This window comes from Clostridium rhizosphaerae (assembly GCF_016765585.1).
GTDB classification, from domain to species: Bacteria; Bacillota; Clostridia; order Clostridiales; family Clostridiaceae; genus Clostridium_AT; species Clostridium_AT rhizosphaerae.
The window spans coordinates 1-57,671 of the sequence record NZ_JAESWC010000012.1; the positions used below are offsets into that span (position 1 = coordinate 1).

Annotated in this window: 50 protein-coding genes and 22 tRNA genes (1 of these 72 running past the window's edge); 10 read left to right on the top strand and 62 right to left on the bottom strand. The window is 34.6% G+C overall.

Annotated features, from left to right (window positions below):
* Positions 1–1,325: 1,325 nt before the first annotated feature.
* From JK636_RS15360 to galE, 6 genes are all read right to left on the bottom strand, one after another.
* Positions 1,326–1,478 carry a hypothetical protein gene (locus tag JK636_RS15360; RefSeq protein WP_202749894.1) on the bottom strand — a complete coding sequence of 51 codons (153 nt, stop codon included), beginning with the start codon at positions 1,476–1,478 and terminating at the stop codon, positions 1,326–1,328.
* Positions 1,479–1,626: 148 nt separating this feature from the next.
* Positions 1,627–1,770 carry a hypothetical protein gene (locus tag JK636_RS15365; protein ID WP_202749895.1) on the bottom strand — a complete coding sequence of 48 codons (144 nt, stop codon included), beginning with the start codon at positions 1,768–1,770 and terminating at the stop codon, positions 1,627–1,629.
* 350 nt (positions 1,771–2,120) lie between these two features.
* Positions 2,121–2,762, bottom strand: coding sequence for a carbohydrate-binding family 9-like protein (locus JK636_RS15370; RefSeq protein WP_202749896.1), 642 nt, complete (start codon positions 2,760–2,762; stop codon positions 2,121–2,123).
* A 13-nt stretch (positions 2,763–2,775) separates the two neighbouring features.
* On the bottom strand, positions 2,776–3,885 hold the full coding sequence (locus JK636_RS15375) for a phosphotransferase enzyme family protein (RefSeq protein WP_202749897.1): 1,110 nt from the start codon (positions 3,883–3,885) through the stop codon (positions 2,776–2,778).
* The gene (locus JK636_RS15380) at positions 3,885–4,808 is read right to left on the bottom strand and encodes a nucleotidyltransferase family protein (RefSeq protein WP_202749898.1); all 924 of its coding nucleotides are present in this window, start codon (positions 4,806–4,808) and stop codon (positions 3,885–3,887) included. Before JK636_RS15380 ends, JK636_RS15375 begins: the two co-directional genes overlap by 1 nt.
* A 73-nt stretch (positions 4,809–4,881) precedes the next feature.
* Positions 4,882–5,895: a UDP-glucose 4-epimerase GalE gene (gene galE / locus JK636_RS15385; protein WP_202749899.1), complete on the bottom strand. Its 1,014-nt coding sequence runs from the start codon at positions 5,893–5,895 to the stop codon at positions 4,882–4,884.
* A gap of 260 nt (positions 5,896–6,155) precedes the next feature.
* On the opposite strand from galE, the gene JK636_RS15390 reads away from it, so the two are divergent.
* The gene (locus tag JK636_RS15390) at positions 6,156–7,037 is read left to right on the top strand and encodes an AraC family transcriptional regulator (RefSeq protein WP_243428246.1); all 882 of its coding nucleotides are present in this window, start codon (positions 6,156–6,158) and stop codon (positions 7,035–7,037) included.
* Between the two features lie 204 nt (positions 7,038–7,241).
* Here the strand turns inward: JK636_RS15390 and JK636_RS15395 are convergent, their stop codons facing one another.
* From JK636_RS15395 to JK636_RS15460, 14 genes are all read right to left on the bottom strand, one after another.
* Positions 7,242–8,195 (bottom strand): ROK family protein, encoded by a 954-nt coding sequence (locus JK636_RS15395; protein ID WP_202749901.1) that lies wholly within the window; start codon positions 8,193–8,195, stop codon positions 7,242–7,244.
* A gap of 254 nt (positions 8,196–8,449) precedes the next feature.
* On the bottom strand, positions 8,450–9,229 hold the full coding sequence (locus tag JK636_RS15400) for a carbohydrate-binding protein (protein WP_202749902.1): 780 nt from the start codon (positions 9,227–9,229) through the stop codon (positions 8,450–8,452).
* Between the two features lie 12 nt (positions 9,230–9,241).
* The gene (locus tag JK636_RS15405) at positions 9,242–10,252 is read right to left on the bottom strand and encodes a sugar kinase (RefSeq protein WP_202749903.1); all 1,011 of its coding nucleotides are present in this window, start codon (positions 10,250–10,252) and stop codon (positions 9,242–9,244) included.
* Positions 10,253–10,900 carry a bifunctional 2-keto-4-hydroxyglutarate aldolase/2-keto-3-deoxy-6-phosphogluconate aldolase gene (locus JK636_RS15410; RefSeq protein WP_202749904.1) on the bottom strand — a complete coding sequence of 216 codons (648 nt, stop codon included), beginning with the start codon at positions 10,898–10,900 and terminating at the stop codon, positions 10,253–10,255.
* Between the two features lie 69 nt (positions 10,901–10,969).
* Complete coding sequence (kduI, locus tag JK636_RS15415) at positions 10,970–11,800, bottom strand: 5-dehydro-4-deoxy-D-glucuronate isomerase (RefSeq protein WP_202749905.1); 831 nt, start codon at positions 11,798–11,800, stop codon at positions 10,970–10,972.
* Between the two features lie 172 nt (positions 11,801–11,972).
* Complete coding sequence (locus JK636_RS15420; protein WP_202749906.1) at positions 11,973–13,148, bottom strand: glycoside hydrolase family 88 protein; 1,176 nt, start codon at positions 13,146–13,148, stop codon at positions 11,973–11,975.
* A 26-nt stretch (positions 13,149–13,174) separates the two neighbouring features.
* Entirely contained in the window at positions 13,175–15,190 is a 2,016-nt protein-coding gene (locus tag JK636_RS15425) for a DUF2264 domain-containing protein (protein ID WP_202749907.1), read from the bottom strand.
* A gap of 111 nt (positions 15,191–15,301) precedes the next feature.
* Positions 15,302–15,787 (bottom strand): hypothetical protein, encoded by a 486-nt coding sequence (locus JK636_RS15430; RefSeq protein WP_202749908.1) that lies wholly within the window; start codon positions 15,785–15,787, stop codon positions 15,302–15,304.
* 34 nt (positions 15,788–15,821) lie between these two features.
* On the bottom strand, positions 15,822–16,484 hold the full coding sequence (locus JK636_RS15435; RefSeq protein ID WP_202749909.1) for a DUF624 domain-containing protein: 663 nt from the start codon (positions 16,482–16,484) through the stop codon (positions 15,822–15,824).
* Positions 16,485–16,596: 112 nt separating this feature from the next.
* Complete coding sequence (gene kduD / locus JK636_RS15440) at positions 16,597–17,379, bottom strand: 2-dehydro-3-deoxy-D-gluconate 5-dehydrogenase KduD (RefSeq protein WP_202749910.1); 783 nt, start codon at positions 17,377–17,379, stop codon at positions 16,597–16,599.
* Between the two features lie 207 nt (positions 17,380–17,586).
* Complete coding sequence (locus tag JK636_RS15445; RefSeq protein WP_243428247.1) at positions 17,587–18,639, bottom strand: glycoside hydrolase family protein; 1,053 nt, start codon at positions 18,637–18,639, stop codon at positions 17,587–17,589.
* A 45-nt stretch (positions 18,640–18,684) separates the two neighbouring features.
* Entirely contained in the window at positions 18,685–19,515 is an 831-nt protein-coding gene (locus tag JK636_RS15450) for a carbohydrate ABC transporter permease (RefSeq protein WP_202749911.1), read from the bottom strand.
* A 13-nt stretch (positions 19,516–19,528) separates the two neighbouring features.
* On the bottom strand, positions 19,529–20,371 hold the full coding sequence (locus tag JK636_RS15455) for a carbohydrate ABC transporter permease (RefSeq protein WP_243428248.1): 843 nt from the start codon (positions 20,369–20,371) through the stop codon (positions 19,529–19,531).
* 158 nt (positions 20,372–20,529) lie between these two features.
* Positions 20,530–21,825: an ABC transporter substrate-binding protein gene (locus tag JK636_RS15460; RefSeq protein ID WP_202749913.1), complete on the bottom strand. Its 1,296-nt coding sequence runs from the start codon at positions 21,823–21,825 to the stop codon at positions 20,530–20,532.
* A 270-nt stretch (positions 21,826–22,095) separates the two neighbouring features.
* On the opposite strand from JK636_RS15460, the gene JK636_RS15465 reads away from it, so the two are divergent.
* From JK636_RS15465 to JK636_RS15480, 4 genes are all read left to right on the top strand, one after another.
* A complete protein-coding gene (locus tag JK636_RS15465) occupies positions 22,096–23,838 on the top strand; it encodes a sensor histidine kinase (RefSeq protein WP_202749914.1) in 1,743 nt (580 codons plus the stop codon).
* Between the two features lie 2 nt (positions 23,839–23,840).
* A complete protein-coding gene (locus JK636_RS15470; RefSeq protein ID WP_202749915.1) occupies positions 23,841–25,481 on the top strand; it encodes a response regulator transcription factor in 1,641 nt (546 codons plus the stop codon).
* Positions 25,471–27,249: a heparinase II/III domain-containing protein gene (locus JK636_RS15475; RefSeq protein ID WP_202749916.1), complete on the top strand. Its 1,779-nt coding sequence runs from the start codon at positions 25,471–25,473 to the stop codon at positions 27,247–27,249. The genes JK636_RS15470 and JK636_RS15475 overlap by 11 nt, the downstream gene beginning before the upstream one ends.
* Positions 27,250–27,540: 291 nt before the next feature.
* A complete protein-coding gene (locus tag JK636_RS15480; RefSeq protein ID WP_338025790.1) occupies positions 27,541–27,660 on the top strand; it encodes a YvrJ family protein in 120 nt (39 codons plus the stop codon).
* A gap of 512 nt (positions 27,661–28,172) precedes the next feature.
* On the opposite strand, the gene JK636_RS23895 is transcribed toward JK636_RS15480, so the two are convergent.
* The 28 genes from JK636_RS23895 to JK636_RS15615 all read right to left on the bottom strand — a co-directional run bounded on the left by JK636_RS23895 (position 28,173) and on the right by JK636_RS15615 (position 33,886).
* Complete coding sequence (locus JK636_RS23895; RefSeq protein WP_274601616.1) at positions 28,173–28,307, bottom strand: hypothetical protein; 135 nt, start codon at positions 28,305–28,307, stop codon at positions 28,173–28,175.
* Between the two features lie 164 nt (positions 28,308–28,471).
* The gene (locus tag JK636_RS23690) at positions 28,472–28,693 is read right to left on the bottom strand and encodes a P-loop NTPase family protein (protein WP_243428249.1); all 222 of its coding nucleotides are present in this window, start codon (positions 28,691–28,693) and stop codon (positions 28,472–28,474) included.
* Positions 28,694–28,999: 306 nt separating this feature from the next.
* Positions 29,000–29,076: transfer RNA gene (locus JK636_RS15490), tRNA-Arg, on the bottom strand.
* A 45-nt stretch (positions 29,077–29,121) separates the two neighbouring features.
* Positions 29,122–29,195 (bottom strand) — tRNA-Gly (locus JK636_RS15495).
* A 5-nt stretch (positions 29,196–29,200) separates the two neighbouring features.
* A tRNA-Gly gene (locus tag JK636_RS15500) sits at positions 29,201–29,275 on the bottom strand.
* A 4-nt stretch (positions 29,276–29,279) separates the two neighbouring features.
* Positions 29,280–29,363: transfer RNA gene (locus tag JK636_RS15505), tRNA-Leu, on the bottom strand.
* A gap of 17 nt (positions 29,364–29,380) precedes the next feature.
* Positions 29,381–29,456, bottom strand: a tRNA-Lys gene (locus tag JK636_RS15510).
* A 5-nt stretch (positions 29,457–29,461) separates the two neighbouring features.
* Positions 29,462–29,536: transfer RNA gene (locus JK636_RS15515), tRNA-Gln, on the bottom strand.
* Positions 29,537–29,546: 10 nt separating this feature from the next.
* A tRNA-His gene (locus tag JK636_RS15520) sits at positions 29,547–29,622 on the bottom strand.
* A 4-nt stretch (positions 29,623–29,626) separates the two neighbouring features.
* Positions 29,627–29,703: transfer RNA gene (locus JK636_RS15525), tRNA-Arg, on the bottom strand.
* 4 nt (positions 29,704–29,707) lie between these two features.
* Positions 29,708–29,781, bottom strand: a tRNA-Gly gene (locus JK636_RS15530).
* A gap of 37 nt (positions 29,782–29,818) precedes the next feature.
* Positions 29,819–29,894, bottom strand: a tRNA-Pro gene (locus JK636_RS15535).
* A gap of 5 nt (positions 29,895–29,899) precedes the next feature.
* A tRNA-Lys gene (locus JK636_RS15540) sits at positions 29,900–29,975 on the bottom strand.
* 14 nt (positions 29,976–29,989) lie between these two features.
* A tRNA-Arg gene (locus JK636_RS15545) sits at positions 29,990–30,066 on the bottom strand.
* 5 nt (positions 30,067–30,071) lie between these two features.
* Positions 30,072–30,145 (bottom strand) — tRNA-Gly (locus JK636_RS15550).
* A gap of 5 nt (positions 30,146–30,150) precedes the next feature.
* Positions 30,151–30,225, bottom strand: a tRNA-Gly gene (locus tag JK636_RS15555).
* Between the two features lie 4 nt (positions 30,226–30,229).
* Positions 30,230–30,313, bottom strand: a tRNA-Leu gene (locus JK636_RS15560).
* A 17-nt stretch (positions 30,314–30,330) separates the two neighbouring features.
* A tRNA-Lys gene (locus JK636_RS15565) sits at positions 30,331–30,406 on the bottom strand.
* A gap of 5 nt (positions 30,407–30,411) precedes the next feature.
* Positions 30,412–30,486: transfer RNA gene (locus tag JK636_RS15570), tRNA-Gln, on the bottom strand.
* A gap of 10 nt (positions 30,487–30,496) precedes the next feature.
* Positions 30,497–30,572 (bottom strand) — tRNA-His (locus tag JK636_RS15575).
* Between the two features lie 4 nt (positions 30,573–30,576).
* Positions 30,577–30,652, bottom strand: a tRNA-Lys gene (locus tag JK636_RS15580).
* 15 nt (positions 30,653–30,667) lie between these two features.
* A tRNA-Arg gene (locus JK636_RS15585) sits at positions 30,668–30,744 on the bottom strand.
* Positions 30,745–30,749: 5 nt separating this feature from the next.
* Positions 30,750–30,823: transfer RNA gene (locus tag JK636_RS15590), tRNA-Gly, on the bottom strand.
* A gap of 7 nt (positions 30,824–30,830) precedes the next feature.
* Positions 30,831–30,906: transfer RNA gene (locus tag JK636_RS15595), tRNA-Pro, on the bottom strand.
* A gap of 90 nt (positions 30,907–30,996) precedes the next feature.
* Entirely contained in the window at positions 30,997–31,470 is a 474-nt protein-coding gene (locus JK636_RS15600) for a metallophosphoesterase (RefSeq protein WP_202749918.1), read from the bottom strand.
* Between the two features lie 3 nt (positions 31,471–31,473).
* Positions 31,474–32,085 carry an XTP/dITP diphosphatase gene (locus JK636_RS15605; protein ID WP_202749919.1) on the bottom strand — a complete coding sequence of 204 codons (612 nt, stop codon included), beginning with the start codon at positions 32,083–32,085 and terminating at the stop codon, positions 31,474–31,476.
* On the bottom strand, positions 32,082–32,834 hold the full coding sequence (gene rph / locus JK636_RS15610) for a ribonuclease PH (protein WP_202749920.1): 753 nt from the start codon (positions 32,832–32,834) through the stop codon (positions 32,082–32,084). The genes JK636_RS15605 and rph overlap by 4 nt, the downstream gene beginning before the upstream one ends.
* A 56-nt stretch (positions 32,835–32,890) precedes the next feature.
* The gene (locus tag JK636_RS15615; RefSeq protein WP_202749921.1) at positions 32,891–33,886 is read right to left on the bottom strand and encodes an AIR synthase family protein; all 996 of its coding nucleotides are present in this window, start codon (positions 33,884–33,886) and stop codon (positions 32,891–32,893) included.
* Positions 33,887–33,982: 96 nt separating this feature from the next.
* Between JK636_RS15615 and JK636_RS15620 the strand changes: the two genes are divergently transcribed.
* Positions 33,983–35,398: a hypothetical protein gene (locus JK636_RS15620; RefSeq protein WP_202749922.1), complete on the top strand. Its 1,416-nt coding sequence runs from the start codon at positions 33,983–33,985 to the stop codon at positions 35,396–35,398.
* Between the two features lie 389 nt (positions 35,399–35,787).
* Here JK636_RS15620 and JK636_RS15625 read toward each other — a convergent pair whose 3' ends face one another.
* Complete coding sequence (locus tag JK636_RS15625) at positions 35,788–37,386, bottom strand: peptide ABC transporter substrate-binding protein (RefSeq protein ID WP_202749923.1); 1,599 nt, start codon at positions 37,384–37,386, stop codon at positions 35,788–35,790.
* 82 nt (positions 37,387–37,468) lie between these two features.
* Positions 37,469–37,948: a hypothetical protein gene (locus JK636_RS15630; protein ID WP_202749924.1), complete on the bottom strand. Its 480-nt coding sequence runs from the start codon at positions 37,946–37,948 to the stop codon at positions 37,469–37,471.
* Positions 37,949–38,071: 123 nt separating this feature from the next.
* On the opposite strand from JK636_RS15630, the gene JK636_RS15635 reads away from it, so the two are divergent.
* A complete protein-coding gene (locus JK636_RS15635; protein ID WP_202749925.1) occupies positions 38,072–38,284 on the top strand; it encodes a hypothetical protein in 213 nt (70 codons plus the stop codon).
* A 34-nt stretch (positions 38,285–38,318) separates the two neighbouring features.
* On the opposite strand, the gene gatB is transcribed toward JK636_RS15635, so the two are convergent.
* The 7 genes from gatB to JK636_RS15670 all read right to left on the bottom strand — a co-directional run bounded on the left by gatB (position 38,319) and on the right by JK636_RS15670 (position 46,914).
* Positions 38,319–39,752, bottom strand: coding sequence for an Asp-tRNA(Asn)/Glu-tRNA(Gln) amidotransferase subunit GatB (gatB, locus tag JK636_RS15640; RefSeq protein ID WP_202749926.1), 1,434 nt, complete (start codon positions 39,750–39,752; stop codon positions 38,319–38,321).
* 30 nt (positions 39,753–39,782) lie between these two features.
* Entirely contained in the window at positions 39,783–41,240 is a 1,458-nt protein-coding gene (gatA, locus tag JK636_RS15645) for an Asp-tRNA(Asn)/Glu-tRNA(Gln) amidotransferase subunit GatA (RefSeq protein WP_202749927.1), read from the bottom strand.
* A gap of 28 nt (positions 41,241–41,268) precedes the next feature.
* Entirely contained in the window at positions 41,269–41,556 is a 288-nt protein-coding gene (gatC, locus tag JK636_RS15650) for an Asp-tRNA(Asn)/Glu-tRNA(Gln) amidotransferase subunit GatC (RefSeq protein WP_202749928.1), read from the bottom strand.
* 118 nt (positions 41,557–41,674) lie between these two features.
* Positions 41,675–41,944 carry a hypothetical protein gene (locus JK636_RS15655; RefSeq protein WP_202749929.1) on the bottom strand — a complete coding sequence of 90 codons (270 nt, stop codon included), beginning with the start codon at positions 41,942–41,944 and terminating at the stop codon, positions 41,675–41,677.
* A gap of 102 nt (positions 41,945–42,046) precedes the next feature.
* The gene (gene ligA, locus JK636_RS15660; protein ID WP_202749930.1) at positions 42,047–44,047 is read right to left on the bottom strand and encodes an NAD-dependent DNA ligase LigA; all 2,001 of its coding nucleotides are present in this window, start codon (positions 44,045–44,047) and stop codon (positions 42,047–42,049) included.
* 149 nt (positions 44,048–44,196) lie between these two features.
* Complete coding sequence (pcrA, locus tag JK636_RS15665; RefSeq protein ID WP_202749931.1) at positions 44,197–46,452, bottom strand: DNA helicase PcrA; 2,256 nt, start codon at positions 46,450–46,452, stop codon at positions 44,197–44,199.
* Between the two features lie 156 nt (positions 46,453–46,608).
* A complete protein-coding gene (locus JK636_RS15670; protein WP_202749932.1) occupies positions 46,609–46,914 on the bottom strand; it encodes a YerC/YecD family TrpR-related protein in 306 nt (101 codons plus the stop codon).
* Positions 46,915–47,102: 188 nt separating this feature from the next.
* Here JK636_RS15670 and JK636_RS15675 point away from each other — a divergent pair, with 188 nt between their 5' ends.
* Together JK636_RS15675 and JK636_RS15680 are read left to right on the top strand one after the other, a co-directional pair.
* A complete protein-coding gene (locus JK636_RS15675; protein ID WP_202749933.1) occupies positions 47,103–47,897 on the top strand; it encodes an amino acid ABC transporter substrate-binding protein in 795 nt (264 codons plus the stop codon).
* A 27-nt stretch (positions 47,898–47,924) separates the two neighbouring features.
* Positions 47,925–48,572, top strand: a complete 648-nt coding sequence (locus JK636_RS15680; RefSeq protein WP_243428250.1) for an amino acid ABC transporter permease — start codon at positions 47,925–47,927, stop codon at positions 48,570–48,572.
* Between the two features lie 263 nt (positions 48,573–48,835).
* Here the strand turns inward: JK636_RS15680 and JK636_RS15685 are convergent, their stop codons facing one another.
* From JK636_RS15685 to JK636_RS15695, 3 genes are all read right to left on the bottom strand, one after another.
* Positions 48,836–49,552: a pseudouridine synthase gene (locus tag JK636_RS15685; protein WP_202749935.1), complete on the bottom strand. Its 717-nt coding sequence runs from the start codon at positions 49,550–49,552 to the stop codon at positions 48,836–48,838.
* Positions 49,553–50,330: 778 nt separating this feature from the next.
* A complete protein-coding gene (locus tag JK636_RS15690; protein ID WP_202749988.1) occupies positions 50,331–50,945 on the bottom strand; it encodes a lytic transglycosylase domain-containing protein in 615 nt (204 codons plus the stop codon).
* A gap of 274 nt (positions 50,946–51,219) precedes the next feature.
* Positions 51,220–53,220 (bottom strand): triple tyrosine motif-containing protein, encoded by a 2,001-nt coding sequence (locus tag JK636_RS15695; protein WP_202749936.1) that lies wholly within the window; start codon positions 53,218–53,220, stop codon positions 51,220–51,222.
* Between the two features lie 288 nt (positions 53,221–53,508).
* Between JK636_RS15695 and pulA the strand changes: the two genes are divergently transcribed.
* The gene (gene pulA, locus JK636_RS15700) at positions 53,509–55,641 is read left to right on the top strand and encodes a type I pullulanase (RefSeq protein WP_202749937.1); all 2,133 of its coding nucleotides are present in this window, start codon (positions 53,509–53,511) and stop codon (positions 55,639–55,641) included.
* 383 nt (positions 55,642–56,024) lie between these two features.
* Here pulA and JK636_RS15705 read toward each other — a convergent pair whose 3' ends face one another.
* Positions 56,025–56,465: a YaiI/YqxD family protein gene (locus tag JK636_RS15705; RefSeq protein ID WP_202749938.1), complete on the bottom strand. Its 441-nt coding sequence runs from the start codon at positions 56,463–56,465 to the stop codon at positions 56,025–56,027.
* A gap of 66 nt (positions 56,466–56,531) precedes the next feature.
* A protein-coding gene (locus JK636_RS15710; protein WP_202749939.1) for a glucose-6-phosphate isomerase crosses the window boundary here: on the bottom strand, positions 56,532–57,671 show its 3' portion. 210 nt of this gene lie beyond the right edge of the window; 1,140 of the gene's 1,350 nt are visible here — the last part of the coding sequence; its start codon lies beyond the right edge, outside the window; the stop codon is at positions 56,532–56,534.

The following is a 57,671-nucleotide window of genomic DNA, read 5'->3' on the forward strand; positions in this document are numbered from 1 at the left end:
CAGCGTTCGTCCTGAGCCAGGATCAAACTCTCAATTTAAAAGTTTGAAAACTTAAGCTCATCGCTTACTTATTTTATCGAAGTTGACTAAACAACTTCAAAAGAATTGCTGGTCATTTACCTTAATCATTCTCTGTTTAATTTTCAAAGACCAATTTGCTTTGCCGTCATCTGACAGCTTTTATATCTTATCACCATTTTACTTCAAAGTCAACAGCATATTTACTGGTAACTTGAGGGAAACTTTGCTGCTGCCTTGTCAGGGGCAACTGCGTAGGAACTATGTTAACAGGATTATTTATTTCTGTCAATAACTCATTTAGTGGTAATTTTTACACAGCTTATTGAGTTATTAGATTAATATATATTCCTTCGTTCTTTGTCGTTTTTTGTCGGCAACGAAATATATATTATCATTTTTATTTATTATCGTTTATTCTTCTAAGACTATTGTTTTAATATATCTTTATTTATTCGAGTATTTCTCTAAATTACTCCATTTATCACACATTGATACACTAGGATAAGTATTTCTGGATATGTATATTTTATTGCATAAATTTACTTGCGAATAGTCTTTACTATGTGTGGATTTAGCTAAAAGACTGCACAGCGAGGATATCATAATTAATACTTTTAAAAAAAGAAATATCAATTATCATTCACAATTTAGAATATACTTGATACAAAATAGGGGTAACTCAAAATGCAAACTCTATAGCTTAGAGGCTTAAGGAGAAGCGCATAATTAAACACTCATAATCTAATACAACAAAATAATTCATTAAAACAGACTCTAGTATATTTAAATCTCAAAAGGGTTGTTGCTATCAACTTCCATATCACCTAGAGGCTTACTCCACTAATAAACATGGAGAGCTTCGCTGTTAAAAAATCCTACACTACGAGACCTTCAGCAGTAAGAAAGCTCAATGCCCTGAAAGCAGAGCATCCAGATGTTAATGTTCTGTTCAACACCATCGTTGATATGGCCGTTTTCCACTACTACAACTATATATTTGATGAGAATGGAGGCTTCAACATTCAAGAAGGTAAGAAGGTCCAGAAGTTAAGAAGTTATATATTTTAATTCTTTAGAAGGAAAGAAGTTATATTTATATAAAGTTAACTAATAAAAATTTCATTCACAACTTCAGATCCTAGGAAGCTTTGTACAAGCTGTAGCGGTACTAAAACCATGTATCCCTGCAGCTTATCCAAAGCCTATAAATTGATAATCACAGCCTGTGGTCTTTCTCTCGGGTCCTTTGCCTGGGTCAATCCTCAGGGGGCACAGTAAAACAAGCCTCCTTCACTCACTTTGCTTCAGAACAACAGCCAAAAACCGCAGCAGCTCCAAGTCCCGGGTATTCCTCTGGGGTCTTTTATTAGTTCTATAAGATTGCAGCAGTTTGTTACTTCAGCGAAGCCAAGCCTGTAGCTGGACATGCCCTGGTCAAGTCCACCTTGAACAAGCATAATCTTGCTCAAGGTTGGCTAGGAAGTTTAAGGATCTTTTTCGGGTATTTCTTTACCGCATTCCTTCCATATAATTGGAAAGTACTAACCATATTAATCTAAATACTGCGTATGTTATGATAATCTTTAATGTATTTTGTTTTTTATTTTATTCCCTTCTTTGTATATATTTTGGACTACAAAGTGCGTCAGTAATTAGTTCTGCTGGCCTTGTTATCGGTGGAATACTTTCTTTAATTCCTTCAGAAGTCCTTTTAACAAAGCCTCTTATATTGCCAATGGTTTTGATCAAAATTCTTACCCCTACATTTTTAAGTTCTGTTCCGTACAGTGCTGTATATTTAAACCAACTTATTAGATTATGTGTTATAAATACTAGCCATAATAAACCGTAGATACCATAAAACTCAGAAGTTCTAAGATTTTTTATTTGGTATACATTTTTGCCATCTTAAAGAAGGCTTCTATAGTTTGAAGTTTATCATAAAAATGAAATATTTCTACTGCGCTCTATAAAGAGGGTGTTATGGATATCTTGCAGTTGATTTATGCTATCCAAATTGCATCACTGTAATTAACCAAGTGGAAGTAGTTTCTTCTTTACAGTCATCTTGAGTAAAGGTAAAATTATTCATATTTATTTTATTCCAAAATAAACTCTCCAAAATACTGCGATAAATGAAAATCTGGTTTTTCATTTACTATTGGGTTCCATGATCCATAATGTGGAAATTTTGTTTTATCACCACATTTGTAAAAGTTACCTCTCATTTTATATCCTGATGAAAAATCTATTTTTCCAAAATACTTTTCAATAAACTCAAAAGGAATTTTAAATTCTAAAGTCCATACACTTCCGTCATATTCTCTAATATTACCTGGATTAATAGAAGTTTTGATTTCGAATATAGCTGGATCCACATTAATGAGCGCTCTATTATGTCGATTGCTACCAATGCCTAATAATAAATTACCAAAAGCATTAAATTCAAAATTCATGTATCTTTCTTCCATTTGAGATTTAGGAACAATAAAAAATTCCACACAGCTATCCTCATAAACAGGTTCATTTATATTTAAATAAATAGCCCTTACTTTTTTCTCATGAGCTATAAAGCGTAATTTAAAATATTCATTAGTATAAAACATCTCAACTTCTGTCATTGGCTTATAACCACTTGTATCCCATGGAAAGCAATCAATGTCTACTTTAGAGATTGACTGCCATATAACCTGTAAACTTCTCTCATCATTATCAACCTTTTTTACTATATAGCTTTTCACAAGCTACCACTCCCTATTGGCATATTTCCTTAACAATTGATTTCATCTGCTGGAATTTTTCTTCCATATCAGCAACTAATTTAAATTGATTCCTTGCCCTGTCAAGGTTGTGTTTTTCTCTGTGAATTCTAAAATATACATCGCCATTTAAGTAATCTGTTAAAAATCTTATACCACACTCAAAGGTTAACAGTTTTGCTGAGAAAGATAGATATTTGATTTCCATGTTCGTTAGTGATTTTCCTGCTGCTTCAATAAATCCTCTTGTAAAGCTTTCAAATAGTTCAAGGTCCAGCCATACCTTTGAAAGATCAGCCTCATCCTCTTCTGCAGTAGTTGCTCCGGAGCGGATGGAATCACCAAAATCATATAAAGACAATCCAGGCATTACTGTATCCAAATCAATAACACATATTCCTTCTCCAGTTAAATCATCTATCATAACATTGTTAAACTTAGTATCATTGTGAGTAACACGAAGCGGCAGTTTATTTTCCTTCAGTAGGTTCACAAGCACCTTTGTGTCTTCGGAGCGATCCATTATAAACCTTATTTCCTCTGTTACTTCTTTTACCCTGCCTTTTACATCATTTGTTACAGCGTCTAAAAAAGCCATATATCTCTTTTCAGTGTCGTGAAAATCAGGAATTGTCTCATATAGTTCTTCTGCTGGAAAGTCATAAAGATTCTGTTGAAATTTTCCAAATGCTTTTCCTGAGTTATAAAAATGTATAGGGTTCTCAACCAGCTGATAGGTCTGAGCATTTTCAATAAACACATACCCTCTCCAGCAGTCTCCTGACTCACTTATATAAAGATTTCTTCCATCCTTTGTTCTAATTATCTCCATGGTTTCTCTGGCAGGGTTTCCTCCGTTTGCAATTAGCTTATTCTTTATATGAGCTGTTACCTTCTCTATATTCTCCATAAGCTTTTCTGGAGACTTAAATATATTTGTATTAATCTTCTGAAGAATATATCTGTGAGTTGAACCATTTTCTTTTTCAAAGTACACTACAAAGGTGGCATTTATGTGTCCGAAGCCATATGGTTCAGCTTTTATGAATTTACCTTCAAAATTGAATTTTTGTATTATATTCTTAAAGTCAACTTTAGATTCCATTACTTTTCCTCCCAAAGTTTTTCAGGATAAATTCCTGAATTTATAAGTCTATTAATAGCCTTATGAACAAGTGGCTTGTCTTCTTTATAAGTAACTCCATACCACTGCTCCTTTGATGTTAATACCTTAACCTTTGCCTTGCCTTCTATAATTAATTTATCTACAACACTAGGCAGGAAATATTCAGCCTTTAGATTATCAGCTTCTTTCACTTCCAAAAACCTTGAGAAGCCTTTTTCTAATTCCATAAATATACTTGGAGTAAAGCCCCATAAATTCATGGATACTGTACTTTCCTTCGGAATGTCTATCCATAGATCTTCTCCCTCAGCATATTGAGCTCTATCACTTGATTTCTTTATCTTGGTTCTTTCTGTTATGTTTATTAAATAATTTTCATTATCTACATTACATACACCTCTAGCAACAGTTCCATGTTCAGTTAGTGTGTTTTCTAGCTCAAAACCAACCATCGCATAATTGTAAAAGTCTCCATCATCCTTTATCCCTGAAAGAAACCTTCCAATTTCCTGAAAGGAAGTAGCTCCATAAAAATCATCTGCATTTATTACTGCAAAAGGTGTATCAATAACATCCTTGCAGCATAGAACTGCATGAGCTGTGCCCCAAGGTTTTATCCTTCCCTCTGGAACTTCATAATTAGAAGGCACTTTTACTATTTCCTGATATACATAGGTGGTATCAATAACCTTACTTATTCTATCTCCTATGGTTTCACGAAAAGCTGCTTCAATTTCTTTTTTTATTATAAAGACAACCTTATCAAAGCCGGCCTTCAAGGCATCATATATTGAATAATCCATTATAATTTCTCCATTTGGTCCAACGGGATCAATCTGCTTGAGCCCCCCGTATCTGCTTCCCATCCCTGCTGCCATTATCACCAAAGTTGGTTTTACCATAATTATTCTCCTTTCATTTACTGCTTTCAAATGCATTTTAGTTAGTGCCAATCTTTTTCTCATTTGAGTTTATCTATTTCTCATATCCATTAGGATTATTCGACTGCCATTTCCATGAATCCATACACATATCCTGAAGGGTCAGCGTGGTTGAAAAGCCTAGCTCTTCCTTGGCTTTTGAAGTATCAGCAAAGCAGGCAGCAACATCTCCAGGTCTATTATCAACTATTTTATAGGGTATTTCCCTGCCACAGGCTTTTGAATAGGCCTCCACTACCTCCAGCACAGTATAGCCGTTTCCTGTCCCAAGATTATATGCCTCTATGCCTTTACTTGTGCTTACTTTTTCCAGTGCCTTAATATGTCCACCTGCTAGATCTACTACATGAATATAATCCCTTACCCCTGTACCATCCTTTGTAGGATGGGTATTTCCAAACACCTTCAAATAATCAAGCTTTCCGCCTGCTACCTGTGCAATATATGGCACTAGATTATTAGGAATTCCCTTAGGGTCTTCCCCTATAAGCCCGCTGCTGTGAGCACCAATAGGATTGAAATAACGAAGCAAGGCTATTGACCAGTCATTATCAGATGCATACAAGTCTCTAAGTATGTCCTCAATCATAAGCTTTGTTCTTCCATACGGATTTGTCGCACTTAATGGGAAAACCTCACTAATTGGTACAGAGCTCGGATTACCGTAAACCGTAGCAGAGGAGCTGAACACAAGCTTCTTTATATTAAATTCCTCCATAACCTCGCATAAATTAAGGGTGCTTAGAAGATTATTATGGTAATATCTTAGCGGTATCGATACTGATTCCCCCACTGCCTTCAGCCCTGCGAAATGAATTACAGCCTCTATATTATTTTCAATGAAGATTTTTCTTATCTCCTCTTTATTAACCAAATCAGCCTCATAAAACTTAAAATCCTTTCCCGTTATTCTTCTTACTCTATTTAATGACTCAACACTGCTGTTAACCAGATTGTCCACTACTATAATGTCATAGCCTTTTTCAAGTAATTGTATTGCGGTATGACTTCCAATAAAGCCAGCGCCGCCAGTGACTAGAACTGCCATATTTTCACTCCTTTTATAATTATTTAATTACTTATATTGTATATGTTTGCACGTTTAAATTCTTTATCAAAAAAGTCAAGAATTTTGCACTTTTAGTCTTTAATTCTTTTAATTATTCAAAGAATCAGTTATCATATATAAGAGAGTTTATTTATTTAAAAATCTGCAGAAAATAAGGTTTAAATTCTATAAATTAATTCTGAGTTGATGCTAAATTAATTCTCTAGTTAATTTTAATATTATATATTAAGGTGGTTATGATGAACTATATCAAAACTGTTCTAAATGAGGAGTTTAACATAAAAGAAATTGTAACTGTACATTATTTTGAATTTGCTAAAGATTATGTTTATGAAGGAGAATTTCATAACTTTTGGGAGTTTGTTTATGTAGATAAGGGTGAAGTTGAAATAATGGCTGATACTAACGGCTACAAGCTTAAGCAGGGAGAGATCATTTTTCACAAGCCAAATGAATTCCATAACCTATGGGCTAACGGAAAGGTTGCTCCCAATTTGATCGTTGTATCATTTCATTGTAATTCACCTTTAATGTCCTTCTTTGAAAATAAGATGATGAATGTGGACGATGTAGAAAAGAAGCTGCTGTCTAAGGTTGTAAAGGAAGCTCATAATGCTTTTTCCTCTGACCTCAACATTTCTACATTATTAAAGCTTGAACCAAGAGAAATTTCGCTTTTCGGAAGCGAGCAATTAATCAAGCTATATCTTGAAGAATTCTTGATTAATCTTGTGAGAAGGGATAGAAGCATCACAAATGAGGTGAGGTTATCTTCTTCAGTAAAAGAGCGATCAGATAATAATCTGACCAATAAAGTTATAGCTTTCCTGCAGGATAATGTTAATAATAACTTAATCTTCGAGGAGGTCTGTAAGTTTTCAAACATGAGCAAAACTAACTTAAAAACAATTTTTAAGGAAAAAATAGGAACAGGAGTAATAGAATATTTCAGACATTTAAAAATTGAGGAAGCCAAAAGGCTTATTCGTGAAGAAGAGCTGAACTTTTCTGAAATAGCAGAAAGATTAGGGTATTCTTCAATTCACTACTTCTCAAGACATTTTAAAAAGGACACTGGAATGACTTTATCTGAATATAACAACTCAGTTAAATCAATTTAATAAAAGTTAGGAAAGCCAAAGTGCGATAGATAACATTGTTACCTATCGCCTATTAATTTCTTTTTATGCTTTATATTTCTAAACAGATAGATTTCTTGAGCTTTGCTCGATTTTTATTTTTACAAGCTTTTTAGTATTTAATTCAACCATCATTCTTAAATCTTCATCTGTAAGTTTGTAGTATGGAGAAGTGGATCTTCAATATTAGTTAATAATACTACAGTTCTTAAACCTCTCTTTAACTATATATGCTGCTCCTAAAAGCCCCGCATCGTTGTCAAGGTCTGCTTTAATTATCCTGGTATAGCTGCCATAGGGCTTCATAACCTTCTCTTGAAATAATCTGTTCACTTCCTCAAAAAACAAGTCCCCTTGAGCAGATATTCCTCCCCCTATAAGTATACAGCCTGGATCAAGAATATGGGTCAGATTTACTAATCCAGCTACTAGGGCCGCTAAATATTCTCTATATACAGTACAAGCAGCTGCATCGCCCTCTTTGACCTTTTTCATTACTTCCTCCCCATTGGTTTTAAGCTCCTCTTTTTGACTATTACTAACGCCTGAAGCTTCAATATATTTTTTTACCAAAGCAGAGGTTGAAGCATATCTTTCAAAGCAGCCTATAAAGCCGCAATTACATTCTTCACCCTTCAGGTTTATTGTCATATGTCCTACTTCCCCAGCATAGCCTCCAAAGCCCCTATAAAGCTTCCTATCTATTACGATGGCTCCGCCTATGCCAGTGCCCAAGGTAATACAAACAAAGCTATCAATTTCTTTTCCTCCACCCATCCACAGCTCACCTAGTGCGGCGGCATTCACATCATTTTCTACAAATGCTTTCAGTCCTGTACTCTTATAAATGTCTTCTGAAAGCTTTGCTCCAGAATAATCTTCAAAATTTACGCCACCTGCTATTACTTCACCTTTATCAATATCCACTTGCCCTGCAGTGCATATTCCCACAAACTCAAGATTGAATTTATCCTTTAAAACATTTGTTATCTCTGACAGCTTAATTGGTATATTAATTCTACATTTTGCCCTTGGTGTAGCAGTCTTATCTTTGTATAATATTCTGCCACCTTCAGTTACAACTCCGTATTTTATAAAGGTTCCACCTATATCAAAGCATAATACATTTTTAATTTCCATCATCTCCTAAATTATTCTTCTTTTTTTAATTATAATTTTTATTCAACTACTTGTATTTATAATATCAGTCGAGAATTTTGTACATTTAGCCTGTTGGACAATTTTAACTACAATTAAATTAGATAATGCCATCTTTACCAAAATAAATTCAAACTGCTCTCACATTTTAGAATTAATTTTAAAACAACTGCCTCCCAAATTATGCATAATCCGGAAGGCAGTTGAATTTTATACTTAGTCCATTTTTAAATTTTTTAACCTTTTCCATATACCTCAATTTGAGTAAGGGCTGCGAAAGCAGAGGATACAGGTCTTCTTATTTCCGTAAGCTTTATCCAGCTAATAGTTTTAGTGTCAAATCCATATTCCTGCGGTTCTGCAGTTTTAATCATTGTAATTGGCATTCTACTTCCATCAGAAAATTCAAATACACCAGTTTTCCAATTTGTATCATGGTCATCTTTATAGTCAGCTCTTAAGTATAGTACTATTTTATCTACTTGAACTTCTCTTCCAAAATATAATATAAATTCTAAATCATCACGGAGTCCACCACCCCAAGAATGATAAGGGTAATGTCCATGTGAAGAGTTATCCTTGCATCCATCAATAGCATTTCTCGGTTCAAAGCATGATTCATTTCTTGTTACTATACTGGCATAAGCATGAGGATAATAATTTACATCCATATGTTTATCCAGTCCGTTTAGAGCAAGATTTCTATACTGAGAAATCTCATCGTTATTTGCTGCTCTAAGTGTTATTTTATGAATATCTCCCTGAAACGCTTCTGGATGATATGCTGTAAGCTTTTCTCCAAAAGGAATATCATATTCGAATTTTGATTCCGGTGCATATACTAAAGACTCTATTATATGTTCACCAATGTTTGCGAAAGCATATTTATAATCTCCAAAATTAAAAATTAGCTTATCTCCTATTGAATAATTCCCATTGTATATAAGGCTTACTTCCTTTTCACCTGCTGAGGATGCTATTATTTTTCCATTAATATTTTTAATTTCAATTCTCATAATATTACCTCTTTATCTTTTAATTTCAAAACCGCGAGTCATAAAGCTATCTATTTGCTTTTTGCTTGAAAGATTTGCGTCACCTCTTATTGTATGCTTTATGGCAGAGGAGGCTATAGCAAAATCTATAGTTTTTTGTGGTTCAAAATTCTTCATCAATCCGTATATAAGGCCTGCAGTAAAGGCATCACCGCCACCTACACGATCCACAATATCAAAATTTATTTTTTTACTTTCATAAGTTTTATCCCCTATGTGCAAATAGGCTTTTAGTGAATTATTGGTACTGGAATGTACCTCTCTCACAGTTCTTGCTATAGCCTTGAATTTGTACTTTTCATTTAACTTTCTGAAAATGGTGTCCATTGTATTAATATCCGGGTTCATGCTGAGTCCGTCCTTCAATTCCTTACCATTTTCGTCCTTCAAATGGATAGGTTCTATTCCAACTAATATATCAACATACTGCATGTACTCACTTAGTACATCTCTTGAAGTATCAAAGCTCCAAAGCTTTCCCCTAAAATTAGGATCAAAGCTTACTGTAATTCCTAATGCTTTTGCTGATTTCAATATTCTTTCAGTGAGAATTCTACAATTTTCCGATAAAGCAGGAGTAATACCACTAATATGAAGCCAATCAAATCCTTGTAATAGTTGTTCATAATCAATGGAATCAGGGTCAACTTCGCATATAGAAGAATGCTTTCTATCATATATAACTTCTGAAGGTCTTATGGATACCCCTTCTTCTAAGTAATATGTTCCAAGCCTTTCACCACTTCTTTTTATATGTCTTGTATCTATTCCATTACTCTTTAAATATTTTAATGCTGCATCTGCTAAAGAGTTATCAGGTACTACTGAAAACACTGAAGTATCCACACCTAAGTTTACCAGGGAAACTGCAACGTTTACTTCAGCTCCGCCATAATTAACGTTAAAGGCAGAAGCTTGAACTATTTTTTCATAATTTTGAGGTGAAAATCTTACTAGTATTTCACCAACAGATATAAATTTCAATTAAAGTCGCCCCCTTGCTTCCTTAACCTTATCCACAAATTCCTTTGCATTTTCTTTAACCTTTTCTATTCCAAATCCCTTATAACCCTTAAGCAAATCTCCGCCGATTCCTACAGCTATTGCTCCCGCAGCTATCCATTCATGTACATTGTCTAAACTTACTCCACCAGTAGGCATTATGTTTGCTTGCGGCAGTGGTGCTTTGATAGCCTTAATAAAGGATGGACCAAAGGCATTTCCTGGGAAGAGCTTTATTATATCAACTCCTGTTTCCATAGCCTTTATCATCTCTGTTATTGTCATGCATCCTGGTAAATATGGTACACCGTATCTGTTACATAATTTTGCAGTGGCTTCATCAAAGCCAGGACTCACAATATATCCGGCGCCGGAGAGTATTGCTGTTCTTGCAGTTTCTGAATCCAGTACCGTTCCGGCACCTACATATAATTTATCTTTAAAAGTTTCACTTAATGCCTTTATTACATCAGAAGCTCCGGGCACCGTATAAGTCACTTCTATAGCCTTTATTCCGCCTTCAATACAGGCCTTTGAAATTTCTATTGCCTCTTCCATTGATCTCGCTCTTATTACAGCAATAACTCCGCTTTCACACATTGCATCTAATACTTTTAATTTAGATAACATAGTTACACCTCCATATTAAAAATGCAGTCAATGCTTATTTATCTTCATAAACAGACTGCATTAGTATATTTATTTTAAAGAACTTGTAGGTACTGCATCCATATCAGTAAAGGTTTGATTTTCGCCAACCATACCCCATATAAAGGTATAATTCTTTGTACCAACACCAGAATGTATTGACCAGCTTGGTGATATTACAGCTTGTTCATTTTTCATAACAATATGTCTTGTCTCATCTGGTCTTCCCATGAAGTGGAACACTACGCTTTCAGCATCCATATCAAAGTATAAGTAAACTTCCATTCTTCTTTCATGAGTGTGACAAGGCATTGTATTCCAAATACTGCCTGGTTCCAATATAGTCATTCCCATAACCAATTGGCAGCTTTCACAAACTGCAGGATGTATATACTGATTTATTGTTCTCTTGTTACATTCTTCATCACTGCCTGCACTTACTTTGTTGGCCTTATCTAAACCTATCTTTACAGTAGGATAACTCTTATGAGCAGTTCCACTGTTTATATAAAACTTAGCCGGCCTAGCTGCATCCAAGCTTTCAAAGCTTACTTCTTTTGCTCCCATTCCTACATAAAGTCCATCTCTTGAATTTAATTCATACTTTTCTCCATCAAGAGTAACTATTCCAGGCCCACCTATATTGATTACACCCATTTCTCTTCTTTCAAGAAAATATCCGCAGCCAAGCTCTTTGCTTGCTTCTAAAAGCAATGGCTTTTCTGCTGGAACCGCTGCTGCGATGATTATTCTATCTATATGACTGTATACCATTTTAATTTCACCTTTAACAAAAAGGTCCTCTATTAAAAAATGATTTCTTAAATCCTTAGTATCATATTTTTTTGCATCTTCATAATGGCTTGAATATCTTACATCCATTTTTGCACCTCCAAAATTTTTCTTATTTCAATCTATACACCTTTGAGCAATTTGTTTAAAATGCTCAATATCAAAATTACGTTCAATAATTTCAACATATTAATCTACTTTTAAAGAGCTTAACTTTCCTTCAAAGGAAAGTTTTCTTTCCGCTTAAATTTTATTAAACTTTTTACCAATATAGCTTCCAATCTGTTGTTAGCCTCATTAAAGCTTCCATGTAGAAGTAGTCGCCCCAAGTATTGCATTCATCTACTCCTCTGTTACTGCATGGATTATTAACTGAAGCTCTTGCATAGGTGCCATGCAGCAATATACCATTTGATATTTTGGGGTTAGTAACAGCACAGCGTTCTACTAAAGCCTTTAGTAGTATTTTAGCTACTTGTGTATAATATTCCGCTTCTTCTTTTTCCACGTATTTTGCCATTTCAAGCATTCCGCAAATTGTGATTGCTAAAGAAGAAGAATCTCTAGGTTCATTGCTGCCATCATTAAAGTCGAAATCCCAGTAAGGTATTAAATCTGATGGAAGATTTGCTAAGAAATAATCCGTCAGCCTTCTAAATATCTCAACATATTCTGTATTGCGTAAATACTTATAGCTTAATGCTGACCCATAAATCCCCCAGGCCTGCCCTCTTGACCAAGCAGAACCATCACGGTTACCTTGACAAGTTACACCACGCATTGGCTCACCGGTTTCTTTATTAAAAAAGTAAGTATGGTACGTGGAATTGTCAGGACGTATAACATAATTCATTGCAGTTATTATATGGGTTGTTGCCTTTTCTGCGTATTTTGGGTCTTTAGTTACGTTAGAAGCCCAGAAAAGTAGCGGCATATTTAGTAAACAGTCAATGATTAATCTGTAATTATCTACAGCTCCCAGTTCTCCCCAGGCTTGAAAGAATTGACCCTTTTCTTGAAAGCGGCTCATTAAATTGTCTGCAGCCAACAAGGCAGCTTTTTTTCCTTCTTCATTTCCAGTCAACTCATATGCAGCAACACAGGAAGGAGAATATAAGAATCCCATATCATGATGATTTACATCAATTTTTTCTACAATTCTTTTCATAAAGCTTTTTACATGAATATCTCCAACTTCCTTAAGCTTTGAATCTCTTGTGCACTCATATGCAAGCCATACTTCCCCTGTCCAAAAACCTGTTGTCCATTCTACATTTTCAGTTTGAGGATAAAAATTATTTACACTGTTAGAATCTGGAAAATAGTGTGTAAACTTATCAATATTTCTCTTTATCAATTCAACTGCTCTATCACGAGCCTTTTCTAATTCAGCAGTTGTTATTTTTTCATACTTTAATAATGATTCTTTTGTCTGCATTTTGTACCCTCCGATCAAATAGCAATTTATATTGAAAGTCTTCCTTCCAATTCTTCATAATCAACAGTAATATTCCTGCCATCCTGCATTTTAAGATACACTTTACCATATCCGCCGCACCTTTCCCTATCTTCAAACTTGAAAGCTTTAATTGGGAATAGCTCTTCCTCAGTCCATGAACTTAAATCATTTTTAGTTAATATTGCAGATATCATTACATAAGGCTTATATTCATAGTACTTATCACAGTTTACTTCTCCATAAATGAGATAGCTTTCCTTTGCTATGGCATTAACTCCTACTCTTTCCTTTACTCTTATGTCATCAAAGCCAGCATATATGCACATAGCTATTTGCTTTTCTTTTCCTTTTATGACTATAGCCTTTGCACCAAAGTAATTTCTTTCTTCAATGATTACTTTATCATCCTTTGGAAAACCATAAGCACCCAAAGAAAGCATAAAAGGCTTATCATGAATTCTCATTTTGTCTACACGTATCATCCCATAGTCAACAGGAAAATCTGCTATACAAATTGAGGGCTTTCCTTGAAAGGAGGATTCAAAATCGAAATATTCCTTTCTGTAAAGCACTCCTTCTTTCTCCCCACCATACAGAATAATGTTTGGAACTATCGCTTCCTCTGTATTGAAATATTTCAGACTATACTGCATTGCTTCAGCACCGGCATAATCAAAATCTTCCCAAGGGAATTCACTGTTGAATGATAGGCGAAGGTAATTCCTTATATATGCACTTTTTCTTGAAAACATTGTTTTTCCAGTTCTAAATTCAGTAATACCATTAGCACCATGGTTGTCTATTACTATTCCAGGACCATTTAAAACCGTTGTTTTTGACTTAGTTTTCTCAAGATTTTCCCATATACCATTATTCTCTTGGTCTTGCCAGTAGGGATGATTATCTTCTAAACAAAGGCATACAAAGGAATTGGCTAACCAAAAGGGGCTCTCTGCACAACTATAATCCTGAAGCATAGCTTCAAAAGGACCATAGAAACCTAAACAAGGAACACCCTCATAAAAAACCTCTTCTTTTGTTATAAACTGTAGTAGAGCTCCTGAATTTATTCGCCTTGCGAGGCCCGGATTTGCTTTATGGTTTCTTAATAAAAAGTTAGCAGCTAATGGTGCCGTGGCAGCACTTCTGTAGATACAGCTGCGCCCCCACATAGTAACTTGTGCTCTTTTATCAAACATATTAGGATAGCTTTCTACTAGAGAATTTGAATATTGCTCAATTTTTTCTGCAATGTATGGCTCATTCTCATACCCATACCATTGATTCCACAGTGGACCATATACATGAAAGGCCCAAGGAGTATAATAGTCGAAAGAATGACCATCCCTGTACCAACCATCCCCTGCATAATATGAGATAATTGTTTGACCATGGTCCCTCATTATATCTTTATCAATGTCATACCCTTCTTGATGTAAAAAACCAAGAATTAGCATATTGAAAAGGCGCCAATTATGCGATGATGTTCTACTATGACCAAAACTTGAAAGGTACGCTGCTATTGCATCTTTTTCTTCATCAGTATAGGTATCCCAAATTACTTTCTTACACATTTCAAAACCAATTACTAAGGATGCACACTCACAGGTATGTTGAAAAGCAGTTTCACCTGATTTAGCCATACTCTCTAATTCTGGCACGCTTAGCAAATAATTAGGCGTTCCCGATGTGACTGAAAGTAATATTTGCTTTTTATAATACTCTTTGAGAGAATATCCACAAACCTTTGCCGACGGTTCATTATGTAAAAGTGGTGCTGCTAATAAGAAGCTTCTTGCTAGGCCTTCAAACTTTTGCGCATACTTTTTCCACTCATTGGTGTTATTATTAGGATAACTTATGCTAAATTCCTGTCGTGGAACTAAAACAGGTGCATCCATATTCGGTATATGCCTAAATATACCTTCTAATAGAAACTTTGAAGCATCTAACCAATGTTTTTTTGTCATTCCTGAATAAGGGCTTTTTTCATAATTTGGATCTAAAATTTTAAACGCCATTTCAGTCTCCTTTAAATTTCTTATCATTAAATGAAATCATTGCATAGTTGTTTGTTAAGTAATCAGACCATTTTAGTCTAAGTTCTTTGAACACCAACCTTACTCACCATCCTAATACTTTTCAATGACATCCGATTTAATGAATACATAATAAGTACCATATATGATTATTTGATCATCTACATTACCAGTTGTATTTGTTCCAGAAAACACTTGATATTTTACTCCATTGTTTTCTAATATAAATCTGTCACCTTTATATACTATTTTTTTATCTTTGTTGTTAGTTTGAAGTATTTTATCTTCCATCTTTATATAAGTTTCCAATGGTACTTCACCATTTTGATATTCTTCATTTTTATAAACCTTTGCTTTTTTCTTTAACTCTTCGCTCAAAATATTTTGTTTGTTATCTTTAGTAGATGGCCTTGCTTTGGCACATCCATAAAAGAAGATTACTGAAATAACTATAATGAAAAGAATAATTATTATTTTACTTTTGTTTAAATTCCTTATAATCATGTTTTGTATTTCAGATCCTTCTATAGGCCTATTAATAAAGTGATATTTATCATTAACAAATACCACTTTAATCATAATGTATTTTAAGTTACTATTAGCATTTTTGCAGTTATTCCTTTGATTTGTATAAATAAGTATTGTTTATGTAAATTAGATAAATAAATATACTTGGTAATATAACAACCCCAAACACTGGCATTAGTAGTGTTATAAAGAACAAGCTTAAAACAATAATTAAATTTACAATTCCAAAATAGAATTTTCTAAGCGAAAAGTAAAAAGAAATTTTTAATAAATCTTTAATACTTGAATTTTCATTTTTAACTAAATAGTAAAAATAATTTATAGCTGTAATTAAAACAACATAAAAGGCTATAAATATTATTGGGGCAAACATTCCAATATACTGCGTTTTCATAAAAAACAACAGATCTATTATCAAAATTGTAATTAGCAATAACGAGACTAACCAAACAGAAATTGCTTTTTTAAAAAATACCTTATATCCTGTGAAAAAATCACTAGATATATTTAGTAACTTTTCTTTATTATACTTATTTAAACAATAGATCAATGCTGATATAGAAGGACCTGTTGGAATAAGTGCAATAGCAAAGGTTAATACATTTTGAATTTTAAAAGTAAAAGTTACAACTGTTATTAAAAACAATGCATTCGTTAATCCAAAATAGATGTTCATCCTCAAAAAGTAATATATAGTATTGAAAATATTAAAACAAACATTATTTTGAATAAAATCCTCTTTTATCATCACTTATCCCACCTTTTCTCTTTTATATTTAGCCCTTCATACCAGATGTTGCAATTACCTCAATAAAGAAACTTTGTAGAGCTAAGAACTCTTCCCTTAAAATGAAGTTTAGTTATCTAACTAACCATCCACCATCTACAGCTAAAATGTGCCCATTAACATAATCTGAAGCTTTACTTGCTAAGAACACCATAGCTCCCATTAAGTCAGATGGTTCAGCCCATTTACCTGCTGGTATTCTATTTAATATTTCTTCATTTCTTCCTTCATCCGCTCTTATTGGAGCTGTATTAGCGGTCTTAACATACCCTGGTGCAATAGCATTTACTTGAATATTGTAACAAGCAAGTTCGTTTGCAAAGGCTTTAGTGATACCAGCAACTCCATGTTTACTTGCAGTGTATGATGGTACAAACTTACCTCCTTGGAACGCTAACATCGAGGCTACATTAATGATCTTTCCGTAATTTTGTTTAGCCATAATCCTTGCTACATCTTGGCTTAGGAAATATACAGCATTCAAGTTAATATCCATTACCGCATTCCAATCTTCTTCCTTGTAATCAAGCAGCGGCGCTCTTCTGATTGTTCCTGCATTATTTATTAATATATCTATCTTACTAAACTGAGCCAAGGCAACATCTACAATTTTCTTTCTATCTTCTTTCTTAGTTAAATCAGCTTGTACAAAAACAACCTTTCTTCCTTCTTTTTCTATTAACGCTCTAGTTTCATCCCAATTCTGATCATATGTTGGAATTACTAAATCTGCACCTACTTTAGCTAAAGCTACTGCATAGCCTTGTCCAAGGCCAGTGTTTCCACCAGTAACTATTGCGACCTTTCCATCTAATCTAAAAAAATCAATAGAAAACCTATCCAAAACATTACTCATATTCAATTCCTCCATCACTTTTACTAATAATTTATTATTCAAAACAGTTTGCAAAATAAAGCTTATCCTTATAATTAGTATAAATAAATGGTCTCATACAAAAACATTTAATTTATATCGTTAATTTATAGGTGAATCGCTTTACTATAATTAGATTAGCACCTTAGTTATCAACTGTATGTTAGTACTTATAGAATTTACTTCTTGTCATTGTTTTAGTGGAATGCAAGCATTCCACGAACTGGTCATTGTAGCAAAATCGGCTTCCTTGCCATCGTTTGTAGCAACAAAAAGATGGGTCATTTTATCGCCGTCAAACAAGATAAACGGGCGGTCCATATTGCCCATAGTGCGGATTTTACCATCAGACCATAAAATATCACGGCCAAAAGCAGGATGATTTTCTATTGTCCAGTTTAGACCATCCGTAGATGAGGCATATACAGTGCTGCCAATATTTCCGGTATAGGTTCCTTTCCAATCTTTTGCTATCATACCGTAACCGTTAGATGTTTTCCAAATAAAAGGATCTTCCAATACACCCTCATTAATATCAAATAAAGCCTTATCCGTTAGGCGTTTGTATGGCCCGCTATAATGTGGCGCCCATGCCACACCAAGAGCCATAGGGCCATAAATGTCATCGCATTCATAGGGAGGCTTCAAATATGAGCGTGTTTTATATATTAAAAGGCAACTCCCATCTTCATTGATGCATGGAGCAGGATTAGATGTAAAGAAATTATCAAAACATCCTGATCTTACGTTCAAAAGCGGTTGGTCACTGCGTTTCCACGGGCCAAACACACTTTTGGAAGTAGTAGCACCAATGCGCTTATTGCTTCGGGCAGCTTGCCATTGATAACTTTCATGTTTTAAATTTCTACCACGGGGGGTTGCCCCGAAGGGGTGGGTTGTACCCATATAGAACAATACATATTCATCTTTGTATTTGCAAATAACGGGATTATGCACACTACATCCATCCCAATACTCAGGGCCTCGGAAACCGAGCACAACCTCAGCAAACTTATATGGACCTTCCGGAGTTTTGGACACGGCGCGCACAATTTCGCTTTCCATGCCCCACCCTGGATGAAAAGGCAAGTCCTTAGGCCAGCGGGATGCGAACATGTGGTAATTACCGTCTTCACCCTTAATCACACTGCCGCACCACACCCAATAGCCTTCCATAAAAAATCCTCCGCCAACTGGTGCTAGCATAAAATGATTTTCAAAATCCTTTGAATTTCTATTCATAGTATAAACCTCCTACAGGTTTACTACAGTTTCTATATTAAGTATTTAGCCTTTAAGGCCGCTTGTGGCAATACCTTGTATGAAGAACCTCTGAAAAGCCACGTAAATTACAAACACCGGTATAAGTGCAATAACACTTGCTGCCATAATCAAGTTGTATTCTGCAGAATATTGGCTAATAAACATACGGATACCAAGCTGGATCGTTTTGACGCTTGTAGAGTTAAAATATATCATAGGACCCATAAAATCATTCCATACACCTACAAAGCTGAATATTGTAAGTGTTGCAAGGGCCGGTTTTGATAAAGGCAGAACGATACGTGCATAAATCCCATATTCTGAAAGTCCGTCAATACGCGCAGCTTCCAAAAGTTCATCCGGAATACTCATATAAAATTGACGTAGTAAAAAAACACCAAACGCTGTAAAGCTTTGTAAAAGAATTATAGACAAGTGCGTGTCTACAAGATGCATCTTATTCATAATTATATACTGGGGCAGCATATATACCTGCCATGGAATTGCAATGGTAATTATATAGCAGGTAAATAAAGTATTTCTACCTCTGAATTGGCATTTTGAAAAACCGTAAGCAGCAAAACTTGAAGTTATAAGTTGTATAAACGTAATTATAATCGTAAGTTTTATGCTGTTAAAAGTAAATAGAGCAAGAGGTATTTTTTGCCATATCTTCACATAATTGCTCCACTGTGCGTTATCAGGTATCCACTTTATAGGAACACTAAATACCTGGGTTTCTAATTTCAATGATGCCGACAACATCCATACAAGCGGCAAAAGAGTTATAAATGCGATTAATATGAGAAAAATGTATATAACAATTTTCCATACACGGTTTTGTTTTTCAATCATTACACTTTCCTCCCTACTTAAAATTAAGCTTCTTTTCCACTCTAAACTGCACAAGTGTAATGCAGCCAACTATAAGGAATAAAATTATTGATGCAGCGCTTGCTGTACCATAGTTCCAGGATACGAACGACTGGTCATATATATAATTAGCCAGCATTTTCGTTGCCGTACCAGGTCCGCCGTCTGTAAGAACGAATATAAGATCAAATACTTTAAAGCTGTTTATTGTAAGCATCATAAATACAAAGAAATGAGCCGGAGTGAGCATCGGGAATGTAATACTCCAAAACTGTCTCCATTTTGATGCGCCGTCCATATCGCCAGCTTCATATAATTCGTACGGAATATCCTGCAATGCAGCTAAATATATAATCATAAAGTAGCCTACATTTTTCCATACACTTACAATAATAACAGCCGGTAAAGCCCATGTTACACTGGCAAACCATCCTGGAGGGTTTTGAACCCCTATTAGGTGCAGAAAAGCATTTATAGGACCTGATTCTTTCATAAACATTGCGTTCCATACCGCACCTACTGCCACTATCGAAGCAACGTAAGGAAAAAATACAGCACTACGGAAGAAGTTAACACCGCGTATTTTTTTATTTAGTAATACCGCTAAACCAAGTGCACCAGCCATACTAAGCAAAACTGAAAAAACCGTGTAAATGCCAGTATGTCTCAGCGCCTCCCAGAATATACGGTCTTTAAAAATTGCAGTAAAGTTTAAAAAACCTGTAAACTGAATGGCATTAAATCCGTCCCATTTGGCAAAACTAAGTACAAATGAAAATACCACAGGGATCATAATGAACAAACAAAAGCCAATAAAATTTGGCAAAATAAACGACATGCCAATGAGTGTATTCCTAGTATTAAGCGACAAACCTTTTTTGGTAGATTTGGCCGTTTGCATGTAAGTACCTCCTTTGAGTAACAACTTATGCTTTTTATAAAATTCGGACAAACTTAGCAAGCTAAGTCTGCCCGAAACTAGATAGGGCTATTTTATTATTTTCCCTGCAATTGCTTGCCGCGAGTTCCCATTTCTCCAAGAACATCATCAACTTTCTTTTGTCCAAGCATTATAAGTGAATGTTCTTCGTCAAGCATTTTGTTAACTTCAGCTACATGGTCTGCTATTGGACGGTCTGGGGTGATCTTTTTAACAGCAAGGGCGTCACCTAGACCTTGAGGCATACCACTCATATTAACGATAGATTTAAGCGTATCTGCATTAGCGCGGCCAGGAATAGCGCCGGCATCAGCATAGATCTTTGCGCCTTCATCGCTTGTAGCGAATTTTACAAATTCCCACGCAGCAGCCTGCTTTTTAGATGCTTTATTTATAGAAAGAGGAGTTGCAGCACCAACTGTATAGCCGGCAGGTACGTCCTTACCATGAGGTAGTGTTGCTACGCCCCAGTTTACTTTACTTTCACCGCTTTTTATTTTTGAAGCGATAGTTGTCATAAACCAGGTGCCCATAGGCAACATGCCCACTTTTCCTGTAAGGAAAGGACTTGAGTAATGAATCTGTCCTGTTTTAAGTGTTCCATAATCCATGATTGACTTGTCAGTATTTTGCATACGTAAAGCCATTTCATAATACGGCTTAAAAAAGCTGTAATCGGTGTCAAGAATAGTGTGTTTGCCATCCTGTACGCCCCAGTTTTGTACACAGGCATTCCAGGTGTGAAGCAATGCACCATACTTTTTATCAGCTCCTTGACCAGAAGTAATTTTCTTAGCAGTAGCTTCAAAATCATCCCATGTCATATCGTTTGTTGGATAAGGAACTTTTGCGGCATCAAAAATATCTTTATTGTAATACAATACATAGTAATCGGTACGTGCAGGCAAACCTACTATCTCTCCTTTTGGCATTTTAAAGTTTTCTGCAAGGCCGTTATATGCTTTAAGATCAACTTTATCCTTTGTAATGTATGGAGTTAAATCGGCAAGCTGTCCTTTGTCATAAAGTCCTTTGGTTGTATCCGCATCTTTTATCCAGAATGCGTCAAGATCGCTTCCGCCATTAAGCATGATATTAAGTTTCTGGGTATAATCGGCGCTTTGAATATCCATAAGATCAACCTTAATATTTGGATGAGCTTTCGTAAATGCATCGACTACATTTTTAACTGATGGATTTGCACTTAAGTCCCATGTGGAAACTTTGATGGTTACGTTTTCAGAAGATGCAGATGAATTACCTGCTCCTTGAGTGGATGATGAAGTTTTGCCACAGGCAACAACTGTTGATGCCATCATCACAGAAAGCGTTAATGCTATTAGTTTTTTCATAAGTCAATTTCCCCCTTTAAATTTAAGAGAAGAACTTGTTTCCTCCCTTATTATGATTTAATTCTATAATATCGATGATTTTAAGAAAATGTAAAATCTCAATTTTATGTAATACTTTTCAACTATATCTTAGCCATGAAATAATACTATTTTAATAAATATTACTTTTTAAATCAGTCTTATAGGATGCATTGATAAAAGTGAGCTTTTATCATATAATTTTTATATGTATTTTATTATATAAATAACTAATAACTATAGAGGTTAATTATGAATTTGCACAGCACTAAATTTAAAATTATTGCTAATACTATTTTGTGTGTCCTACTAGTCGGTGTTATCAGCAATTGGCTGCTGTACAACTATTTTAACAATATAATTATTGAAAAAGCAAAAAAAATGGACCAGCTTAACCTGGACACTGTTAATAATCAAATACGTCAGCACATTTCGGATGTGTTTAATCTTGGCATGCTGTGTGCAAACGATGACAGCATTTCATATGCCTCTAAATATACAAGCATTGAAACAATACCATCAAAGGAAGCCGCACTGCGGGCTCAGGAAAAGCTTACATTATATTTACGGTCCAGCGCAGCGGAACGCTATGCCGCCAAAATTGCGGTTTTTAATAACAGCGGACTATTGCTGCAGTCAAGCACCCATTATTCTGGCACATTGTCGGATTTCAATTTAATCACTACTTCCTCTGCATTTATAAGTTTTACAAATGCTTCAAACAATCAGCCATTTATCATATGCTTGTCACAGTCTATTGTGCACCCAAATCAGCAGGCTCTTGTCTTCATTTCCAATGTCAGTGGTCCGGGCGCAAAAAAGAACAATGCCTATATTTATGCTGAATTTGATATAGAAATTTTAAAAGATGTGCTCGAACCGTTCAGTGATTTGCAAAATATATTTATATCATCAGCAAGCGGTAAAAATATATTAACCTTCGGCAATCATCCTATCCCTTTTGACGCAGACCTTTCAAAAGTGAAGAATGGTGATCATATACTTTATAATGGACAAAATTACTTAATAAATTTGGTCCCCTTTGAAGATGCAGATTTGGTTTTATGTACTTATTCGAACATCACAGCATTATCCCGCACAGACGGAAATATGCTATATACTGTTATAGTTGTGGTTATCACATGCATTTTGATTTCTATAGCTATTGCCATAATTCTATCAAACTATATCACAAGACCTATTAATCGCTTGATTTTCCGCATTCGCCGTATTTCAAACAATGACTTTTCATATGACCCATCAATCGAGCAGTCGCAGGATGAGATAGGGCAAATAGGCAGGGTGGTAAACAAAATGGCAATGAACATAGATCAGCTTATCAGCGAAACCAAAAGCATGTATGAGAAGCAGAAAAACATTGAAATATCGCTTCTGCAAAGCCAGGTTAACCCTCACTTTTTATACAACACTCTTGATTCACTGTACTGGATGGCCATCATACAAAAAAATACCGGTGTCGCAAATATGACCCGAAGTCTTGTTAATCTTTTGAGAAATATTGCTAAGGGTACCCAGGATAAAATAACATTAGGCGAAGAAATACAGCTTCTTGAAGACTATATTGCAATTCAGTCTGTCAGATATGTTGAAGTCTTTGAATTTTTAAATGAAGTTCCTGAAGCTTTGCTTGAAAATAAAATTATAAAGCTCACACTGCAGCCATTGGTAGAAAATGCTATTTTTCACGGCATTGAACCTACCGGAAAGTACGGTATAATTAAGTTGAAGGCCAGGGAGGAAGATGGTGATGTCCTCATAACAGTTGAAGACAATGGATCCGGCATGACTCAGGAGCAATGCGACTCATTGCTGACAGATACATCTTCGAAGAATAATAGCTCCCTTAACGGCATAGGTGTGTCTAATGTCCATACTCGTTTGCAGCTCACCTATGGTAATGGCTACGGCCTTTCAGTAGTAAGTGAAAAAGATAAATATACATGCGTAACGGTGCGTATACCTAAAGAGGTGTAAATATGTATCAAATACTTATGGTTGATGATGAATCTATTATTTTGTCAGGAATCAAATTTTTAATTGACTGGGAGGAAAACAACTGCGTTATAGCGGGTACTGCGAGGAACGGCCAGGAAGCTCTGGAAAAAATAAACTCGCTTTCTCCCGATATTGTATTTTGCGATATTAAAATGCCTGTTATTAACGGTATAGAGCTGTTGAAGCAGGTTTCTAAGCAAAGGCCGGATATTGTTTTTGTCATGCTCACAAATCTTGAAGATTTTGAACTTGCAAGGGATGCCTTGCGCCTTCATGCAATCGATTACCTCTTAAAAAGTCAATTAGAGCCCGAAACTCTAAAAAATACTCTTATAAATGCATGTAATGAGTGTGACAAACGCACAAAGCTAGCGCAGGTTGACATGGTTGAAAGCTTTTTGAAAACCAACCGAAGCCAATTGCTTAAAGACACATTTATGCGTATACTTCAAGCATCACAAAGTGATAATGCGTCTTCCGACATTGCACAAATACTTGAGGATAATGGAGTACGAAATGGGTTTGGTGCGATTCAAATTCCATTTGATTTTTCTGCCGTATCCCAATATGAAACATTCTCTGATGATGAACGGTCAAGGTTATTTGCATGGCAAACTGAAGTCGCTCAGAAGGTTGTAAAAAACTTTTTCGAACACAGCATAATAATTTCTCCCAACAAGTCCTGTACAAGTCTTCTGGTTTTCTGCTGGGATATGCGGTTAGACGAATGGACGGAGAAATTGCCAATTTTCACAACCCGCTTAATGAGTGCAAGTACGAATATCACACAGGTTAAACCTATTGTACTCGCAACAGATTATTTTTCCAGCGTTTCAAAGTGGCCCGAATGTCAAAGCCAGCTTTTTAAGCTAATGGACCATTATTATTTAACCGATTGCCCTGAAGCAAATGCATCAGATATCCCGAATACAGAATACCGTAATCTTGGTTTATCCGGCATTGCAGGGCGTCTTGCTGCAGAGATACGTACAAAAAATATCCCAGGCTGCAGCTATATATTGCAGAAAGCGATGAATAATGTGCGCAAATTTCCGCATCAGCAAAGCCAGGCTATATGGCTTTGCAATGATTTATACAACGCTGCCTCAGATGCAATTAAGACTATTGCATCATATACAGAAATAAACTCTCCGTTTTTTTACTCTTCATACAGTCATCGGGCAATTGACCATTTGACAACGCGGTCTCAGGTATTGCTATGGCTTGAGGTTTTACAAAACAATATCACAGCTATTTTAGAACAATTTTCAAGCGGCAAGTCGGAACTGATTGAAAAAGCACGGCAATATGTACGGGATAATGTTGACAAGCGTATTATGCTACAGGACGTTGCTGATTATATTTGTATATCACCCGGATACCTTTCTGCATTGTTCAAAAAGCAATACAATCAGAATTTTGTTGAATATGTAAGTTCAACTAAAATAGAACGTGCTTGTCAGCTAATTAAGGAAGATAAACTCATGATTTATGAAATATCAAACACGCTTGGCTTTGAAAATGCTTATTATTTTACAAAAGTATTTAAACGCCAAAAAGGCATGACCCCAACAGAATATCAACACAAGATGAAAGGTGGCTTCACAGACAATGTGGAATAAACAGCAAATACTCGCGGCACTTAAAACTCAAAGTCAGCCGCTGCTTCAAACAGAGCTTTTAGAGTTTAGTAAAAAAAGCCATAGCCAGTTTACACTTAAGCAACTGTCAGCAGTAGAAAAACAGGCAAAAATTTATTTATCCCTGCCAATACCTGAACTTACCTATTCAAAATTCCGCTTATACTGGGATACCGGAGACCGGGAGTCGTATGAATCTTTGTATTTTGAGAGGCGTGGACGGCTATTTGTATTTTCTGCTTTAACATGGCTTAACCCGCAAAATGAGGAATACAAAAACGCTCTTAATGAAATAATATGGGCGATTTGCTCAGAACCCTTCTGGGCTATGCCTGCACATTTTTTAGGAGCAGATGACAAGGCTTTGCCGTTTGAGGAATATCCTACACAGCTGGATCTATTTGCATGTGAAACGGCATTTGCATTAGCTGAGACACTTGAACTTAATGGGCAGCTTTTACCTGAAATGGTGATTAAACTGGTAAAGCTTCAAATAGAGAACCGTATTTTAAATCCATTTTTACAAACCGATCATAAATATCGCTTTGAAAATATGAAAAACAACTGGAGCAGTGTTTGCGCCAGCGCCATCGGCGGAACCGCACTGTATCTTGTTGATGATACTGATACTCTTGCAGAGCTTTTGCATCGATGCTTTTTATGTGAAGAAGTGTATCTTTCATCCTTTGGAAATGATGGAATCTGCACCGAAGGAGTTGATTACTGGACCTACGGATTTGGATTTTTCGTATGCTTTGCAGACCTTCTTAATAAACGCACCAACGGATCACTCAATTATTTTAAGGAGCATAAGGTTCAGTCCATTGCGCGCTCTCAACAGCTTTTTTATATAAGCGGCAAATCCACCATCAGTTTTTCTGATGGCAGCGAGGACAGCCATTACCGTATTGGCTTATCCTTTTATTTGCAAAAGCACATTGATGATGTCATATTGCCTCCGCAGAATTTTGCTGCTCCTATACTTGAGGATAAATGCTATCGCTTCTGCCTTGCTTTGCGCGATCTTTTATGGGAAGGCCAGCCGCTTACAACCTTAAACGAAAATTTTTCGGCATGGCTTAGCAATGCCCAGTGGTTTTTATCCAAAAAAAGCTCGATTACACTGGCAGCTAAAGCCGGCAATAATGGAGAAAGCCACAATCATAATGACTGCGGGTCCTTTATACTTTATAAAAATGGTGTCCAAGTTCTATGTGACCTTGGTGCCGGACTATACGACGCTGAGTATTTCAGCCCAAGGCGGTATGATATCTTTGTAAACCGCTCTTTCAGCCACAATATACCATTAATCGAAGGCGGTGAACAGCAGCCCGGATCAGAACATAACGCCGAAGTTTTGCTCAGAGAGTTTGGAGACACTAAAAATGTGTTTTCCTGCGAGCTTAAAAGCTGTTACGAAAATGAAAATCTTATAAGCTTCAAGCGTACACTAATCCATGAAATAAATACTGATAAGGTTGTTGTAAATGATATATTTTCATTCAACCGACCTGGTAATATTACAGAAGTTTTCTGCTCCCGGGAGCCTATTGCCTTACAGGACGATTGTGCTATCATAAAGCGCGGCGATGAGAAGGTTGTTTTGAATTATGACAGCAGCCTATTTCATGCAAATGTCATACAGCAGGAATATATTGATCATTATGCCCAAAAGCAGTCGGCATGGCTTCTGCGCCTTGAAACTCGCAGCCCTCAAGCAAACAATTGCTGCTCGATTGAAATTGAATAGGTATGTTAAATGGTGGGCATAAAGATAATGGTATTTTATTTAAGATTTAATCTACATTATCAATTGTACTTACCCTTGCTGTTGCGTTAGGATTAGCGGTACTGCTAAAAGTCAATAGAAATGTTTTCACACTAGTGATTAGAATTATAACTTTTATAGTGATTTTTACATTCATTTTTCTCTCATTCTTGTCTGTATAGATCTAATTATTTTACTTATCCATACAATTTCCAAAAGCATCCTTTCCTGCTGCATATTTATTACTATCAAAGCATGAAAGGAGGAATGACCATGGAAGAACTATTAGCAGCAATAGCCAACACTGGCTTTCCCATAGCTGTTGCTGATTATCTCCTGATAAGAATAGAAAGCAAAATGGACAGTTTATCCTCATCGCTAAACCATCTGTAAACTATACTTTCTATCAAATTAGGTGGTAATGATGAGCCTAAATCCTCATAAACGAAAATCTCTCCTATAACAGATCAAAATTGTTATAGGAGAGATTTTTATACAGTTACAATAATGGTCCAGGTCTACTTTTACCATGGTTCTGTATGACTCTCTTTATTGCACCACAAATGCACTGAAATCGAGAGTAATCCATATAAATAACGGTATCGCAATATTTTAACCGAAGTGGAATCGTTCGACTGATGTTTCCGTCCATAATCCATTTTGGATTTGTAAGCTCCTGCATTAACAGCCCATCAAACTCATACTTGGAAGCAGTTTGGCAATTATCTCTCCAATATAATATATCAAGATAAATCAAAGGCAGTTTCAACTTGTCACATAACATTTTTGAAAAGGTCGTTTTTCCACAACCATTTCCCCCTATTATCATAGTACGCTCCAATAGATACACACCTCGCAAAATATAAATAATTTTTACTTCAAATTTTTATTTATCTTATTCATTCTTAATTTGGGTTTATTAATTGCTTTATAACATAATGATAAATCATATCCACTATTTCATTTAAACTTAATTCTTTATACAGGCATACCTCAGGAATAATATCTAATAAATCTTTTTCATTCCACCATCTTTTCATTTCTATTTCTCCAAATTCATGAGCATTAGGCTTTTGTTTATGACGAATTAGGGTTTCTTCAAAAGATATATCAAAGTAATATGCAAAAATTTGATTGTTAAATTCATCATATAAATTTTTAAATAGTTTTTTATACCACTTTGAATTTAAAATTCCTTCTAAAATTATAATATTGCAATGTTTTTCCCGTATAGTGCAAGTTCATTTAATAATTGACTGGCTTCTGTATCATGTCCATCTTTCACAAATAGCATTTCTCTTCTAACAACTTCTTGTGAAATTAGCATTGTACCATGTCCAAATTTTCTTTGTAAAGCCTTTCCTGTATTAGTCTTACCACTTCCAGAATTACCTCTTAGTATTATTAACTTCGCCACTCCATCCATATAATACCTCACCCTTATGAATTGACTAAATTACTATTTATCTGTATATTATACAAATAATATTTACCTTACCTTTTACAATTGCGAACTAATTTAATTGTACACGAATTGGATAATTTTTTATATTAATAAAGTGTTCTGTTTACAACATCATTCTTTAACATAGTCTAATAAAAATAGTCCAAATTGACCATTTTATTTAGCCACTTTAAGTTGTGTTTATTAATGTGTCGCTTTATTTGGGTTGTGTTATTTGGCATAAAAAAAGACCTCCCGAAATTCGGAAAGCCTTGTTCTATTTATATTTGGTGCACCCAACAGGAGTCGAACCTGCGACCGTTGGATTCGAAGTCCACCACTCTATCCAGCTGAGCTATGGGTGCACATAAATTATTAGCCCAAAATCAAATGATTTTGGGCTTAAACTATGGAGCGGGTGATGGGAATCGAACCCACACGACCAGCTTGGAAGGCTGGGATTCTACCATTGAACTACACCCGCATATTTGGAGCGGAAGACGGGATTCGAACCCGCAACCTTCACCTTGGCAAGGTGACACTCTACCATTGAGTCACTTCCGCAGATTGGTGCAGATGACAGGAGTTGAACCTGCACGCCGAAGGCGCTAGATCCTAAGTCTAGTGCGTCTGCCAATTCCGCCACATCTGCAAATCTTATTATAATTTTGGTGGCTCACCGGGGAATCGAACCCCGGACACCATGATTAAAAGTCATGTGCTCTACCAACTGAGCTAGTGAACCACTGTTGGCTGGGATGGCAGGATTCGAACCTACGAATACCAGAGTCAAAGTCTGGTGCCTTACCGCTTGGCAACATCCCAATATTTAAAATGGGGTGGACGATGGGACTCGAACCCACAACAGCCGGAACCACAATCCGGTGCTCTGCCAATTGAACTACGTCCACCATATGGTGCGACTTAAGGGATTCGAACCCCTGGCCTACTGCTTAGAAGGCAGTTGCTCTATCCAACTGAGCTAAAGTCGCATATTGGAGCGGGTGATGGGAATCGAACCCACACGACCAGCTTGGAAGGCTGGGATTCTACCATTGAACTACACCCGCAGAGGAAATAAAAAAAGTTAATTTAATAACTTTTAAATGGTCGGGGTGACAGGGATTGAACCTGCGACCTCATGCTCCCAAAGCACGCGCGCTCCCATCTGCGCCACACCCCGATATATGGTGCACCATCAGGGATTCGAACCCGGGACCCACTGATTAAGAGTCAGTTGCTCTACCAACTGAGCTAATGGTGCATATTAAATTAAATTGGTGCGACTTAAGGGATTCGAACCCCTGGCCCATTGCTTAGAAGGCAATTGCTCTATCCAACTGAGCTAAAGCCGCACATTTGGAGCGGGTGATGGGAATCGAACCCACACGACCAGCTTGGAAGGCTGGGATTCTACCATTGAACTACACCCGCATATTTGGAGCGGAAGACGGGATTCGAACCCGCAACCTTCACCTTGGCAAGGTGACACTCTACCATTGAGTCACTTCCGCAGATTGGTGCAGATGACAGGAGTTGAACCTGCACGCCGAAGGCGCTAGATCCTAAGTCTAGTGCGTCTGCCAATTCCGCCACATCTGCAAATCTTATTATAATTTTGGTGGCTCACCGGGGAATCGAACCCCGGACACCATGATTAAAAGTCATGTGCTCTACCAACTGAGCTAGTGAACCACTGTTGGCTGGGATGGCAGGATTCGAACCTACGAATACCAGAGTCAAAGTCTGGTGCCTTACCGCTTGGCAACATCCCAATATTTAAAATGGGGTGGACGATGGGACTCGAACCCACAACAGCCGGAACCACAATCCGGTGCTCTGCCAATTGAACTACGTCCACCATATGGTGCACCATCAGGGATTCGAACCCAGGGCCCACTGATTAAGAGTCAGTTGCTCTACCAACTGAGCTAATGGTGCATATTAATATTAAATTGGTGCGACTTAAGGGATTCGAACCCCTGGCCCATTGCTTAGAAGGCAATTGCTCTATCCAACTGAGCTAAAGCCGCACATTTGGAGCGGGTGATGGGAATCGAACCCACACGACCAGCTTGGAAGGCTGGAATTCTACCATTGAACTACACCCGCATATTGATGGTCGGGGTGACAGGGATTGAACCTGCGACCTCATGCTCCCAAAGCACGCGCGCTCCCATCTGCGCCACACCCCGATGTTGTGGAAGTTCTTCTCGAACTCCCGACGACATAGATTATTCTACACGATATATTTTAATTCGTCAATACCTAAATTTTATTTTTTTTTATTCAATCCCTTTAAGCATAACTTGAATCTTATTATTTTTGATTTCAAGCACAGCTATACTCTTAAATGAATCTCTTGGCAGCGCAGCACTGCCGGGGTTAATAAACCATATTCCATCTTCATATAACTCCAAAGATTGATGCGTGTGTCCAAATAGTACAACATCTGCACCAACTTCTTTTGCTCTGTATTTTAATCTTAAAAGATCATATTTTACATTATACTTGTCTCCATGAGTCATAAAGATTTTTTTGCCTTCTATTTCTTCAAGTCTTTCCCTAGGGACAAAACTTGTAAAGTCACAATTGCCTCTCACATTTATAATATTTCCTTTGAACTTTTCTTTTAAAACCTCTACATCTTCTACATTATCCCCTAAATGAATAACCATATCCATTCCTTGAATTATACTCGCAGCTTTATTTATACTATATGAGTGTCTATGTGTGTCACTAATTACAGCTATCTGCATTAACTATTTCTCCTTTTGCTGCACTAACTTTCTTAATTCATATTTTAGTTTTTCCAATGCTCTAGCTCTATGGCTGATTTTATTTTTCTCTTCGCTGCTTAATTCTCCAAAGGTCTTATTATATTCAGGAACCAAAAATAAAGGATCATACCCAAATCCTCCGTTACCTGTTTCATTTTCTCTTATATAGCCTTCTATTTCTCCCTGAACCTTTATAGTACTGTCCTTATCCATTATAAGTACTATAGCACTTACAAATTTAGCTTTTCTATCTTCAAGCTTCTTTCCTTCAAGCATATGCAAAAGCTTCTCATTGTTTTTCTTGTCATTTCCATGCTCTCCGGCAAATCTTGCTGAATAAACTCCTGGTGCCCCTCCTAAGGCTTCTACCATAAGCCCTGAATCATCCGAAAGTACCATTGCATCTTTTGCTATTTTAAAAATCTCGTAGGCCTTTTTATGGGCATTTTCCATAAATGTAATTCCGTCTTCCTCTACATCAATGTCTATTCCTGCTTCTTTAAGCGAAACTACTTCAAAAGGAAATTCTGAAAGTATAGCCTTAATTTCATCTATCTTATGTAAATTATTGCTTGCTATTATTAGTTTCTTCATTTTCCAGCTCCCGTTCCTATCCATAAACAATCAGTTTTAAGTGCATCCTTTTGTATTTGAATCATATGCTTTGTTCCTTTTTCTCCAAGCACCAAAAGTTCATCAAGATCTTTTCTTGAAAATGGACTTTCTTCTCCAGTTCCCTGAACCTCAATATACTCGCCTTCATCAGTCATAACTATATTCATATCTACCTTTGCTGTTGAATCTTCTAAATAGCATAAGTCTAATACTTTAGTATCTTTTATAATTCCCACACTTACTGCACTTACAAAACTTCGTACAGGGTAGACTTCAAAAGGAGTATGCCTATGAAGCTTATTAACTGCATCTACAAGCGCAACAAAAGCACCAGTAATAGAGGAAGTCCTTGTTCCTCCATCCGCTTGTATTACATCGCAGTCAATCCATATAGTCTTTTCGCCAATAGCTTTTAAATCAACGGCAGAACGCAAAGCTCTTCCTATAAGTCTTTGTATCTCCATCGTTCTTCCATCAATTTTAAGCCTTGATATATCTCTAGGTTTTCTTACTTGAGTGGCCCTTGGCAGCATATTGTACTCACAGGTAATCCATCCTTCTCCACTGCCTTTTAAAAATGGAGGCACCTTATCTTCAATTGATGCAGTACATATAACCTTTGTATCACCGACTTCTATTAGTACAGATCCCTCTGCATGTTTTATATAATGCCTTGTTATTTTTACAGGCCTTAATTGATCATTTTTTCTTCCATCTATTCTGCCCACTTTATTTAACCTCCTGCATTTATAGCTTCCTTTATTTTGTTATACATAATATAATATCACAATTTATTAATTTTTTCCTCTATAGTAAATAATTCATCTCTCTCAGGCGGTTCTACTTCGTATTCTATATTACTTTTAATTAAAACGCCTTTACTTTTAGTAATATTGCCTATTACAGAGGCATTAATACCTTTTTGCTGTAAAAGTTTAACAAGTTCTTCTCCATTCCTAGTTGTTATAAGCATACTTCCTGAGGATATAAATCTTAGTGGATCTAAATTTAGTTTGCTGCAGACTTTTCTTGTAACAATTGTGATTGGCATTTTATCCTCATATACCTTAAAGCCGACTTTACTTGCCTCTGCCATTTCCCAAAGTGCCCCAAGCACTCCCCCTTCAGTAATGTCATGCATAGAGTTGACTCCAAACTCCCCTGCTAAGCTTCCTTCTAAAGCTACACTTATACTGTCTACATATTCTTTAGCTTCTGTTACTTCTGTCTCTGATAAAACTTCTTTTATTTGCTCATAATAATCGTTAACGGCTATAGAAGTTCCCTCCATTGCAAGACTTTTAGTTACTACAATATCGTCTCCTTCTTTTGCTCCGGAAGTTGCAACAGCACTGCCTTTTTTACCCTTTCCTATAGCTGTACAGGAAACTATAAGCTTGTTAACAGCTTTTGTTATTTCAGTATGTCCTCCCAGTATTTCCACATTAAGTTTTTTAGTCTCTTCATCTATTTCCTTCATAACATTCTTAAGTTCTTCCATAGTTGTATGCTCCGGCGCTAATATTGTTACTAAAATTCCTACCGGCTCGACTCCACAGGAAGCAATATCATTACAATTTATATGTACAGCAAGCCTGCCAATATTACTTTCAGCTCCTGTTATAGGGTCTGTCGATACGACACATTCATACTCCCCATATTCTATAACGCTGCAGTCTTCACCTACTCCGTTTTTTACCCTCACATCATCTCTATTTACACTTTTATTTTCTTTTATAAGTTCATTTAAATCATCCCAGTTAAGTTTTCCAACCTTCATTAAAAAATCTCCTCCAATTTTTAAAAGTGAACAAGCACTATTTAACACTATTATTCATATTATTTATATAAGGATTAATTTATGGTGGTGTAAAATTTGAAGTATATAGGCCCTTTTTTAAGAATGAATTCTTTAAATAGTGAAACAATCGAAAAACAGTTATTCTTCCTTGCAAAAGAATCCGTAAAGTACCTTGTTCTAAATTCAAAATGCGGAATAACTATCCCAACAAGTGAATTAAAAGTAAAGAACTTACCTAATTTTGATATTAACATAATTAAATCATTTTCTCCACTTTATTGTATCTATAAAAGGGGAAATGCAAAACTTATAAACATAGGAGGAGGCTTAAGCTTTGATGAAGACGCCTTAAAAAAAGATATAATTGTTGAAGGTAATGCTTTCATGACATTAAGCCTTTTGGAACTTATAGACTACTACAAAAAATTTAAGGACATAGACAATAAAAAATATTCACTCAGTATGCTTTATTTGATACTTGCAAGAAAACAGCTTGAGTTTTTCGCGGCTAATTTTAGGAACATAGAAGGTGTTTTTGTAGATAAAAAAAATACTACACCGGAACTTACAAGAGACATTAAATTTGAAGAAAAAAACAAAAAATTCAAATACTCTGACCAAGCTCTGCTTATGGCCGCTTATTACAAATATTCTTTATATGATGAAGATAAATGCGGCGCAGAGTACAAAAGCTTTGCCATGGATATTTTAAGCATGTTCCTTGAGTATAGAGATGAACTCTATAGATGTTCTACCGAGGAAATCCTAAAGCTATGCTTTGCTTTTAATCTGCTTTACAACTATTCAAAACTTGATGAGGCTAAGCTTATTCTCCTTGATTTAATGGAGTATATTGTTGAAGATGATATATGTGAATTAGAAATCAATGAGGAATCTAAAATTGAGCATAATAATCTATTATTTTTAAACTGTATATTATTTTATAATAGTACAGGGATAATTAAGTTTAAGGATAAAGCTTTTAAAAACTATAATAAGTTCATGGAGCTTTATGAACCAGAACGCGGAATTTATATAAAGCCTAGCGAAAAAAAGGAGATTGAATACAATTCTCTTGAAATAATTTCATATCTGTTATGTATATTAAACCAAGGAAAGATTTTTGGTAAAGATAAAGACAGCAATATGGTAGCAGTTGATATTTTCAGGCGTCAAATAGTTGATTCCGGCATAATATTAAGCTGGCCTCCAAGTCCTGACTTAGATGATGTAGAAAGGTATAAAAATTTCACCTCAAAGTCTGAAGATTTATTGGATGAGCAAACTTTTAGAATGTCAAGCTTACCTACTCCTGAAGCTATAGAGCTTGCTCCTGTTTTTATTAAAAATATAACCTATAATAAAAAGAAGGAAATTTTTTCTCAAAGCAAACCTAGTTTTGACAGTTCAAAAAATATGTTTATATTCTTTCTTATAATCTATCTCAATAAAACACTTACTGAACATCAGATTGAAGATTCAGAGGAATAATATATTTTAACTAACAGATTAATGCAATTTAAACAATTATCTACTAGTTCTCTTTTATCATAAAATAAATTTCACTGAGTAAACTATAAATACTAAATACACTAAAGCCTGGAGTGATACACTATGACTAACATCAATTGTTCAGAAAACTGTGCTTACTCTATTAATGGAAAGTGTAATTTAAACTATATCAAAGAACCAACAACGCTTACAAATCTACTAAACAACTGTATTTATTTCAGTTCAAAAAACGAAAAAAAGGACTCCCAAATTACTTAGGGAGTTCTTTTTTTACTTTTCTAAATACAATGCAAAAGTTCTAATACATTAATTGTGTCCTAAAAATCCTTGAAGGCTGGATATTTTATGACAAAATTAATGTAAGAACTTTATTGCATTGTATCTACATAAGCTCTATCAAGCCTAATATTGCCTTCTTTTGTAACGTATACATCCTTAATACTAGGATTTTTACATAAAAGAATATTATGAAAGTATAGGGGTATAGTTGGCATATCGTTAATAAGAATTTTTTCGCTGTTTTGCAGCAAGCTTAACCTTTTCATTTTATCTTTCTCATACTTTGCTTCATAAATCATTTTATTATATTCACTATTGTTATACCCAAATAAATTTAAATCTGAGCTTTCAGACCAAGCTTCTAAAAGAGACAATGGATCATCGTATAAAGAGGCATAATTTATTATCATCATGTGATAATCTCCCTTTTTTATAGCCTCCTTAAGCTCTACATCATTGTACCCTTTATAATCAATGCTTATATTAAGATTATCTTTTATTTCCTTATATAAGGCTTCACAGAGCCTTTTATTTTCATTGTTATCTAAATAAATCAGTTTTATTTTCTCTTTCTTGTCATATTTGCTTTCTTCTAAAAGTTTTTGTGCTGCAGCTACATCTGCTTCTTCTTTGAGAAGATGCTTTTCCTGCTTATTTTGAGCTTTATCTTCCTCATCATAAGGAACGTATGCAGAAGCACTTCTGGCAACATAATTCAAATCATCCTGCACTAAATTTTGTCTGCTTATAGCTGAACTTATCGCTTTTCTAAAATTAACATTATTTGTGATGCCTGATTTTTTAAGATTAAAATTAATACTCGAACCGCTTTCTATAGGTATTGCTTCAGCCTTTCCCTCTGCTACCAAGTTTGAACTCTCACTAATTGGAGGATTAATAAAGAGGTTAATTTTATTATTCACAAATTCTGCTAAAGCTTTTTCACTTTCTGTTGATGAGGTAATATAAAGTTTGTCGGCTTTAACTTCATCCTTGTCATAATAAAATTTATTCTTTTCCATCGTTACTTCACCAGTTTCAGATACATCGGTGATTACAAAAGGTCCTGAATACACAATATCCTTGTAGCTATTTTTCCAAGTTTTAAGACTGGTATTTATTTTTCTCAATGAATAAATAGGCTGACTTAATACCTCTAAAAAATAGCTTACCGGAGAATTAAGTCTAAATTCTAAGGTTTTATCATCTACAGCTCTAATTGCTACTCCATTGAAGCCTTTTTTACTTTTTCTAAATTCCTCAGCACCAAATACATAGTATAACTGGTAGGCATAAACATTATCCTGCTTTGGGTTTAAAATTCCTTTATAAAAATCCACAAAATCCTGTGCATTTATAGCTTTACCATCACTCCATTTGGCATCTTCTCTAAGCTTAAAGGTATAGGTTATGTTATCTTTTCCTATATCCCATTTTTGAGCTATTCCCGGAGTAATATTTCCGAATTCATCAACTTTGATTAAACCTTCAAATAACGAAACAAGCAAATCCTTATCCCTTATTTTGCTATCTTTAAGCATAACTAAATCATCAGGCAGCTTTCCCATATTATATACAATATAATTATTAGTTCTGCTATTATAAACCTTTATTTCAGTTTTTTTCTCAACGCAGCCTCCTGCTGACAACATGAAGAAAATCATGATAAATGAAACAAACTTTTTCATAGATTAATCTCCCAACATCAGGTAATAATTACTTTCCTTTTATAAATTATTGTCAAAATATAATAATTTAATCAAATTTCAATTACCTTGGAAGATATTTTAATAAATTTAATCTGCTTGTTTTAAAGCTTTGCATCGTTTTTCCTCTTAATCCTAATTGCCCTTTAATAAAACTTAAGCAATCCTCAAGGATAATATCTTTTTTTGAAAATAAGTTTTTAAAGCTTTGCCTCTCTTTCGTTTCAAAATTCCCTGTAGTTATATAAATACCTCTATGAGCTTCTCTCTTATCAATTTCACTCATAAAAATATCTATTTCTTTCTTTGAAACCATGCAGCAATTATGGTATTTAAGCACTACTGTTTCCCTTTCACTAGTAAGCCTTATAACTAGAATATCTCTTGTCTTTATTATTATTTCGTACTGTATATTAAACTTCCAACAAAGTTTTGATAAATTTTGCAATATAGTATCCGTCTTTATCCTCTTAAATCTAGTACTTGCTTTTTCTATTTCTTCCTTTCTGAGTTTATAGTAAACGGAATCTAGTAGTGTACACATTCCCTCCTCCATGTCAATTTCTCAATTGAGTACATTACATTATATTAATAATTTTTATTGAAATTACCAAATTTATGATATAATTATTTTGTATCTAATAAGTCATTATAGGAGGCTTACATAATGCTTTTAACTTTGGAAATTTTAGGACTTCTCACAATGATTACAGTAATATTTGTTCTTGTTTGGGGATTTATAATACTTAATCAAATCTTTGGGCAGCTAAGATATAAAAATTATCTTATGGAAAAACTTATAGAAACTATTTATAACACTTCAAAGATTGTACCTAAAGAGGAGACTGCATCTAGCCATGAAGCTGACATTATTGAATAAAATTTAAAGAGGATGCATTATGCATCCTCTTAGCTTATAAAAATTTATTTAATTCTTCAGTTACTAACTTATTTGCAATTTGCGGATTAGCCTTTCCTCTAGTTTCCTTCATAACTATTCCTACCAGGAAACCAACAATTCTTGTCTTTCCACTCTTAAAATCTTCAACAGCCTTAGGATTTGCTTCAATAACCTTTACGACTGCATCGCGTATTGCACCTTCATCATTGTTTTGAACAAGTCCCTTTTCTTCAACTATAACCTTAGGACTCTTACCGCTTTCAAACATTTCTTCAATAACTTTTTTGCCTATATTATTTGAGATTGTACCTGCATTTATAAGCTTAATAAGCTCTGCTAAATTACTTGGCTTAAACTTAAGCTCATAAGCTTCCATATTTTTCTCGTTCATAAGTCTTGAAATATCGCCCATAAGCCAGTTAGATGCCGCTTTAGGATCATTGCTCTCTTTTGCAGCTGCTTCAAAGAAGTCTGCCATTGCCATTGAAAGAGTTAAAACTCCAGCATCATACTTAGGAATTTCGTACTCTTTAACAAATCTTTCAGCCTTCTCATAAGGAAGCTCTGGAATAGTGCTTCTAATTTCTTCTATCCATTCATTGCTGACATTAAGAGTTACAAGGTCACCTTCAGGGAAATATCTATAGTCATTAGCCTGCTCTTTGTTTCTCATAACTACAGTTTCAGACTTAGTCTCATCCCATCTTCTTGTCTCTATAAAAAGTTTTTCTCCATTTTCTAAAGCTTTTATCTGCCTGTCATATTCATAATTCAAGGCTTTTTCTAAAGCTTTAAAGGAGTTCATGTTTTTAATTTCTGATTTTACTCCGAATTCTTTGCTTCCTTCAGGTCTTATAGATATGTTTCCATCACACCTTAGTGAGCCTTCTTCCATTTTAACATCGGATACTCCGATAGAGCTTAGTATGCTCTTAAGCTTTTGAAGATATAGTGTTGCTTCTTCCGGAGTTCTAATATCAGGTCTTGAAACAATTTCAATAAGAGGAACCCCAGCTCTGTTATAGTCAACTAAAGTTCCGGCTGCAGTATGAAGAAGTTTCCCTGCATCCTCCTCGATATGTATTCTTTCAATTCCGATTTTCTTTCTTTCACCATTTTCAAGTTCTATTTCTATAAATCCATCATAACACAAAGGAAGTTCATCCTGTGTTATTTGATAATTTTTAGGATTATCCGGATAAAAATAATTTTTTCTATCCATTCTGCTTATATTATGTATTTTACAGTTAAGTGCAAGTCCTGCTTTCACTCCATACTCCACTACACTTTTATTTAGCTGAGGCAGCGAACCTGGAAGGCCCATACATATCGGGCATACATGAGTATTTGGCTGACCGCCGAATTCAGTAGTACATCCGCAATAAATTTTAGTTTTTGTAGAAAGCTCAGCATGAACCTCTAAACCTATTACTGATTCGTAATTCATATTGTTTTTCACCTCTTTAACTTCAACTTCTTAAATATTTGGTACTTCTTTGTGCCAGTTTGTCGACTGTTCATAGCTGTAAGCAAGATTAAACAGTAAATCTTCTCTAAAGTAGTCTCCCATAAGCTGAAGACCTACCGGAAGTCCGTTAACCTTTCCGCAAGGCACTGAAATCGCTGGTATTCCTGCAATATTTACTGGAACAGTATATATATCTGATAAGTACATAGAAAGCACGTCATCAACCTTTTCCCCTATTTTAAACGCAGGTGTTGGGGTAGTTGGAGAGACTACTGCATCAAATTCCTTAAATACTCTTTGGAAATCCTGCTTAATTAAATTTCTAACCTTTAAAGCTTTTTTATAGTAGGCATCGTAGTAACCTGCTGAAAGAGCATAGGTTCCAAGCATTATTCTTCTTTTAACTTCTTTTCCAAAGCCTTCATTTCTTGATTTATAGTATATATCAACTGCATCATTAAAATCTTTTGTTCTATGTCCATATCTTATTCCATCAAATCTGGAAAGGTTTGATGAAGCTTCAGCACTTGCAATTATATAATATACTGCTAAAGCATATTCTGAAAGAGGCAGTGAACATTCTTCCACAACTGCACCATTATCTTTAAGAACTCTTATAGCCTCTTCTACAGATTTTCTTACCTCATCATTTAAGCCTTCGCCAAAGAATTCTTTTGGTATACCGATTCTTTTTCCTCTAATATCCTTTGTTAACCCTTTTGTATAATCTTGGACTGCAACATCAGCTGTTGTAGAATCTCTATGATCAAAGCCAGAAATATGCTTAGTTATTAGTGCGCAATCTTCAACGTCCCTTCCGAAGGGACCTACTTGGTCAAGAGTTGAACCAAATGCAACCAAACCATATCTGGATATTCTTCCATAAGTCGGCTTTAAACCCACTACTCCGCAAAGTGATGCCGGCTGTCTTACAGAACCGCCTGTTTCTGAACCTAGTGAAAGCGGTGCTTCAAAGGAAGCAACAGAAGCTGCTGCACCTCCAGAGGAACCACCTGGAACTCTATCTAAATCCCATGGATTTTTTACTAATTTATAAGCACTGTTTTCATTAGAAGATCCCATAGCAAACTCATCCATATTAAGTTTACCAAGTATAACTGCATCTTCTTTCTTTAGATTCTCAACTATATGTGCATCATAAGGAGCAACATACCCTTCTAATATTTTAGAAGCACAAGTATTTTGCATTCCCTTAACACTTATATTGTCTTTTATAGCTATAGGAACTCCGCCAAGTGCTCCTATACTTTCCCCGCGGCCTATTTTCTCATCTAATTCTTTTGCCTTGCTTAGTGCCTCTTCTTTAGCAACATATAAATAAGCTCCTATTTTATCATCCACATTATCTATTCTATTCAGAAAAGAATTAGTAACTTCTTGTACTTTTACTTCCTTTTTATTTATAAGCTCTTTTAACTCATGAGCTTTCAATTTATGTAATTCCATGTTCAACCTTCCTTCCCAGCTAAATAATCTATTCAATAACCTTAGGAACTAAGAAATACTCTTCCAGCTTGTCAGGAGCATTGGAAAGTACAGCATTAAGTTCCATAGAGGGCTTAACCACATCTTCTCTTAATCTGTTCTCAATATAATATGGATTTACTATGATATCCACATTTTCTGTATCAAGTTCATTTAGTTTTTCTATGTACCCTAAGACATTATTTAAATCCTGTATTAAGCCTTCCTTTTCATCTTCAGTAAAGCTAAGTCTAGCTAATTCTGCTACATGTTCTACATCTTTTTTTGTTACTGACATATTTCCACCTCTTCCCATGTTATCAATATTTAATATTCTACCACAAAATAAACTTTTTAGGCTATAAAAGCACAAAAAAATACATCAATCTTGTAATTGATGTATTATATAAACCTATTTAGTTAACCTTCATTAGTCTAAAAAACATTGAGCCAAAAGCCATTAGAAAACATATAGCTGTATAAATCAAGTCCTTAAAGGAAGATTTTAAGTAAAACATCTTTATACCCCAAATAAGCATTGTGAAAAACAAGCACATTTGAAGTGTATAATATCCATAAAAATATTTTATGTACACAAAGTGATAGGTTGAAAGCATAGTTGAAACTAATGCAGCTATTGTAAGTGCAACGCTTAACCATCCTAGTACATTTATGGTTTTTCTCATGTTCTCTCCTCCATTAAATTGTTAGGACAAACCTTTCTCCTACAGTATAATAATTCAAAATGCTGCATTTGTAAAGTTATTTATGATATATTTACAAATATTTTACAATATGGAATTAAATTCTTCTTCTGTAAGTATCTTCACCCCAAGTTCTACAGCCTTTTCATATTTGGATCCCGGTTCCTTCCCGGCAACTACGTAATCTGTTTTTTTGCTTACACTTCCTGATACCTTAGCCCCAAGCGACTCGAGTTTTTCTTTTATTTCAGTCCTGCTGTAGCCCTCAAGGCTTCCTGTCACTACTACCGTTTTGGTCTTAAACGGATTATCTATAACTTTTGTTTCTTCAAAATAAGGATTAACTCCTAATGCTAATAATTCATTAATACTATTTTTTATTTTCTCCTCTTTAAAGAATTCTAATACACTTTCTGCAACAATATCTCCAATATCCTGTATAGAAATTAATTCATCAAAAGCTGCTTTTTGTATAGCTTCTAAGCTTTTAAAATTTTTTGATAGGTCAGTAGCTGTTTTTTTACCAACATTAGGTATTCCAAGTGCGAATATAAAGGATGGCAAATCACATCCCTTGCTTTTCTCAATAGCATCTAATAAATTTTGAGCTTTTTTATCACCGAACTTTTCAAGAGTCAATAAATCTTCCTTTTTTAATCTATATAAATCTGCAATAGACTTAATATCAAGCTTTTCAAAAAGCTGCTCTGCAGTTTTCTCGCTGAAGCCTTCGATATTCATAGCTTCACGGCTTCCAAAATGAACAATGCTCTTAACCATTTGAGGCATGCAGGATAAAGTATTTTCACAAAAGTAGTGCACGCCTTCCTGAATAAGTTCACTTCCACAAGCTGGGCAGTGCCTTGGTGCTTCTATCTCAATACCATCTTTTGCCGTTTCTTCAACAACACCCATTATTTCAGGAATAACGTCATTTGATCTTCTAACAAAAACCTCGCAGCCGATTTTAACACCTTTTCTAGCTATATCATCCATGTTATTTAGAGTTGCCCTCTTTACAGTAGCTCCAGCAAGCTCAACAGGTTCAAGAAGTGCGGTAGGAGTAACTCTTCCGCTTCTGCCTACATTCCACTCTACCTCTAAAAGCTTTGTAGTCGCTTCCTGAGCTTCAAACTTAAAAGCAATTGCCCATCTTGGAAATTTAACTGTATACCCTAAAAGCTCTCTTGTTCTAGTATCATTAATAACTATAACAGCTCCATCTATATCGTAATCTAATTCTTCTCTTATAGATTCTATGTAATTTATTTCTGCTTCTAGTTCTTCGATAGTTTTGCATACTTTAATATATTCATCTACTGGAAAACCTTTTTCTTTTATAAAATTCATCATATCTATGTAATTTTCAAAGGGTTCGCCTTCTGTATATCCTATGTCATAGAAAAACGCTGAAAGATTTCTTCTTGCAGTTTCCTTTATATTTAAATTTCTAAGCGCCCCTGCTGCGCCATTTCTTAGATTTTTAAGAGGCACTTCAGCATTTTTATTGTATTCATCAAAGGCCTTCTTAGTCATTATAGCCTCACCATGAATCTCAAACTGATAATCATTATCTATTTTTAAAGGAAGACTCTTTATAGTCTTTGCTTGTGCTGTAATATTCTCACCAACTGTGCCAGTACCTCTTGTAGCTGCTCTTACAAGCACTCCTTCTTCATCGTAGGTGCAATTAAGGGTAAGGCCATCAAATTTTTTTGTAACAACAAAGCTTAAATCAGGTAATTTATCCTCATGAGTTGAATTATACTCATTAACAAATTTTTTATTTCTGTTAAACCAATCCTCAAGCTCTCCCAGAGATTGTGATTTATCTAAACTCCAAAGTTTAGCTCTATGAGTATATTTTTGAAATTCTGACAAAACTACATCCCCAACTCTTTGTGTTGGTGAATAAGGAAGTGTATAATCTACTTCCTTCTCAAGCTTTAAAAGCTCATCATACTTTTTGTCGTATTCCTTATCTGAAATAGAAGGATTATCAAGCACATAATAATTATAGGCATGCTTATTCAGCTCTTCAATAAGTTCCTTAATTCTAGCTATTTTGGTATCCCTATCATCCATAATAAAACCTCCAAATAAAAATTTAGAATGTAGAATTAATGAATGTTTTGCAAAGCAAAACTAAAATTTAAATTTGATATTCATAATCCTTAATTTTGAAAATCCCATAAGGATTTTCTTCCTTCATTCTACATTCTACATTCTTAATTCTACATTACTTCAAGCGGCGCAAGTCCCAGCATAAAGTTTTTAATTCCTTGTGTATTAAAAGCAATGGTAAGTCTTACGTCGCTTCCATCCTTTGTAACACTCACTATAGTTCCAACTCCAAATTTAGTATGTTTAACTTTTCTTCCAAGGGTTGCTTCATCAGCCGTAAGAAGCTTTCCTGCGCCTTGGGCATTTGACTGAGCTACATTATTCATATTATAAGCTTGTGCTCCGGCACCTACGGGTTTTGGCGCACTGTTTCCAAAAATGTTGTCCATGCTTCCCTTAGTTGGCGCAGGGCTGTTAAATCTTTGGCTGAAGGATTTTCCTCCAACATATTCTTTTAATAACACTGGAATCTCATTTAAAAAGTCTGATGGGGAATATGCTACTGTCCTTCCAAAGACCCTTCTTATCTCCGCTGAGGTCATATAAAGCTTTTCCTTTGCCCTAGTAATTCCAACATAGCACAATCTTCTTGACTCCTGCATTTCATCCTCATTATTTAAAGAAGATTGCCCAGGGAATATCCCATTTTCCATACCAACCATGAATACCACAGGGAACTCAAGTCCCTTAGCACTGTGCAGAGTCATTAAAACTACAGAATCCGCATTTTGATCAAAATTATCTATATCAGAAACCAAAACAACCTTTTCAAGAAAGGCTCCTAAGGAGGCATCTTCATTATTCTGCTCAAAATCAACTGCTGCAGATACTAATTCCTTAAGGTTTTCTATTCTGCTTTCATCTTCAATATCATTTGAATTCTTAAGCTCTTTTAAGTATCCTGTATCCTCAAGAATTGTTTCAATAAGCTCAGAAACCGGTACTTCATCTCTTTTTCTCATAAAGCTGTTAACAAGACTTGTAAATTTATTAACAGAAGTTATAGTTCTTGCTGTTAAACCAGGCACATAATCTATATCTAATAAAGTGCTGTAAAGAGGCTCTTCATTATTATTTGCAAATTCCTGAATTTTAGCAACGGTAGCTTCTCCTATACTTCTCTTTGGTACATTTATTATTCTTTGAAGACTTATATCATCTAAAGGATTATTTATAAGTTTTAAGTAAGCCATAACATCTTTTATTTCTTTTCTGTCATAGAACTTAAGACCGCCAATAAGTCTGTATGGAACATCTGATCTAATAAAGCTGTCTTCAAATATACGAGACTGAGCATTTGTTCTATAAAGTACAGCAAAGTCACTAAACCTTCTGCCCTCTTCTTTAATAATTCTCTTCATTTCAGAAACTACAAAGTCACCTTCATCATTATCTGAGAAAGCTCTATAGATTCTTATCTTTCCGCCATCTTCGTTAGTTGTTCTAAGAACCTTGTCTTTTCTTTCAAAGTTATTTTTTATTACTGAGTTGGCAGCGTTTAATATATTACCCTTAGATCTATAGTTTTGCTCAAGCTTTATAACCTTAGCTTCAGGATAATCCTTCTCAAAATCCAGGATATTTCTTATGTTTGCTCCTCTCCACTCGTAAATGCATTGATCATCATCGCCCACAACACATATATTCCTATGTCCAGCTGAAAGAAGCCTTACAAGCTCATACTGTGTCATATTTGTATCCTGATACTCATCCACCATAATATATTTAAACTTTCTTTGATAGAACTCAAGTACGTCTTTTTGCTGGCTGAAAAGCTGAACTGTTTTAAATATAATATCATCAAAATCTAAGGCATTATTGCTCTTAAGCCTCTTTTGATAAAGAATATAAGCATCGGCTATTTTATTAAGTCTGAAATTATATTGATTTTCTCTTTTAAATTGTTCTGGAGTTATTAATTTGTCTTTCGCACTGCCTATTTTGTTTATTATTTCTTTTTCATCTATATCCTTATCATTTATGTTAAGTTCCTTCATACACTGTTTAACCAGAGTCTTTTGATCATAAGTATCATATATAACAAAATTTTTATTATATCCAAGCTTATCTATTTCACGTCTTAAAATTCTTACACAGCTTGAGTGAAAGGTTGATACCCACATATTATTAACTTCATCACCAACTAAAACCTTAACTCTTTCCTTCATTTCCTGAGCTGCTTTGTTAGTAAAAGTAATGGCAAGAATTTGAGAAGGATATACTCCTAAATCATTTATCATATGAGCGATTCTATAAGTTAAAACTCTTGTCTTTCCCGAGCCCGCTCCTGCAAGTATAAGAAGCGGTCCATTTATAGTAGTGGCTGCATCATATTGTTCTTTATTTAAAAGCTTTTGTAAATCCATGTGTTCCTCCTTAATCTAATAACAAAATAAACACTTGTTCCTATTACATAGCTTTAATTATATCATATTTTTTGCTTTATATAACATTTAAGAATATTTAACAAATAAAAACTGCCTCACTTTAAAATTATTTTTTAAAGTGAGGCAGCCTGTAATTTATTTTTCTTTCCAGTTTATTCTTTCAAATACAGTATTATATCCATCGCTTCCATAATTAAGAGATCTGTTTACTCTGCTTATAGTCGCTGTACTAGCTCCTGTTGAACTTGCAATATCAAGATAAGTTCTTTTTTGCTTAAGCATTTTAGCTACCTGAAGTCTCTGCTCCAAATCCTTTATCTCATTTATTGTGCAAATATCTTCAAAAAATTTATAAACATCTTCTCTAGTCTCTAAACTTAATATTGCTTCACAAAGAAAATCCATTTCCTTATTTTCAAGCTTTGACCTATATTCTCCCATACCTTTGTCCTCCTGGTACTCTATGTACTCATCTTAATTATAACGTTTTCTTATTTTATTTTATCATTTTATCCAAAATTATTCTACATAAAAATTATCTTTATTTCAATTTAGTACTTTACAACTTTACTATACTAAATTATAATAATACTGTAATTAACTTATATCATAAGGGGGATTCAATAAAAATGATTAAAAAATTTAAATTTATAGGAAGTCTATTATTAGCTTCCACAATATTATTTACAGCTGCGGGCTGCAGCAAAACCAAAGAAACTTCCAAAGATACAAAAAATGCATCAAGGAAAATAGTTGTAGGGATGGATGATACCTTTCCTCCAATGGAATACAGAGATGAAGCAAATAACCTTAAAGGTTTTGATATTGATCTAGCAAATGAATTAGGAAAAAGATTAAATGTACAGTTTGAATTCATGCCCACAGACTGGAATGGTGTAATTCAATCTTTAAAATCAAAAAGATTTGATATTATTCTTTCCGCTCTAAGTATTACTCCAGAAAGAGAGCAAGAAATAGCATTTTCAAGACCTTATATGTCTGGTGGACAAATTGTAGTTGTGAAAAAGGATAACACAGCTATTAATACCCGTGAAGATTTAAAGGGAAAGGTTGTAGGCCTTCAATTAGGAAGCACTGCCGAGGCTGCAGTAAAAGATATAGAAGGCAGCATAAAACAGGTTAAAAAATATGATAAAAATACTGAAGCACTTCAGGATTTAGCAATCGGAAGACTTGATGCTGTTGTAGTAGATGAATTAGTTGGCAGATATTATGTAAAAGATAAAAGTGCAGACTTCAAAATTCTTAAAGAACAGTTAAGCAAAGAGGATATGGGAATTGGCTTTAGAAAAGAAGATACTGCGCTTAGAGATGAATTTAATAAAGCACTGGAAGACATGAAAAAGGATGGAACCTTAGCAAAAATTTCAAACAAGTGGTTAGGCGAAGATATAACAAAATAAGTATTGTAATAAATGAGGTGGATTACTTTGGATACTAATACAATAATAAAATTCTTTCCTATATTAATAAAAGGAAGTATAACAACCATAGAACTTACTACTATTACTATTGTTCTTGGAACTGCTTTAGCTCTTTTGATAGCATTTACTAAAATTAGCAGGAATGTATTTCTAAACTCCTTTGGAAGCCTGTATACCTGGCTCTTTAGGGGAACTCCCCTATTGGTTCAGTTATTCCTTATATACTATGGCCTTCCACAGTTTGGGCTAAGACTAGATCCTTTTCCTGCTGCAGTAATTGGGTTAACTCTAAACATAGCAGCATATATTGCAGAAGTTATAAGAGCCTCAATAGAATCTATAGAAAAAGCTCAATGGGAAGCTGCCTATACAATGGGTCTAGGCTTTTGGAAAACTGTATTTCTTATAATACTTCCTCAAAGTATGAAAAGAATGATACCTCCATTAACAAATGAATTTATTGCTTTATTAAAAGATACTTCTTTAGTATCCACTATAGCCATGGTGGATTTAATGAGAACCGCACAGCAAATATCAAGCACAACCTTCAAGCCTATGGAAATACTTCTTGGAGCTGCAATACTTTATTTAATGATGACTTCTGTATTTACAATAATATTTAAAGTAATGGAAACAAAATTTAGTTATGATTAAAAAAATCTGCAAAACACTGCAGATTTTTTTATTTAAGTTATATTTTTCAAAAAAGTAAAACAGCCCTTGGGGCGGGGCTGTTTTTAATAAATAAAAAGGGGGCTATTTAATTCTTTTTATTTATCCTTGCACAATTATTATATTAAAATTATACAAAAAATACAATAGTTTTTGCAAAGAAAATTGTAAAGTAATTGTTAAATGAATAACTTTCCTTCATATTTCGTTTACAATTGAATGTTTTCTTATCAAATATAGTATGATTAAATACTTTTTAAAATACTTATTTCATTTTCGGTCAATTCTCGACATTGACCTTCTTCCAAATCTTCTGGAAGCAAAAGTGGTCCAAAACTAATTCTTTTCAAAAATACTACATTCTTATCCACACTATTAAACATTCTCTTAACTTGATGAAATTTCCCTTCCTGTATAGTTACCAAAACTTCTGATCCATTTTCATCAGAATTTAATATTTCAAGCTTTGCAGGCATGCACTTATACTCGTCATCTAAGACAATACCATTCTCAAAAGCCTTAATATCCGACTCATCAACCTTTTTATCTATTTCAGCGTAATACACCTTATCTACGTGCCATTTTGGCGCTATCAGTCTGTGATTTAATTCCCCATCATTAGTTATAAGAAGCAGCCCTACTGTATCTTTATCAAGCCTTCCTACCGGAAAAGGTTCAAAAGCTCTGTATTCATCATCAATCAGATCAATTACTGTCTCATCATAATTGTCAAAGGTAGCAGATACTACACCTGCTGGTTTATTCATCAGTAAATATATGTACTTTCTATAATTCAGCTTTTCACCCGATACAATTATCTCGCTCTTTTCCGGATCTATCTGCATGGAACTGTCTTTTGCAGACTTACCATCTATTAAAACTTCTCCCTTTTTAACAAGAGCCTTTACTTCCTTCCTGCTTCCATAACCTAAATTGGCTAAAATTTTATCTAATCTTTCCATTACTTACCTCCTGTAATAAAATTGCGAATTAAAATAACCACAGCCTGTGGCGCAAAGACCTTAGAGCCTATTGTAGAAAATAATATTTTACCTTATGATTCCTTTGCGTATGTTCTAAGACTTGCAATACTGAAAAGCTAAGAGTATCTATGGGTTCGCTTTAATTTCTTGTTTCTTTAATAGCCGTAGCCTTTAAAACTTCTTTAGTAAACTTAAAATACTTTTAGCTTGCTCAAAAGAGAGACTCTAAGCTTTTCAGCATCACTTCGCCAAGAACATGAGCAAAGTCATCAATCAAGTTAAATATTATTTTCTACACCTGCTCTTTGTCTTTACACCCAGCCTATGTAGTTTTTATACGCCATTATAAGTATTTATATGACTTGCTTAATGATTTCTCTTTGTAATTATGTTTTAATTATGTAACAAAACTTAATTAGAAATTTATAAGAAGCTGCCGCTTAAAAGGTTTGGTGAGAAAAAACAGCTAGAAAGATGGAGAATAACTAAGATAAACATTGAACAAGCTTTAGAAAATCTTATGCCGGCGTTTAAAAATTTGTATTCCTAGCTATGACCCTCAAAAACTCTCCTTAAGAGAATTAGTGTTGAATAAAATTTTTTTAATAAGTCAGCATTAGATTTTATTAGTGAAGTTTAACATGATATTCTCCATCTTGCTGGCGATATTTTATAACCAAAACTTTTTGCTCGCAATCTACTTATATTATATCCTTACTCAAAAAAATAACAACAGCCCGTAAAAGGCTGTTGTAACTTATTTGCCTGAATAATACTGCATTACTTTTTTTACATAATTTTGAGTTTCCGTGTAGTTTGGTATTCCATTATACTTTGCTACAGCTCCTGGCCCTGCATTATAAGCAGCTAAAGCAAGCTCCTTTGAATTTCCGTACATGTCTAAAAGATTCTTCAAATACTTTGTTCCGCCATCTACATTCTGCTGTACATCATAAGGGTTGTCTACTCCCATTGAACGTGCTGTTCCAGGCATAAGCTGCATAAGACCCATAGCTCCTGCTCCTGACTTAGCATTAGGATTAAAGCTTGATTCCTGCTTTATAACTGCCATTATAAGCTGTTTATCTACACCATACTTTTTTGATGCATTCTGTGCTGCTTCATCAATGGAAATATTATTGCTGGTAATATCATTATGAACACCATACTGCACGTCTTGTACAAAATCTTGAAGAGGCTGCCCACCGCCATAGCCTAAACCGCTTAAAGTACTCTCATCAATCCCAAGAGAACCTAATCCGTCTGGATTATCCTGCATAGCTTTTGTTAAGCTTTCCATTACTATTTGAAAGGCACTTGAATCCTCACCTGCTGCACTTTTAAGCATTTGTGTAACAAGCTGCATTTGCATATATTTTTCTACATTATTTTGCGCATTATTATCTACTTTCAAAACCGTCGCACTCCTTATAAAGATAATTATATATAATGCACTAAAGTTCTTACATTCATGATGTCATAAAATATCCATTCTTCAAGGATTTTTGGGACATCATGAATGTATTAGAACTTTTGCATTGTATTTATTATAAGTTATAAATATCTCTGCTTTTTATATTACTCCATATTAATTATGCCCTACAATTTATTTAAATTCAATGGAAATAATACGATTGTCTACTTTCTTATTCCACTAAAAATTCAAGCATATCATAATCTTCATAGGAACACTTTTTCAAACTGCTTCTTGTTAGAACCAATATTCTATAAGTTCCCTTTGAAAATGGCATAAAACTGTAGTAGTTCTTCTTGCTGTAATTTTGCATTAGCTCCCAGTCACCCTTGTTCATAAGATAGAACTCATAAAGTACATCCTTTCCCCCGCTGCAATCTGCAGTGAAGGTTACCCCTTCATTTACTATAACCTTCGTTCTATCACATTGTATTTTTGTATTAGTAATAGGAAGTGCATCTTGTACCTTTATCCTTATATCTTTTTTAGTATCAAACTCTTTATCACTGTCCTGATTTTTTGCGTATATCTCAATCAAATAGTTACCGCTGCATTTAGGCGTAAACTTATACTTTTTTTCTTTGACAAAGTCTGTTTCCTCAACCTTCTGACCATTAATGCTAAGAACATACCTTAGTATAGTTTTCTTAGTGTTTTGTGTTATTATATTATATTCTATAGTATCTCCAACAAGATAGTGCTCTTTTGCATTTGAAAGTATATGCTCTATAACAGCAGGCATATAATCAAAAACTTCAACAAGAACTATGGAATGACTATCATACTCTCTTGTAGAATACTTATCCTTTACTCTGACCTCAACCTCGTAATTCCCCTTTTCTTCTGCTGAAAAATTAACCCAGTTACAGGTACCATATTCTATTTTATTTATAGGCTTTCCATCTTTTTTCTCAATAAAACTGTATCTGAGCTCTGTTCCGCCGCTTGCAATAACTTTAACTTTTACAACTTCATTCTTTAAAAGCCTATTATTTCTATCTAAACTTACCTCATTAATTACTACAGGGTCATTACAGTATTCATCTATTTTGAAATTCAGGCTCGAAGCTGCTTCAAAGCTGCTTTCATAAGATACATCCTTAACCCAAAGCTCAATATTATACTCTCCTGATTTTTTAGTCTTCCAGGCATAAGTATTATTTCTTATATAGCCTGAATCCTCACTGTTGTTTCCATCTATTTTAAATCTATATAAAAGCTCTTTGCCGCCGCTTACAACTGCTTTTAAAGTAACTATACTTTCACAAACCTGTGGCGAGCTTAAATCACTTGAAAAGCTTTGAATCACAATATCCATATAAGGCTTAACATTGTAATTTATTATAGCTCTATCATCATACTCTTTTGGTGAATACATATCCTTTGTAAGACACAAAAGCTTATACTCTCCATAAACCTTCTCAGAAAAACTTACCATTCTCTTCGTAGAATAATCTTGAACACATTCTGAAGTTCCATCCGGATTGAATTTTATAAATTTATATAAAATCATTCTGCTGTCTTCATAATCTGCCTCTACCTGAAAAATAAGTTCACTGTTAACAATCATATCTGAAATCAAACATTCAAAATTTGTTATTTCCAGTTTCTTTATTCCCTCAACTTCAAATTTAACTTTTTCAAAATCATCAAATTTATTTTTAGACTCAAGGGTTTTACACTCTACTAGAATTTCTTGTTCTCCTGTTTCCCTAACACTTAATGCTAAAGTATTTTCAGCACTATAATCTTTAATTAGATTCCAGTTTTCTTTTTCTTTTATCCAATATCTATATACAACAGGTACTACGCTTGTTTCTACAGATAGATAAAGCTTATCTCCAATTTTTAGTTTTGATTTATCTAAATAAATATGTTTAATAAGCTTTTCTTCTTCGCCAATTGTATAATCAGCCTTAGCAAAATAATCAAAGGATTTGCTGCTGTCTTTTTCCTTAGCTTGTACCATTATTGTATATTTGCCCTCCTTTTTAGGAAGCCATTCCACACTTTCACCCTCGCTAAAATCCTTCAAGGTCTCCCATGTTCCATCACTGCCAACTATAAATTTATATTGAAGTCTTTCTTTTGGTTTTTCATCAATAGACATAACAATTTTTGTATTTTTTTCTTGTGGGCTTTCTACGTTAAAAACTATACTTATATCGTTCATTTAATCTCATCCCCTGTTTATAAGATACCTCAAAATACATTATACTATAATTCCATAATTTGTTATAGTATTTTTTTAAGTTACGTAACTCTGATTTTGTCTCTTAATATACTTTAAAATATATAATGAAATAAAGATTTTACGTTAATGTTGTCTCAAAACATTCAATTTTGAAGGATTTTTATGGCATCGTTAATGACTATAACTTTTGCATTGTATATAATAATATAATAAGTTATAATTTTTGTTATAACGTTTGCACATTTTTATTAAAGGAGATTATTTATAATGTTTAATGCAGAAGTAACTAAATTTAACGAAATAAAATTACACTTAATCGAACAGGTTAATCTGTCTTCTAATGAAATAATAATCAAAAATGGAGACAAGTATCCTAAAATTAATGAAATTCAAAATAACAACAATTCTATAATTATAAAGCTAAATGATGAAATAAATATAAAACATGACTGTTATATTACTTGCAAAAATGTAACAGTTAAAGCTATTTACAGGGAAATATTTAATACTGAAGCTTTTAATATGAGATACTTCACAGATTTAGAGCTGGGTAATTTCTATAGTGAAGATAATACAAATTTCAGAGTATGGTCTCCAGCCGCTGAAAAGATAGATTTACTGCTTTATAAAAACTGCGATCCGGAAATAAAAGAAGATCCAGTAAGGCTGTCAATGAAAGAAGACAATGGTCTTTGGAGTCTAAATGTTAATGAGAATCTAAAAGGCTTATTCTATACTTATGAAGTAACAGTATATGGTCAGACAAAAGAAGCCGTAGACCCTTATGCAAAAGCCCTTGGAATAAACGGCCTTAGGGGAGCAATTATAGATTTTAATGACACAAATCCTGAAGGCTTTTTAAACCATCAAGCCCCTAGAATTGAAAACTTTACTGAAGCAATAATATATGAAACTTCAATTAGGGATATTTCCACCCACCCTGACAGTGGCGTAAAAAGTAAAGGTAAGTTTTTAGGACTTGCAGAAGAAAATACAAAATCAAGCAAAGGACTGTCTACTGCCCTGAATCACATATTAGAAATGGGGGTAACTCATGTACAGCTTATGCCGATGTATGATTTCAGTTACGTAAGTACCAATGAAAGAAATTCTGTAAAATACAACTGGGGTTATGACCCTCAAAACTATAACGCTCCTGAAGGAAGCTACTCCACTAACCCATATGATCCAATAGCAAGAATTTATGAACTTAAAATTTTAGTTCAGGCTCTGCACAAAAATAATTTATGTGTAAACATGGACGTAGTTTATAATCATGTTTTCAACCTTGAGACTGAAAACTTAGAAAGAATATTCCCTGGCTACTATTTCAGATTTTTTGAGGATGGAAAAGCATCAAATGGCAGCGGCTGCTCAAATGACACAGCTTCAGAACGTCTCATGATGAGAAGGTTTATTGTAGATTCTGTTTACTGCTGGGCTCAGGAATATCATCTTGACGGTTTCCGTTTTGATTTAATGGGACTTCATGATGTTACCACAATGAATGCAGTTCGTGAAAAGTTAAATACTTTAGAAAGACCTATGATGCTGTATGGTGAAGGCTGGATTTTAGGTACTATGCTTTCAGATGATATAAAAGCAAACCAGCAGAATGCAAACAAAATGCCTCATATAGGACACTTTAACGATACAATTAGAAATACTGTCCGTGGAAGTGTATTTATTAAAGAAGAAAAGGGCTTTGCAAGCGGTATGGAAAATATGGAGGAAACAGTACAATACTGCGTAGTTGGCTGTACTGATTATACAGGCAACGGAAATTCTCTTTTTAAATCTCCAGATCAGGCTATAAATTATGTTTCAGCTCACGACAATAATACTCTATGGGATAAACTAAAATTTTCAAATCCTGAAGATAGTGAAGAAAATCTGAAATCAATGCAAAAACTTTCAAATGCAATAGTATTGACTTCACAAGGAATTCCCTTCCTTCACTCTGGTGTTGAATTTTGCAGAACAAAATATGGTATTGAAGACAGTGTTCGTTCAGAGGACCATATAAACTGGATGGATTGGGACAGAAAAGCTCAATACATTGATGTCACTAAGTATTACATGGGTTTAATAAAGCTTAGAAAAGAGCATAACGCTTTTAAGATGAACAATGTAGAACAAATTAAAAATCACCTGGAGTTTTTGCCTGATATGCCTAAAAACACTGTAGGTTTTATTCTTAAAAATTATGCTAACGGAGATAGCTGGAAGGATATAATTGTTATTTACAATGCAGGCAAAGAAGCTGTAAGCATAAATATTCCTGAAGGCACTTGGAATGTAGTTGTTGATAAAAACTCTGCAGGTGTTGAAGCCTTAAGAAATCTAAACACAAATGCAATTACTGTAGAAAGTATTTCAATGACAGTTATATATAGATAATGAGTAGATTACGCACTAAATGTTTTTGTGATAGAATACCGCTGGCAAGATGGAGAATATCACGATAAACTTCACTTCACTAAGAAAACCTAATGCCGTCTTATTAAAAAATCTGTATTCTACGCTAATTCTCTCAAGAGGAGTTTTTATGGGTCATAGCTAGGAATACAGATTTTTCAAACGTCAGCATAAGACTTTCTAGAGTTTGTTCAATGTTTATCTTAAGTTATTCTCCATCTTGCCAGCTGCTTCATATTCACACAAAATCTTTTAAAGCGTAGGCTTTTTATTAACTTTTAGCTATAATTTCAATACAAAAGCTAGGCTCTAAGGCCTTTACGTCGCAGCATGCGGTCATTTAGGTCGCAAAATCATTTAGCTTTTTACATGCTTTCATTCTTAATTAACTTTAAAAGGTTTCTATAAAGCCTTTCGTCATCTTCTCTGCTTCTTTTCTTTTGATTTGAAGTTTTTCCTCCACCTCTTCTAACCTTAGCAGATATATGTCTTTCAAATAAAAGCTTATCTATATTATCATTAGTGTAAATATATCCTTTAGGGCTAATAGCAAAGGCTTTTTTACCAAGTACCATTGCAGCTACACCAAAGTCCTGGCTTACAACTATATCATTTTGTTTTGCTTCATTGGCAACAGCCATATCAACGCTTTGGAAACCGCTGTCCATATATTTTATAGTAGAATAGTCGCTTGAAAGAAAATGATTTATATCACAGTACATTATTATTTCAAGACCATGTTCCTTTCCAAGTTCCTCTATAATATCTTTTCCCGGGCATGCATCAGCATCTACTATTATTCTCATACTTCTCTCCCTTAAATTAAAAATTAAGGGGATGATGCTATTTTGCAAAATCCCCTTGTAATTTTATTATAGCCTCTTCTCAAGCTCTGCTTTCACAGCTTCAAAGCCAGGTTTTCCAAGTAAGGCAAACATATTCTTCTTGTATGCTTCAACTCCAGGTTGATCAAATGGATTAACGCCATTTAAGTAACCGCTTATTCCGCAAGCTTTTTCAAAGAAGTATACAGAATATCCAAAATAGTATGGTGTTAATTCTGGTAAGTTTACTATGATGTTTGGAACTCCTCCATCATTATGAGCAAGCACTGTTCCCTGGAAAGCCTTCTTATTAACAAAGTCCATAGTTTTGCCTGCTAAAAAGTTTAATCCATCTATATTTTCAGCACTTTCTTCGATAGTAACTTCTTTTCTAGCCTTCTCTACATTAACAACTGTTTCAAAAATGTTTCTCAAGCCTTCTTGAATATACTGTCCCATGGAGTGAAGATCTGTTGAAAAATCAACTGCTGCTGGGAATATTCCCTTGTTGTCCTTTCCTTCACTTTCTCCATAAAGCTGCTTCCACCATTCATTAAAATAATGCAGTGCAGGCTCGTAGTTAACAAGTATTTCAGTAACCTTGCCTTTTCTGTATAATGCATTTCTAGCTGCAGCATATTTATATGCATCATTTTTATTTAAATCAGGATTACTGTAGGCTTCTCTAGCATCAGCAGCACCCTTCATCATTTCATCTATGCTAATTCCTGCAACAGCAATTGGAAGCAATCCTACTGCTGTAAGTACAGAGTACCTTCCTCCAACATCATCCGGAATAACGAAGGTTTCATATCCTTCTGCATCAGCTAATGTTTTTAATGCCCCTCTTGCTTTATCAGTTGTAGCAAAAATTCTTTCTTTTGCTCCTTCTTTTCCATACTTCTTCTCAACATAGTCCTTGAAAATTCTGAAAGCTATAGCTGGTTCTGTAGTTGTACCTGACTTGGATATAACATTTACTGATATGTCCATTCCTTCAATAGCTTCTAATAAATCTGTCATATAAGTAGAGCTAATGTTGTTTCCTACAAAGAATATTTGAGGAGTTGTTCTTTTTCCTTTAGGAAGATTGTTATAGAAGCTATGAGATAAGCTTTCTATAGCAGCTCTAGCTCCTAAATATGAACCTCCTATACCAATAACTATAAGTATATCAGAATTGTTCTT

What these genes read in the sequence shown, in the direction of transcription:
- JK636_RS15380 (WP_202749898.1), bottom strand. Translation starts at nt 4,808, where the DNA reads ATGGTAAAACCAACTTTGGTGATAATGGCAGCAGGGATGGGAAGCAGA.
- JK636_RS15375 (WP_202749897.1), bottom strand. Translation starts at nt 3,885, where the DNA reads ATGGAATCTAAAGTTGACTTTAAGAATATAATACAAAAATTCAATTTT.
- JK636_RS15480 (WP_338025790.1), top strand. Translation starts at nt 27,541, where the DNA reads ATGGAAGAACTATTAGCAGCAATAGCCAACACTGGCTTTCCCATAGCT.
- JK636_RS15625 (WP_202749923.1), bottom strand. Translation starts at nt 37,386, where the DNA reads ATGAAAAAGTTTGTTTCATTTATCATGATTTTCTTCATGTTGTCAGCA.
- gatC (WP_202749928.1), bottom strand. Translation starts at nt 41,556, where the DNA reads ATGTCAGTAACAAAAAAAGATGTAGAACATGTAGCAGAATTAGCTAGA.
- JK636_RS15630 (WP_202749924.1), bottom strand. Translation starts at nt 37,948, where the DNA reads ATGTGTACACTACTAGATTCCGTTTACTATAAACTCAGAAAGGAAGAA.
- JK636_RS15675 (WP_202749933.1), top strand. Translation starts at nt 47,103, where the DNA reads ATGATTAAAAAATTTAAATTTATAGGAAGTCTATTATTAGCTTCCACA.
- ligA (WP_202749930.1), bottom strand. Translation starts at nt 44,047, where the DNA reads ATGGATGATAGGGATACCAAAATAGCTAGAATTAAGGAACTTATTGAA.
- JK636_RS15635 (WP_202749925.1), top strand. Translation starts at nt 38,072, where the DNA reads ATGCTTTTAACTTTGGAAATTTTAGGACTTCTCACAATGATTACAGTA.
- pcrA (WP_202749931.1), bottom strand. Translation starts at nt 46,452, where the DNA reads ATGGATTTACAAAAGCTTTTAAATAAAGAACAATATGATGCAGCCACT.
- JK636_RS15430 (WP_202749908.1), bottom strand. Translation starts at nt 15,787, where the DNA reads ATGATTAAAGTGGTATTTGTTAATGATAAATATCACTTTATTAATAGG.
- JK636_RS15455 (WP_243428248.1), bottom strand. Translation starts at nt 20,371, where the DNA reads ATGTCGTTTATTTTGCCAAATTTTATTGGCTTTTGTTTGTTCATTATG.
- gatA (WP_202749927.1), bottom strand. Translation starts at nt 41,240, where the DNA reads ATGGAATTACATAAATTGAAAGCTCATGAGTTAAAAGAGCTTATAAAT.
- JK636_RS15460 (WP_202749913.1), bottom strand. Translation starts at nt 21,825, where the DNA reads ATGAAAAAACTAATAGCATTAACGCTTTCTGTGATGATGGCATCAACA.
- JK636_RS15400 (WP_202749902.1), bottom strand. Translation starts at nt 9,229, where the DNA reads ATGAGAATTGAAATTAAAAATATTAATGGAAAAATAATAGCATCCTCA.
- JK636_RS15410 (WP_202749904.1), bottom strand. Translation starts at nt 10,900, where the DNA reads ATGTTATCTAAATTAAAAGTATTAGATGCAATGTGTGAAAGCGGAGTT.
- pulA (WP_202749937.1), top strand. Translation starts at nt 53,509, where the DNA reads ATGTTTAATGCAGAAGTAACTAAATTTAACGAAATAAAATTACACTTA.
- kduI (WP_202749905.1), bottom strand. Translation starts at nt 11,800, where the DNA reads ATGGATGTAAGATATTCAAGCCATTATGAAGATGCAAAAAAATATGAT.
- JK636_RS15425 (WP_202749907.1), bottom strand. Translation starts at nt 15,190, where the DNA reads ATGGCGTTTAAAATTTTAGATCCAAATTATGAAAAAAGCCCTTATTCA.
- JK636_RS15435 (WP_202749909.1), bottom strand. Translation starts at nt 16,484, where the DNA reads ATGATAAAAGAGGATTTTATTCAAAATAATGTTTGTTTTAATATTTTC.
- JK636_RS15450 (WP_202749911.1), bottom strand. Translation starts at nt 19,515, where the DNA reads ATGATTGAAAAACAAAACCGTGTATGGAAAATTGTTATATACATTTTT.
- JK636_RS15470 (WP_202749915.1), top strand. Translation starts at nt 23,841, where the DNA reads ATGTATCAAATACTTATGGTTGATGATGAATCTATTATTTTGTCAGGA.
- JK636_RS15445 (WP_243428247.1), bottom strand. Translation starts at nt 18,639, where the DNA reads ATGAATAGAAATTCAAAGGATTTTGAAAATCATTTTATGCTAGCACCA.
- JK636_RS15395 (WP_202749901.1), bottom strand. Translation starts at nt 8,195, where the DNA reads ATGGAAATTAAAAATGTATTATGCTTTGATATAGGTGGAACCTTTATA.
- JK636_RS15655 (WP_202749929.1), bottom strand. Translation starts at nt 41,944, where the DNA reads ATGAGAAAAACCATAAATGTACTAGGATGGTTAAGCGTTGCACTTACA.
- JK636_RS15465 (WP_202749914.1), top strand. Translation starts at nt 22,096, where the DNA reads ATGAATTTGCACAGCACTAAATTTAAAATTATTGCTAATACTATTTTG.
- JK636_RS15695 (WP_202749936.1), bottom strand. Translation starts at nt 53,220, where the DNA reads ATGAACGATATAAGTATAGTTTTTAACGTAGAAAGCCCACAAGAAAAA.
- JK636_RS15390 (WP_243428246.1), top strand. Translation starts at nt 6,156, where the DNA reads ATGAACTATATCAAAACTGTTCTAAATGAGGAGTTTAACATAAAAGAA.
- galE (WP_202749899.1), bottom strand. Translation starts at nt 5,895, where the DNA reads ATGGCAGTTCTAGTCACTGGCGGCGCTGGCTTTATTGGAAGTCATACC.
- JK636_RS15615 (WP_202749921.1), bottom strand. Translation starts at nt 33,886, where the DNA reads ATGAAGGTTGGAAAACTTAACTGGGATGATTTAAATGAACTTATAAAA.
- JK636_RS23895 (WP_274601616.1), bottom strand. Translation starts at nt 28,307, where the DNA reads ATGAAAAGATGGTGGAATGAAAAAGATTTATTAGATATTATTCCTGAG.
- JK636_RS15685 (WP_202749935.1), bottom strand. Translation starts at nt 49,552, where the DNA reads ATGGAAAGATTAGATAAAATTTTAGCCAATTTAGGTTATGGAAGCAGG.
- JK636_RS15420 (WP_202749906.1), bottom strand. Translation starts at nt 13,148, where the DNA reads ATGCAGACAAAAGAATCATTATTAAAGTATGAAAAAATAACAACTGCT.
- JK636_RS15670 (WP_202749932.1), bottom strand. Translation starts at nt 46,914, where the DNA reads ATGGGAGAATATAGGTCAAAGCTTGAAAATAAGGAAATGGATTTTCTT.
- kduD (WP_202749910.1), bottom strand. Translation starts at nt 17,379, where the DNA reads ATGAGTAATGTTTTGGATAGGTTTTCTATTGATTTTTTTAGATTAGAT.
- JK636_RS15475 (WP_202749916.1), top strand. Translation starts at nt 25,471, where the DNA reads ATGTGGAATAAACAGCAAATACTCGCGGCACTTAAAACTCAAAGTCAG.
- JK636_RS15360 (WP_202749894.1), bottom strand. Translation starts at nt 1,478, where the DNA reads ATGCTTGTTCAAGGTGGACTTGACCAGGGCATGTCCAGCTACAGGCTT.
- JK636_RS15600 (WP_202749918.1), bottom strand. Translation starts at nt 31,470, where the DNA reads ATGCAGATAGCTGTAATTAGTGACACACATAGACACTCATATAGTATA.
- gatB (WP_202749926.1), bottom strand. Translation starts at nt 39,752, where the DNA reads ATGAATTACGAATCAGTAATAGGTTTAGAGGTTCATGCTGAGCTTTCT.
- JK636_RS15690 (WP_202749988.1), bottom strand. Translation starts at nt 50,945, where the DNA reads ATGCAAATGCAGCTTGTTACACAAATGCTTAAAAGTGCAGCAGGTGAG.
- JK636_RS23690 (WP_243428249.1), bottom strand. Translation starts at nt 28,693, where the DNA reads ATGGATGGAGTGGCGAAGTTAATAATACTAAGAGGTAATTCTGGAAGT.
- JK636_RS15705 (WP_202749938.1), bottom strand. Translation starts at nt 56,465, where the DNA reads ATGAGAATAATAGTAGATGCTGATGCATGCCCGGGAAAAGATATTATA.
- JK636_RS15605 (WP_202749919.1), bottom strand. Translation starts at nt 32,085, where the DNA reads ATGAAGAAACTAATAATAGCAAGCAATAATTTACATAAGATAGATGAA.